The sequence below is a fragment of the Bariatricus sp. SGI.161 genome, from assembly GCF_050313695.1.
GTDB lineage: Bacteria > Bacillota > Clostridia > Lachnospirales > Lachnospiraceae > JAFBIX01.
Map to the genome: position 1 here is coordinate 1 of NZ_JBNPLX010000022.1, position 57,671 is coordinate 57,671.

A 57,671-nucleotide genomic window follows, 5' to 3' on the forward strand; every position below is an offset into this window, starting at 1 on the left:
ATTGTTTTGTTGTCTCATTCGCGACAGCCATATCAATATATCATATGTTTTCTCGCTTGTCAACAACTTTTTTAATTTATTTTTCGTCGTTCTTTCATTGCGAATCATCGCTCAACCGACAGCTTATTTAGATTACCATACTTGTCGACAAATGTCAACAAGTATTTTAATCTTTTTTACTAACGCTTCTTTTCCAGCAATCTCTCAGATGTCTCTCGCGTCAGCTTTGTTAGGATAACACATAGAATCAGGAATTGTCAATATTATTTTTATTTTTTATTTTATTTATACAATTCGTACAATTTGTTCGAGATATTCTCTACTTTTCTCACCACAATTACTCTTTACTAATTATGTCAAAAGATTCATTGCCTGATTCACGGATTTAATTCCAATTACTTCTATTCCAGCCACATTTCCGATATTCTTTACAGAAACCTCTGGAACAATACATGTTTTAAATCCAAGTTTTTTTGCTTCTGCCACTCTCTGTTCTGGCATAGTTACTGCCCGGACTTCTCCACTTAAACCCACTTCACCAAATACAATTGCATCTTCAGGTACAGGTTTATTTTTATAACTAGACGCAATTGCCATCACGATCCCTAAGTCTACCGCCGGTTCATTCATCCTCATGCCCCCAGCAATATTTACATATGCATCATAATTTGATAAGGGAAGTCCCACTCTCTTTTCCAGTACTGCCATCAATAGGTTCACTCTATTATAATCAAGTCCCGCCGCTGTCCTTCTCGGCATTCCAAAATTACTCCTGCATACAAGCGCCTGAATTTCCAAAAGCATTGGTCTTGTTCCTTCCATTGCACAGGCAACGACTGATCCAGATGCATTTTCGGGCTTTCCACTTAGCATGAATTCTGATGGATTCTCCACTTCTGCCAGACCGCTTTTTTGCATCTCAAACACACCTATTTCGTTCGTTGATCCAAAACGATTCTTAACTCCTCGCAAGATGCGATACGAAACATGCCTGTCTCCCTCAAAATAAAGCACTGTGTCCACCATATGCTCCAGCACACGTGGTCCAGCCACTGTTCCTTCTTTTGTTACATGTCCGACAATAAATATAGAAATATTCAATCCTTTTGCCAACTGCATGAATATATTCGTAGATTCTCTTACCTGCGACACACTTCCTGGTGCGGATCCTACTTCTTCATTATACATCGTCTGGATAGAATCTATTACGACCATATCTGGCTTCTGCTGTTCAATAACATTTTTTATGATATCCAGGCTCGTTTCGCACAAAAGATATAAAGTCTCTGAAAATGTCCCCATTCGATTTGCTCTCAATTTGATCTGCTTCAGGGACTCTTCTCCTGATATATATAATATTTTTTTATCCATTGCGGACAGTCTTTGACACACCTGAAGAAGCAGAGTTGATTTCCCGATTCCCGGATCGCCTCCTACTAATACCAAAGATCCCGGTACAATTCCTCCTCCCAGAACACGATCCAGTTCATCAATTCCTGTTTTCATCCTTTCATCTTCATCTGTAGTGATACTTGTCAAAGTAACTACTTTCGTCTCTTTACGTTCTTTTACTGCCACCTGCTTTATTGAAGTCACTTTTTCTTCTACGAATGTATTCCACTCCTTACATGCAGGGCATTGCCCCAGCCATTTACTCTCTTCATGTCCACAATTCTGACAGAAATAAATACTTTTCTTTGCTTTTGCCATATCTCTCTCCTGATGTTTTAATGATATTTTTTATATTTTGTCAGCTAACAACATCTCTCTTTATTCAGAAAAAGGGCTGCAATCAGCAGCCCTTTTATGGTACTATCATTATTTTTTTACTACTTTTACTTCAACAGATTTATCAGGCTCTAATTCAGCACTTACACTCAACTTACCACTTAAATTAGTTCTCATATCTCCCACATTTACATCATCCATGTATACAACGTATTCGCTATCCGCCTCTAATTCCAAAGTAAATTGTGCGTCTTTGGTTCCTGACACTTTAAACGACACAATATCTTCACTTGCCTTAAAGTTCTCAACAGATGTTCCCGGTACAGATTCGTATACAAACATACCGTTTTTCTCTAACTTTGTAATCTCAGCAAATGTCTTTACCTTATATAAGTCCCCCTGAAATTCGAATCCATCCAGTTTTGTTTTGCTGCCTAATGTATAATCTCCAAAACTAAGTGTTCCATCTGCTTCGGCTTTCAAAAGTTCTTTCACTGCTGCCATTTGTTTCTCCTCCTAAGGTTCTTCTTTTGTAACCCTTATTATATATCAAAAATATTTTAATTTGTAGTCTTAGGAACAAATTTTATTTCTTTTTTAGACATTCCAACTATCACTTCGGAACCCCGTTTAATTTCCCCACTAAGAATAGCTTCTGCCAATTTATCTTCTAGTTGATTTTGAACAGCTCTCCGTAACGGACGCGCCCCATATTTTTGATCAGTTCCCGTTTCTACAATATGCTTTTTCACAGAATCTCTGATAATAAGCTGAATTCCCAGTTGTTCTTTGGCTCGAGATATCAATTCTCTACACATTAATCCCACGATCTTTTTCATCTGATCTTTATTCAGCGGATGGAATACAAGAATCTCATCAATACGGTTCAAAAATTCTGGTCGGAAGATTAATTTTATTTCATTCATTACATTATTCTTCATCCTCTTGTAATCTCCAGCCTCATCTTCTTTCACATTAAAGCCCAGTTTTTTCGGATCAATAATTGCCTGTGCTCCCGCATTTGATGTCATAATGATCACTGTATTGCGAAAATCTACTTTTCTTCCCTGAGAATCTGTAATATGACCATCATCGAGAACCTGCAAAAGAATATTAAATACATCCGGATGCGCTTTTTCAATCTCATCAAACAGAATCACTGAATATGGATGCCGTCTAACCTGTTCGCTAAGCTGGCCGCCATCATCATGTCCCACGTATCCCGGCGGAGAACCAATCATTTTTGCAACGCTGTGCTTTTCCATGTATTCCGACATGTCAACTCGTATCATGGATTCTTCATTTCCAAAAAGTGCTTCTGACAACGCTTTAGACAATTCTGTCTTGCCTACACCCGTTGGTCCCAGGAACAGGAATGAACCGATTGGACGTGTCGGATCTTTAAGTCCCACTCTTCCCCTTTTGATTGATTTTGCTACCGCAGTAACGGCTTCATCCTGGCCGATCACTCGTTTATGAAGTGTCTGTTCCAGCTTATTCAGTCTTACGCTTTCAGATTCCGCAAGTCTTTGTACAGGTATCTTTGTCCATTGTGACACAACATCTGCAATATCATTTTCTGTCACTATAACCTTTTTCCCGGCGTTCCTTTTTTCAAAACGTTTTTTCATCTGCTCCAGCCTCTGCATTATCTCTTCCTGCTCTTTATGAAGCAAAGAAGCCTCCTGCATATTTCCATTGCGAATTGCTTCTTCCAACTCATTTGACAATTCACACACAGACTCTTCCAAACGATATATATTTTCAGGAACTTTAAATCCTCGCAGGCTGACTTTTGAGCAAGCTTCATCCAAGACATCTATCGCTTTATCCGGAAGAAACCTGTCATTAATATATCGACTCGACAATCTAACAACTGCACATAATGCTTCTTCTTCTATCATCACATGATGATGCTCTTCATATTTTGCACATAGACCTTTTAAAATATCCAGGCAGTGTTCTTCTGTTGGCTCTTCTACAGTTATTGGTTGAAACCGCCTCTCTAAAGCCGCATCTTTTTCAATATATTTACGATATTCGGCTATCGTGGTCGCACCAATCAATTGCAACTCCCCGCGTGCCAGTGAAGGTTTTAATATATTGGATGCATCCATCGCACCTTCTGCCCCTCCTGCACCGATAATCGTATGCACTTCATCAAGGAACAGAATCACATTACCAGCTTCTTTCACTTCCTGGATCAGCCGCTTCATTCTTTCTTCAAATTCTCCACGATACTTTGAGCCTGCTACCATCGCCGCCAGATCCATCATAAGAATTCTCTTATCCTTCATTCCTTCCGGCACAACACCAGATGCAATCCGCGACGCAAGGCCTTCAATTACTGCCGTCTTTCCCACTCCCGGTTCTCCTACCAGGCAAGGATTGTTTTTCGTTCTTCTACTCAACACTTGCATCAGACGACTGATTTCTTCTTCTCTTCCAATTACAGGGTCGAGTTTTCCCTCTTCGGCCCGTACCGTCAAATCGGTCCCAAATCGCTCTAGAACCCCCTCTTTTTTCGATGCGCCCTCTTGCATCATATCTTCCTGATATTCCTTCGGATCCAATCCAAGTACCATCAAGATGTCCTGGTACATCTTTTGTATATTAATATTTAAAGTAAGTAATATACGTGTAGCAACACAATCCGCATCATGCATTAGCGCCAGCAACATATGCTCTGTCCCAATCTTATCCGAACGGGAATGTATTGCTTCTGTCTTACTTTCCTCTAAAATATATTCCAATCTAGGACTAAATTCCGGCTGATATTTTACCGATACGTCTCCCGTCTGAGATACCAGTTCAGCTACAATTTTTAAAATCTTCTCTTCATCCACGCCATTCGTGGCCAAAATCTGTCCCGCAACTCCACTATAAACTTTTCGCAATCCAAGAAGCAGATGTTCCGTTCCAACATAGGGATGGTTTAAATCTTTTGCAGTCTTCTTTGCAATCTGCAAAACACTATTCGCCTGTTCTGTATAATTCATTCTGTCTTTCCCTTTCCATATTCGTCAAATATCTCATCTACCAATGCATGCACTTCTTCCCTCGAAATGTTCTTGCATCTTCCTTTTGCCAATAAAATCCGCATTCGTTCCTTCATTTCGAGAAGCGCTCTTGCTTTATCAACATCAATCGCAATTACTGCGCCTTTTCTCCTGTCAAGCTGAATAAATCCTTCTTGCTTCAGAATTGCATATGCTTTATTCACCGTGTGCATATTAATGCCTACAGTCTCAGCCAGCTGTCTGACCGAAGGAAGACTGTCTCCCTCTTGTATCATATCTGTCGCAATTCCCAAAATAATCTGATTTTGCAGCTGAACGTATATCGCTTCATCACTATTAAAGTCAATCTCTATCAGCATAGTATCACCTTTTTCTAAACCTTGTGTCTTTTGTTATATATATAATATAACATAAGTAAAGGGAGCTTACAACCTAAATTGTAAGCCCCCTTTGCAACTTTGAAGGAATTAAGTTTGGAAATTTTAATATTAATTAGCAAAGTGTCTTGATATCTACATATTCATAGCAATCGAAGCTGTCTGCAACGTTCTTGCAGGTCAGTTTTCCATCATATGTATTGATTGCAGAGTAGATAACTTCGTTATCTTTACAAGCCTGCTCTAAGCCTTTGTTTGCAATCTGCAGACCATAGCTTAATGTAGCATTTGTAAGAGCAATTGTTGATGTTCTTGGAACTGCTCCTGGCATATTTCCTACACAGTAGTGAACAACGCCATCTTCTACGAAGATTGGGTCATCATGATATGTAACCTTTGTTGTCTCGCCACATCCACCCTGGTCAACTGCAACGTCTACGAATACAGCACCTGGTTTCATCTCTTTCAGATATTTCTTCTTAAAGATCTTCGGTGCAGATTTTCCTGGAATCAATACGCAACCGATAACAAGATCAGCCTCTTTTACTGCTTTTTCAATATTAGCATCTGTAGAAACTAATGTCTGAACACGTGCTCCGAAAAGGTCATCCAGATAAGCTAATCTTGGAAGGCTAATATCCATGATTGTTACATTAGCGCCCATTCCAACTGCAATCTTGCAAGCGTTTGTTCCTACATTACCACCACCAAGGATTACGATGTTAGCCTTTGGAGTTCCTGGAACACCTGCAAGAAGAACACCTTCTCCACCAAATCTCTTTTCAAGATATTTAGCACCTTCCTGGATACTGAGACGTCCGGCAATCTGGCTCATTGGTGCAAGAAGTGGAAGGCCTCCATTTCTTGGGTCAAATAATGTCTCATAAGCAACACCTTTTACCTTGCCATTCAAAAGCGCATCTGTCTGCGGTTTGTCAGCTGCAAGATGAAGATACGTATAAAGGATAAGCCCTTCATGGAATAATGGATACTCTTCTGGCAATGGCTCTTTAACCTTAACCATCATCTCAGAAATATCCCATACCTCTTTTGCTGTATCTAATAACTTTGCTCCAGCTGCTGCATATTCTTCATCTGAAAATCCAGAACCAATTCCAGCACCTTTCTCAATATAAACTTCATGACCTGCATTTACATAACTTTTTGCATTATCTGGTGTCATACCTACGCGAAATTCATTGTTCTTAATTTCTTTTACGCATCCTACTTTCATTTCAATCTACCTCCTACTTTTACACTAAGTTAATAGCCTGTCGCTCGTTCCGACATTGACATTTTTTGAACAATATTTTTCACTCCCAATTTTTTGTGAAGAATATTATTCATTTGTCTCTAAAATTATACTAACACATGCATCTATATTATTCAACAAAAGTTATTTTTTTCACAAAACTTTTAATTGTGTTGATAAAATAGCTATTGTATCTACAATTTACTTGCATTATTTTGCGTTTCATGATTAAATTTAACTATACATTATGATATAATATGGAAAATATTCCTTATATCTGCGATTTCCGGAGGAAAATATATGAAAGAATTAAGAGAAATCATCCACAACGCCAATTTAACCAAAACACAGAAAATGATTGCAAAATATGTATTGGATAATTCATCTGATGCATGTTTCATGACTTCCACCGAGATTGCTTTGAAATTAGGAGTAAGTGAATCCTCCGTTATTCGATTCAGCAGGTCTCTCGGATTCACCGGATTCATGGATTTCCAAAAAGCCTTGAGAAAAGATTATCAAGACAAAGTATTTAGCATTTCCAGCAGTATTACTGTACCAGCACAGCGTGTTGCCAAAAGAGCGAAATTAGAAAATAATTCTGATTATCTTAATCGGCATTTAAAAAATGCTGCAAAAAATCTGGAATCTGTATTTGTCAATAATTCCAGTAATGTATTTGAAGAAGCTGCAGATATCATCATCTCCAGTAAGCACAAATACATTGCTGCATCCCGTGGCAATTCTTGTCTGGGTGACTTTTTCTTACTGTATTTAAAACATATGATACCGAATGTAGAGATGACCAATGCGTCTCCAATCAGCCCCATCGATCATATGTGTAATATCAGCAAAGACGATTGCCTGATTGTCTTCTCTTTTCCCAGATATTCATCGGTAGATAAGATTACCGCTGAGATGGCGAAAGAAGTAGGTGCCAGCATTATCGTAATCACTGATAAGCCCAGTTCTTTGCTGGCTCAGTATGCAACAGTTCTTCTTACCGTTCCAGTAGACAGTAACGCTTTCTTTAATTCAATGGTCGGTCCACAATTTGTAGCTGAAGCGTTACTTGAAACTATCAGCCATAAGGTAAAAGGATTTGAAAAACGCCTGAAAAAAATTGACAAATATCTTGAAAAATTGGGAAATTATTGATTTCTCAAAATGACTATTCTCATGCATATACAAAGGAGCAACATGGAAGCATCATATATTCATCAGACATCTGACAGAAAGTTCTCAGATTTATATTTGTGTTATTGTGGATACGACGAATGTGCGTCAGGGCATAGTTTTGGTCCGGCGGTACGTCCGAACTATCTATTACATTATATTCTAAAAGGAAAAGGTCAATACCATATTGGAGAAAAAAGATATCATCTGTCTGCCGGCCAGGGATTCTTGATTTTTCCACAGATACAGACATTTTATCAAGCCGATACCTCCGATCCATGGACTTATATCTGGGTCGGTTTTGACGGAAATAGTGCCAGCCAGTATCTGCAAGACATCGGTCTTACCCGTCAGCATCCAACTTTCCAATGCAGCTATGCAGATGAATTAAAACAGACAGTCCTCCACATGCTGAACAACAATACTTCCGCTGTCATGAATCAGTTTTTATCAGAGAGCTTAATCTATTCTTTTTTTTCCATCCTGTCAAGAGACATTTCCACTGTCATTCCTACACAATTAGAGGAAGGAAATCTATATGTAAGGCGTGCAGTAGAATTTATTCAAGATAACTATTCTCTTCCAATTCATGTAACAGATATTGCTAATTATGTCTGTATTAACCGTAGTTATCTCTATACACTTTTTCGTAAATATCTTGGTGTATCACCACAGGAATATCTTGCCAATTACCGAATCACACATGCAGCAGAACTTCTGAGACTGACAGATCTATCTATTGAGAGTGTGGCCTTTTCTTGTGGTTACACAGATGCCCTCGTTTTTTCTAAAACGTTCAAGACACATATGGGACAAACACCTTCCAGATATCGCAAAGAAAGCCGGCAGACCGCATGACCGGCTTTTTAACATTTTGACTGTTTTGTCTAACATATCTTTCTACTTTTTCCATCACTTTTTTTCTATAATCATCTTATAGCATCGTATTATTAGGAGGTACTAACATGAATATCATCTTTCAAGAGCATTCAAAAACTTTTCATCTGTATAATGACACCATCAGTTATATCATGAGCATATTGCCTACCGGCCATATGGCACAATTATATTTTGGAAAACACATCCATCACAAAGAGGATTTTTCTTATCTTGTAGAATCTGCTCCAAGACCGATGGCATCTTATCTGATAGAAAATGACAAAACAATTTCATTAGAACATATCAAGCAAGAATATGGTGTATACGGAACCACCGACTATCGAGAATCTGCTGTTGAGATTCTTCAGGCTAACGGAAGCCGCATCTCAGACTTCCAATATTCTGGTCATATGATTACTTCCGGCAAACCAAAGCTTACTGGACTTCCGGCAACTTATACAGAAGATGATTCCGAGGCAATGACACTCACACTTCAGTTAAAAGATATTGTCACAGGAATGGAACTGGAATTATTATATACAATATTCTGCAAAGGTGGTATCATCGCACGCAGCGCGAGATTTACAAATCATGGTTCTGAAAGCATACATCTGACCAAAGCTATGAGTCTTTGCATGGATTTGCCAGATTATAATTATGATTTTCTTCACTTTTCAGGTGCATGGGCCAGAGAACGTCATCTGAAAACAAGGAAACTAGAACAGGGCATTCAATCTGTCGGAAGCCTTCGAGGTCATTCTTCCCATGAACATAATCCATTTATCATACTGAAGCGTCCAACTGCCGATGAATTCCAAGGCGAAGCAATTGGATTCAGTCTAATATACAGCGGCAATTTTCTCGCTCAAGTGGAAGTAGATACTCACGCTTCATCCAGAGTTTTGCTTGGAATCCATCCCGACACTTTTGACTGGAAATTAGAATCTGGTGAAAGTTTCCAGACCCCAGAAGCCGTAATGGTCTACTCAGACAAGGGACTGAATCATATGAGTCAGACTTTCCAGAAATTATATCAAAAGCGACTGGCACGTGGAGTCTGGCGAGATAAAGCCCGTCCGATTCTAATTAACAATTGGGAAGCAACATATTTTGATTTTAACGAAGATAAGATTCTCGAGATTGCCCACAAAGCCAAAGAAAGCGGTGTGGAACTCTTCGTCTTGGATGACGGCTGGTTTGGCGGCCGCAGAAACGAACATGCCGGACTTGGTGACTGGATTCCAAATCCAGATCTCCTCCCACATGGAATTGCGGGACTTTCTCAAAAAATCGAAGAATTGGGCATGAAATTCGGCCTTTGGTTTGAGCCTGAAATGATTAACAAGGATTCTGACCTTTACCGGGCACATCCAGACTGGATGCTCCAGACGCCACAGAGAAATGCATCTCACGGTCGTTATCAGTTTGTTTTGGACTTCTCCCGTAAAGAAGTCGTAGATCATATCTATCAGATGATGGCTAAGATTTTGGACGAATCCCATATTTCTTACATAAAGTGGGATATGAACCGCAGCATTACGGAATGTTATTCAGCAATACTTCCCGCCGATAGACAGGGCGAAGTATTCCACCGCTATATTCTGGGTGTTTATGACTTATATGAGAGACTTACTTCACAATTCCCGGAGGTGCTTTTTGAATCCTGTGCAAGTGGAGGTGCTCGTTTTGATCCTGGAATGTTATATTATGCGCCACAGTGTTGGACTAGCGATGATACTGATGCAATTGAACGTCTGAAGATTCAATATGGGACTTCCTACTGTTATCCGATCAGCAGCATGGGAAGTCATGTATCTGTAACACCGAACCATCAACTTGCACGCACAACACCTCTTCACACACGTGCAAACGTTGCCTACTTTGGAACTTTTGGATATGAATTAGACTTAAACAAACTGACGAAAGAAGAACAAAGCGAGGTTAAAGAACAGATTATATTCATGAAAAAATACCGCCAACTCATTCAGTTTGGTACATTTTACCGCTTAAGCAGTCCATTTGAAAGTAATATAACTATGTGGATGGTTGTAAGTGGCGATAAGACAGAGGCCATCGTCGGCTGGTACAAAGTACTGAATACTGTAAATGATTCTTACACACGCATCCAGCTTAAGGGATTGGACCCAGATCTATGTTATGAAAATACAATAACCGGAAAAATGTATTATGGTGATGAGTTGATGAATCTTGGTTTGATTACTACCGATGTGTCTGCGGGGGAAGCATATGGAGATCTGGAACCAGGCGGAGATTTTGATTCCAGATTATATATCTTCAAAGCAAAATAATTTACAATTATCGTTAGATTCTTTGTAAAAAGGGGCTGTCGGTTAATGACAGCCCCTTGCACTATCGTCCATTATAATAATAAATAATAATTACTACCTATGCCTCATCGATTGCTTTGCCAATGTCATGTCTCATGTATTTATTATCGAACTGTACCCATTCTGTCGCTGCATATGCATTGGCCCTTGCCTCTTTCAGATCTTTTCCTTTCGCAGTTACTCCAAGCACACGTCCGCCATTCGTTACGATCTGATCTCCATCGAATTTGGTTCCCGCATGGAAACAGTAATAACCTTCATGCTTCTTGAATTCATCCAAACCGCTGATTGGAAGGCCTTTATCGTATTTTACCGGATACCCTTCACTTGCAAGTACTACGCAGACTGCAGCATTGTCTTCAAACTGCAGATCAATCTGATCAAGAGTTCCGTCTATACAAGCTTCTACAACATCAATGATATCATTCTTCATTCTCGGAAGAACAACCTGCGCTTCCGGATCTCCAAATCTTGCATTATATTCCAATACCTTTGGTCCATCTTCTGTCAGCATCAGTCCAAAGAAGATTACTCCCTTGAAAGGTCTTCCTTCTGCTTTCATCGCATCTACCGTTGCCTGATAGATATATTTATTACAGAAATCTTCTACTTCTTTTGTATAGAATGGACTTGGAGAGAATGTTCCCATACCACCAGTATTTAATCCTGTGTCACCATCTCCGGCACGTTTATGATCCTGTGCGGAAGTCATAGTCTTAATAGTATTGCCGTCAACAAAAGACAGGACAGATACTTCCCGTCCGGTCATAAATTCCTCAATAACCATCTCATTACCGGCTGTGCCGAATTTTTTATCCAGCATAATGGTCTTAACGCCATCTTTTGCCCCTTCCAGATCGTTACAGATCAGCACGCCTTTACCAAGGGCCAATCCATCTGCTTTCAGTACAATCGGGAATTTTGCAGTTTCAAGGTAAGCAAGTGCCTTATCCGGATCAGTAAAATTCTCATATGCTGCAGTTGGAATATTGTACTTTTTCATCAGATCCTTGGAAAATGCCTTTGAGCCTTCCAGAATCGCTGCATTCTTTCTTGGTCCAAATGCACGGATGCCTACCGCTTCCAGTTCATCCACCAGTCCGCCTACCAATGGATCATCCATGCCGACAATTACCAGATCGACTTCTTTTTCCTTTGCAAATGCAACGATCTTGTCAAATTCCATCGCACCGATCGGTGCACACTCTGCATATTCTGCAATTCCGGCATTTCCAGGTGTACAGTAGATCTTATCTGCCTTTGTACTCTTTGCCACACAGTATGCGATTGCATGCTCTCTTCCGCCGCTTCCTACGATTAATACTTTCATCCTTAATCCCTCCTAATCACTGTTCTGCCATCTATCACACTGACTTTGTCATTTGCAATCAGGTCAATTGCTTTTGGAAGTATCTTCCATTCTGCCTGTTCCATTACTCGTCTCTGGAGTACTTCCGGAGTATCTCCCTGTTCTACTTCCACAGCCTTTTGCAGAATAATCGGCCCAGTATCCGTTCCTTCATCTACAAAATGTACCGTCGCACCAACCACTTTTACGCCACGGGCAAGAGCCGCTTCATGTACTTTCAGTCCATAGAACCCAGTTCCGCAGAAAGACGGAATCAAAGACGGATGGATATTAATGATCCGGTTTCTGTATTTTTCAATCATTGCAGGAGGAATCACAACCAGAAATCCCGCCAATACGATCAGATCCGGCTGCATCTCATCAACAGCTTTGATAAATTTCTCATTAAATTCTGCCCGCGAAGAAAACTGCTTCGGTGAGATACACTGACCTGCAATCCCATGCTTCTTTGCTCTCTCCAATGCATAGGCATTTTGATTATTACTGATAACTCCGACAATCTTTGTATTTGTAATGGCACCAGATTCTACTGCATCAATAATTGCCTGCAGATTCGTTCCGCCGCCAGATACCAGCACAACTACATTTAGCATAATGTAACTCCCTTTTCTCCGGCTTCAATATGACCAACAACGTATGGTGTCTCTCCGGCTGCTTTGATTGCTTCCATCGCTTTCTCCACGTCTGCAGGATCTAATGCGATGACCATTCCAAGTCCCATATTGAATGTGTTATACATCATTTCCTCTGCAATATCTCCTTCTTTCGCCAGAAGTTTGAAGATTGCAGGAACCTCATAACTATTCTTTTCTACAACTGCTCTCACGCTGTCCGGTAACATTCTCGGAATATTTTCATAAAAGCCGCCGCCAGTAATATGGCTGCATCCTTTTACTTTTACACCGCTGTTCTTAATGCTCTTTAACGCTTTTACATAGATCTTTGTAGGAGCGATCAAAGCTTCTCCTAATGTCTTGCCCAGTTCATCATAATATGTATCCAGGGACTCTTTCGTCATCTCAAACACTTTACGGACAAGAGAGAAGCCATTACTATGAACACCGCTGGAAGCCATACCAACCAGCACATCTCCAGGTTTAATATTCTCACCGCTGATGATATCCTTTTTATCCGCAACACCTACAGCAAATCCTGCAAGATCATATTCATCTTCCGGCATAAGTCCCGGATGTTCTGCCGTTTCTCCACCGACCAGAGCACATTCTGACTGTTTACATCCTTCTGCAACTCCACTTACAATTGTTGCAATTTTTTCAGGATAATTCTTTCCACATGCAATATAATCTAAGAAGAATAATGGTTCACCTCCTGAGCAGGCAATATCATTTACACACATTGCAACAGCATCGATTCCAATGGTATCATGCTTGTCCATTACAAATGCGAGTTTTACCTTTGTTCCGCAACCATCTGTTCCTGACAACAGGACAGGTTCTTCCATATTCTTAATACCACTCAAATCAAAAGCACCGGCAAATCCGCCAAGACCACCTAAAACCTCTGGTCTCATTGTCTCTTTTACATGTTTTTTCATAAGTTCTACTGATCTGTAGCCAGCTTCAATATCAACGCCTGCGTTCTTGTAATCCATAACGTATCTCCTTATTATATGCTTTATTTTTCTACTTTTTATTCGTATCTTTTATTTTTGAGCAAGATATGCCTCATATCCAATCTCATCCAGCTTTGCAGCCTTGCCCTGCACTGCCTCTTTCATCTGTCTTGTATAGGCTTTTAACTTGTCCAGAAGTGCTTCATCAGAAGCCGCAAGAATCTTTGCAGCAAGAATCGCTGCATTCTTGGCTCCATCGATTGCTACAGTTGCAACCGGAACTCCCGGCGGCATCTGCATGATAGAAAATACTGCATCCATTCCATCCAGATTCTTTCCGGAAAGCGGAACTCCGATTACCGGTAATGCAAATAAAGCCGCACACATACCTGGAAGTGCCGCAGCCATTCCGGCTCCTGCTATTATAACTTTCACTCCACGTCCTTCAGCTCCTCGCGTCCACTCAATCAGTTCATCCGGCTCACGATGAGCAGAGATAATAGTCATCTCATAATCGATTCCCAGCTCTTCCAACATTGCGGCTGCCTTACTCATAACCTTCAAGTCAGAATCGCTGCCCATAATAATACCTACTTTCGGCATATTTTTCATCCTTTCTTTCCATAGTTTGCTATATAAGCACCTCAAGAATCCTATTCTGTCGGTGTTCATTGCTATGCGTTCACTATACCGTATTTATCCAGATTTTTCAATGGTTCATTCAGAATCTCTGTTCCTTCCAACACAAATCTTCCATTTTCCAGCAGAAGAATCTCTTCTCCATTTTTTGTCACTACTGTAATACTTTTCAATTCTTCATATGGAATCGTAATGTCTGTATGGCAATGGAAATATGCCTTGGAAACATCTTCTTTTCTTAAAGCAGATATCGAATTATCTTTTGCTACAATCTCTTTCCCATTTGGATTATATACCTTAATATCCTCACTCCAGCTATAACAAGTATCTCCAACTGCAAAATGAGGTCCCATCTTTTCTGCAATCAGAATCGGCATTTTTTCCTCGATACCATATTTTTTGGCTGCTACATAGGCTGTTGTATTGGTTCCAATTGCAAATTCCCCCAGCGGGAGTGTCGGATGTTTATAAAGGATATTATCACGAATATATTCTTTATTCTCTAGTTCTCTTTCAAAATTTCTACAATTATAGTCTGCGATCATTCCATTGGCAAATGTAATCTCTAGATCCTGATACTGTAATTCATTAAGATATACCTTGCTCACATGCAACACACCATTGGTTCCTTCCAAAACAGGAGATGTGAAGACTTCTCCCACCGGAATATTCACATCTGCCACACAATTCTCAAATATAGTCTCTTTATCCGGGTCATGAAGCGAATGAAGTTGAATCTTAAGATCTGTCTTGTTTCCATCAGCCCCCAGAATATGAACATATTCTCCCTGATCCAGTGCATCGATCAACGTCTGCTGCACTTTCTCATAAGTCTTGGCATCCAATGTATTGATACGGATAATCTCATCAAATATCTCGTCATATTGTTCTCCTATGTCAGGCACTGGATAGGCAATAATCGTAAAACTCCTCTCGTCACCGCGAATATACTGATTCGTAATCTGACTCTGTCGGCTGTCAAACTGAAGTGCAAGTTCTTCTTGTCTGTCCGTAAGTCGGATGACCTCCTCTTTCTGTCCTGGTGAAAAAGGCTCCTCGCCAAACATATCTATACAGGCTGGACCTGCAAATTGTGCCGCCTGCTCTTTATGATGCTCATACGTAGTCTGAATGACTTCTAATTTGCGTTCCATAAACTTTTTATCCAAAAATAATGCCTGATCATTGCGATGATCATATTCATACTGCTTATTAGCAATCGCGCCATAATATCCTATTTTCAGATGCTGACGTTTCGTCAGGACACTCACACCAGAACGATATATGACAGGCTTTAATCCCATTTTTTCAAAATTTTCAATTGCTTTTTTCACTACCTTCTCGAATCCAAGAACATAACGAATATTGACAATTGATTTTTTAGAAAGGTCCTTGCCTGTATTAATGAACCCAATCCGGTAACCTTCTGTGTATACATCTGCCATCTTTTGAATCACCGTTTCATCCAATTCCATAAGATGTCTTGCAGTCTGCAGTTCATTGTGGCTGATATATTCTCCAAATTGATACAAGTAATTCACATTGTTCAAATCACTGTTCATAATAATATCCACCGCAAACGATTCTGCAGGATCAAGTTGTTCGCAGATTCGATCTGCTGCAAATACATCACAATAATCACTGGCATACCAGTAAATTGTCTCTTTGACATTTTTTAGATTCGGCTCTTCTTCAAACTGATTATAAATTTCAATCAATAATTCAAATAAAATATCCAGATACTCTTTCTTTTGTTCAAAGACATATACTATAGCAGCTCTGAGTTCTGTATACAAAAAACTCAGAATCTGTCCATAACCTTCTCCAAGCATTTCCACCGCATAGGATGGATTCGCATAGCTCGTGTTATATTGTTGAGGAAGAATATCCTGATATAACCTTTCATTCCACTCTTCCAATTCTTTAAGTTTGAACTGAGCATATGCTCCTGATTCTATCTGCGTCTTCAATTCATCCAGCATAATGACAAATTCTGCCATCTTTTGAAAAAATTCTCGAAAAGGTGGCTGTACAACCTTTTCGTCTCGCATCTCTTTGATCCGCCCAATTGCCAGTTCATATCTTTCTTCTATCATCTATATAAGCCCCCTGATAAATATTCCAATCAGTCCAAGAAGTATCGCAGCATTTACACCGATCCCTACCTTGCACGTTATGTAATTTTTGTCTCTTTCTTTTAGGCCGCGAAATCCTAATACAAGCCCCATAAAGGATAATGCAATCGTTCCCAATCCTACAAATCCGATCAAAATACCAACCTCACCTTTGCCAATAAAAGAAATGCTTATCATCAGCAACAGCAGCATTGCCACTACTGCCGCATAGCAACACGAATAGACACCCTTTCTTGCATGTCGAAGTGGTGTCTGTCCGTACTTGGTCTTTATCATCTTTTTTCTCTGTTTTTCTCTGGCTTTCGCAACAGCTTTTGCCCTATCTTCTTCTGTTACTACCTTTTTTCTTATAAACATGTCTTCTCCTTATTGCCGCACAGATTACAAATATAACATATCCCAGAAGACCTCCGATTGTATTCAATAAGAGGTCATCTACATCAAAACTTCCAACTTTCGTAACCAGCTGAAATGTTTCAACACAAAGACTAAGTCCAAAACTGTAGAATACAGTAGCCAGAAAGCTTCTGTATTTGCTTGCCATGGGCATAAAGAATCCAAAAGGCATAAAGATAATTACATTGCCAAACAAATTAGTAAACATAGCGAACAGACCAACCTGATTCCGGTATTCCCAGAATCGATTGATTTCTTTAAAGAGCACAAGATTATAATGATATTCCTGCATCTCTCCTGTCCGTCCGTACCAATCAGAAAATATCAGAAAGTATATAATAAACATAATATATAATACAAATAATATCTTTCCGAGAATACGGATTCTTTTTCTACTCTTTAATTCCAAAAATATAGCACCCTTTCAGTCTGGACCCAATTAAAAGGTAAGTCCTTTTTTCTCCTTCAGTAAGCGTGCTCCACTTACAATCGATATAATTCCTGCCGTCACCCCAATAATTGCTACAATCACACCAACAACTATATTCGCTACACCTGCAAAATTCATTGCTTTATATACCTTTTCGTTCATCTGATTCCCTCCTGGTCTTATTTCACACCATATTGTTCATAATATGCGTCAATTGCAGCTTTTAATGTATCATCAATGATAACTTTTCCCTGACATTCTCTATTATAAAGATAATCCACAACTTCTTCCATTGTTACGATTGCACCAGTCTCAAATCCATACAGATCTTTTATCTCATCCAGAGCACATTTTTCTCCGCCCTTACCAACTTCCATACGATTCAGAGACACCATCAATCCTTTAATCTCCACATTCGCTGCGCCTCGAACCTTTGGCACCGTCTCTTCCATAGACTTTCCAGATGTTGTCACATCCTCAATCATGATGACACGATCACCATCTTTTAATTTACTTCCAAGGAAACTTCCTTTATCAGCTCCATGATCCTTTTCTTCCTTACGATCTGAGCAGTAACGTACTTCTTTACCATATAACTCGCTGAATGCCATTGCTGTTACAACTGCCAGCGGAATTCCTTTATATGCAGGTCCAAAAAGCACATCAAAATCCATTCCATAGGCATCATGGATTGCCTTGGCATAATACTCACCGAGTTTTTTTAGCTGTGTACCAGTCACATAAGCACCCGCATTCATAAAAAACGGGGATTTTCTTCCACTCTTTAATGTAAATTCTCCAAATTTGAGCACATCGCTTTCTACCATAAATTCGATAAATTCCTGCTTATAGCTTTCCATTATTCTTAAGACCTCCATATCAACAAATTTCTTTTCAATTTTACCATACCCGACACACATTTTCAATCCAATAACTGGAGACAAAAAATATCCATATAAGTCCTTCCTTATATGGATATTATATATTTATTTGACAATTCCAACCATCTCTTCAACCGATTCAAAACCATTTTTTTTCATATAATCTTCTATTCCAGCCACAATCTCCATTGTAACTGCTGGATTATGAAAATTCGCAGTTCCGACAGACACCGCGCTTGCTCCGGCAAGGATCATTTCAATCGCATCTTCTGCGCATGAAATTCCACCCATGCCTATAATCGGAACTTTTACTGCATTTGCCACCTGATATACCATACGCACTGCTATTGGATGCACGATCGGCCCAGATACTCCACCAGTTTTATTTGCAATGGCAAATGTCTTTCTGTGGATATCAATCTTCATTCCTGTCAGAGTATTAATCAATGAAACGGCATCCGCTCCTCCTGCCTCTACCGCTTTTGCCATCTCTGCAATATCCGTTACATTCGGACTTAATTTCATGATAACAGGCTGCTTTGCATATTTTTTCACTGCTTTTGTAATATCCTCTGCTGCTTTCGGATTCTGACCAAATGCTATTCCACCTTCCTTGACATTCGGGCAAGAGATATTGATTTCCAGCATATCTACCTCTTCATCCGCAAGTCTCTCTACCACTTCACAATAATCTTCTGTAGATTTTCCACAGACATTTACAATAATCTTTGTATCATATTGTCTTAAAAATGGGATATCTCGTTCGCAGAACAAATCCATTCCCGGATTCTGAAGTCCAATTGCATTCATCATACCGCCATAAACTTCCGCCACTCTTGGCGTTGGATTACCAGGCCATGGAACATTGGCAACCCCCTTGGTCGTTACCGCTCCCAATTGATTCAAGTCTACAAACTCAGAAAACTCAGCACCTGAGCCAAAAGTTCCAGAAGCAACTGTCACAGGATTCTTCCACTCTACACCTGCAATATTTACTTTCATATCCATTAGATTTCCACCTCCGTAGACAGAAATACCGGACCATCTTTACAGATTCTCTTATTATGCACATTGCTGTGATGATCCTTTTCCTTAGACTGGCATACACATGCAAGACATGCTCCGATTCCACATGCCATTCTCTCTTCCATTGAAATATAGCATACAATTTTATTTTCTTCCGCATACTGCTTAATCGCGCGCAACATCGGTGTTGGTCCGCAAGCATAGATAATCTCTGCCTCCAATGCATTTTCACGAATTGCATCCATAACATTCCCCTTTGTTCCAACACTTCCATCTTCGGTAGATATATATAGACTTCCGTTCTGTTCAAATTCTTCTTTCAAAAACGTATGCGCATCACGATAACCAACCACAATCTGCTTGCACTCACAGGATAACTGCTTGGACAGTTCCAAGATTGGTGGGACGCCAATCCCTCCACCCATCAGAAATGCTTTCTTTCCCTCCGCTTTTTCCAGTGGAAAACCATTTCCAAGAGGACCAATCACCGGAATCTCGTCTCCTTCTTTCAACTCAGAAAACTGCTTTGTTCCTGTATTCTCCCCTGTCACACGATAGACCACACGAAGTTGTCCATCAGCCTTATTTATCTCACAAATACTGATCGGTCGCGGAAGAAGCTTACTCCCATCCCTCGTATACATCGATATAAACTGACCAGGCTTCGCAGTCTGGGCCGCATCCGTTTGAATCCACATACTGAAGATTCCATCCGCCAGCATCTCCTGAGATACAACCACAGCATTTTCTTTCTTCATATCCATGTTTTCTCCTTTCGGGTACACCCCATTTTTCATTTGGGTACACCCCATTTGTTAGTTAGGGACGTAGACCTTTTAAAAAATACTACGTCCCTTACATAGCATTTTTGATATCTGCAATCATATCTTCTACAGCCGCTCTGGATGCATCTCCGAATGCTTCTGCACCGTATTTGGCGTATTTTTCTTGCTTATATGCAGCGATGATTCCTCTGGATGAATTTACGATTGCTCCCAAGCCATCCTCGTTGAAGAAATGTACGAGATCTTTGCCTTTTCCGCCTTGTGCGCCATAGCCCGGAACCAGAATATATGCTTTCGGCATAATTTTGCGAAGGATTTTTCCCATCTCTGGGTAAGTAGCTCCTACTACGGCTCCTACGTAACTATATTCTTCTCCCATTGCTTCTGCTCCCCAGGCTGCCACTTTCTCGCCTACCAACTCATAGAGTGGACGACCGTCAATTAACTGATCTTGAAATTCTCCACTAGATGGATTGGATGTCTTGACCAGAACAAAGATACCTTTCTTTTCTTCTTTACATATGTCTAAGAATGGATTCACACCGTCAGATCCCAGATATGGATTTACGGTTGCGAAGTCTTCATCGAAAGGAACATAGGAGTTGCTTCCCACCTGTACTCTTCCAAGATGTCCTACTGCATAAGCAGCAGATGTTGAACCGATATCTCCTCGTTTAATATCTCCAATTACGACCAACCCTTTTTCTTTACAATAATCTACAGTCTTCTTGAATGCCTGAAGTCCTGGAATTCCAAATTGCTCATACATTGCAATCTGTGGTTTCACTGCCGGAATCAAATCATAAGTTTTGTCAACGATTTCTTTGTTAAACTGCCAGATTGCTTCCGCAGCACCTTCTAATGTCTCACCATACTCTGTAAATGCTTTTTTCTGCACATGCTCCGGTACATAATTTAACATCGGGTCTAACCCAACTACTATAGGTGCTCCTGTTCTTTTGATATTTGCTACTAATTTGTTAATCACTTGTTCATTCCTCCTAGTTTCTTCATTATACAATCATCATCTTATTTCAATCCGACTATCTTTCATATACTACTTTGCCATCTACAAGTGTATATGCAACCTCACCAGTCACTTCATATCCGTCAAATGGTGTATTTTTACCCTTTGATGCAAATGTATTCTTATCAATCTTATATGTCTTATCCGGGTCAAAGATCACAACATCTGCAATCTTTCCTTCAGATACAGAGCCTTTTTCATCCAATCCTAAGATCTTTGCAGGATTATAGCTCATCTTTTCGGCCATATCCATCACACTCAAGAGTCCTGTTTTTACCAATGAAGTATAAGTAAGTGCCGCAGATGTCTCTAGCCCAACGATTCCAAATGCAGCTTTTGCAATAGACTTATTCTTTTCCTCTGCTGCATGTGGTGCATGATCTGTGGAAATAACATCCATAATGCCATCCTTCAGTCCCTGTCTTAGGGCTTCTACATCCGCCTTACTTCGAAGTGGCGGATTCATCTTATAATTGCCATCATCTTCTTTGATATCTTCTGAACTTAAGATAAAATGATGCGGACACACCTCACCAGTTACCGGAAGGCCCTCTTCTTTGGCTAATTTGACCATTTTTACACTGTCTGCTGTCGAGCAGTGACATAGATGAAGTCTTACTCCCGTTTCTTTTGCCAACAAAATATCTCTCGCTACAATCACATCTTCTACAGAATTAGTAATTCCCCTTAGTCCAAGACGCTCGGCATTCTCATCTGCATTCATAACGCCGCCTTCTACCATGGTAATGTCTTCACAGTGAGCAAATACTGCAATTCCATTTTCTTTTGCAATTTTCATTCCCTTTCTATAAAGAGAAGCATTCATCACAGATTTGCCATCTTCACTGATTGCATGGCATCCAGCCTTTGCCATTCCTTCTATATCTGCCAGTTCCTGCCCTTTCTGTTCCCGCGTAACCGCACCAATCTGAATCACATGGGACAGAGATTCATTCTTTGCTCTTTCATGCACTGCAGCAACCTTGTCCCCGTTATCAATAACCGGTTTTGTATTAGGCATAGCACACACCGTGGTAACACCGCCCCTCACGGCTGCCTTACCACCTGTCTCAAGGGTCTCTTTATATTCCAACCCCGGATCTCTAAAATGCACATGGAGATCAATAAATCCTGGCATTACATAACATCCTTTGGCATCAATGACCCGATCTGCCTCTTTCTCAATCTTTTCTGCCACTTTCTGGATTCGGTCATTCTCAATCAGCACATCATAACATCCATCTTTTCTGGTAAGTGGGTCAATTACATGGCCATTCTGAATTAAAATCGTCATATATATTGTCCTTTCTGTCGTCTACACTACTGGGTAGTAGCATATTAATAGTATATCCATATAGCATTCCATACTGTAATTTATTTTATCACATGGAATGCCAAAAGGGAATGCCAATTTGGTCATTCCCTTTTAACGTGTATCTTTCTCTTTGTATAATTATTACAATTCACTCTTTAAGATTTCCATTGCTTTTTCAAGCTGATTATCTGCATCCGGGTTATTTTCGTCCTTTTCATACTCTACTTCCACATCCGGGGTAATACCCTCACCGTTAATATTTCTTCCATTCGGTGTAAAATACTCTGCAATCGTCAGTTTCACGCAAGTTCCATCTTTCAAATCAAAGATCTGCTGCACAACGCCCTTTCCATAAGACTGTGTTCCAACAATTTTTCCAAGCCCATAATCCTGGATAGCTCCAGCATAGATTTCAGATGCACTGGCACTATTTCCATTCATCAATACAGTCATCGGAAGATTAAATTGATGCTCATCATCAGACGTCATTTCCTGCCGATTTCCATCTTTATCTTCCGTATAGACAATCAATCCTTCCGGAAGCATCAGATCCAGCATATCGCAGACGGTACTCAGATTACCTCCTGGATTATTTCTCAAATCCACAATCAGTCCCTGCATTCCCTGATTCTGAAGATCTTCTAATGCCTGTTGATATTGATCATAAGTAACACTGTCAAATTCTGAAACTGCAATATATCCAAGATTGTCTTCCAACATACGGTATTCTACTGTCTGCGCCTGAATAGTATCACGAGTTACCGTCACCGTTACTTCCTCATTTTCTTCTCCCCGAAGCACAGTTATATCTACGGTAGTTCCTTTCTCGCCTTTGATGTGAGATACTACTTCCGTCAGATCCTCTCCTGTCACTTCTTCTTTATCTACCTTATAAAGAATATCCTCATCCTGAAGTCCTGCCTTCATCGCCGGAGAATCATCATATATCTGAACAAGTGTAATAATCCCAGTATCCATATTCTGGCTCAGTACTGCACCGATACCGTCATATTCTCCCTCCGTTGTTTCGTAGAAAGATTTGGTCTCTTCTTCATCATAATACACAGAGTATGGATCATCCAATCCTGAAATATATCCTTTATATATTCCTTCCTGAAGTTCTTCTTCATCTACGTCATGTAAATAATTTTTATCAATTAACTTCTTTAATTCTGCAATTTTTTCTTCCGTCTCACTGGTAACAGCTTCCCTACTGCTGTCACCCAGTTTTAATCCACAGGATACAAGTCCTGCAATCAACAACATAGCAAGGGCGCCAAAAAGCGCCCCTTTAACAAAACTTTTTTTATCTTTCATTGATATCAACCTTTATTCTTACAGATAATTACGTGGATTCACCGGTGTACCATTCTGCATAACCTGGAAATGCAGATGTGGTCCGGATGAATTTCCTGTACTTCCTACTGCACCGATATTCTGTCCCTTACTTACCGTCTGTCCCGCTCTGACATACATCGAATTACAATGCATATAATAAGTCTGAAGTCCATTTCCGTGATTGATTACGATCATATTTCCGGCATTCCCACTATAACTTGCTGAAGTTACAGTTCCACTCGCTGCTGCATAGATTGGTGTCCCTGTCGGAGCCGCAAAATCCATTCCTTTATGATTCGTACTTGCTCCCGCAATCGGCTGTTCTCGATATCCAAATTCACTGGATATGTAAGTATATCCCGGACAAGGATGTGTAAATGTTCCATTTCCGGTAATCACAGATGCTCCCGCATTATTGCTGTACCCGCTGTTCTTCTCCTGTTGCTTACGCTCTGCCGCTGCCGCAGCTGCCTGCAGTTCTGACAGCTTATCCTTTGTATCACCAAGATCACTGCTAATCTGTTCAATCTCGGCATCCTTGGTTTCCATAAGCTCTGTCACACTGTCTTGCTTTGTGATCAGATCATTCTGCATTGTCTCCAGTTCATCATATTCTGCCTGAAGCGCTGCTTCCTGTTCTTCCACATCCTTTACAACCGACTGAAACTCTACCAGCATGGTTCGGTCGTATTCTGAGATTGTTGTAATATATTCCGCATTGTTCAGAAATTCACCAATACTTTTTGACTCACACAAAATCTCAACGAACTGTGTATTTCCATTCTCATACATGTACTTGATTCTTTTCTTCATGCTTTCGTATTGATCATTTTCATCAACCTTTGCCTGAATCAGTTCTTCTTCTTTCGCACTGATTTCTGTTTCTTTCTCTTCAATCTTTGTCTTTGTCCCTTCCATCTCACTGACAATAGACTCTAACTGTTTTTCCAAAGACTGCTTTTCTTTCTCTGCATCTTTTTTCTTCTTTTCCAGCTCTTCCGCTTTTTTCTGCGTTTCGCTGATTTCAGTCGCATTCGCCTGAATCGCCATTCCAAGGCACAATACCAACACTAATAAAAAACTAAGCGCCTTCTTTCTTCGTATCATATGTAACCTCCTATGATATTATACCTTCAAGTGCTTACGGATTGTAAAGAAACTTCCCACAAAACCGATTCCTACTCCCAAAGCAATACCAACTGGAAGCAATGTCTTATATACCTCCACTACCGGAAGGAAATCTACAATATTATTCAGGAGGCTGAACTTAGTCATGATATAACTTACAGCCTTATCATACATAAAATACAATGCAACCAAAGGAATAATTGCTCCAATTGCTCCAATTAACAAACCTTCTATTACAAATGGTGCCCTGACAAATCCATCCTTTGCACCAATATACTTCATAATCGCAATCTCTTCACGCCTTACTGTAATACCCATCGTAACTGTATTGCTGATCAGGAAGATGGAAACCGCAAGTAAAATTGCGATAATTGCTGCAGAAATATATCCCACCAACTTATTGACACTAGTCAACGTCTTAGCTACTACATCTGATTTATTAACTTTACGAACCCCATCAAGACTTTCTGCATACTCTACAACATCTTTTTGCTTTGACACATCAGACATATACACTTCATAGTTATCAGAACTTGCCAGCGGGTTATCATTTTTAAATCCATCCGCAAGATCACTGGATTCTCCAAAATATTCTTCTTTAAAGCTGTCCCATGCATCATCTGCGCTTACATAATTGACTTCCAGTACACCTTCCGCATTTTCAAGCTGCTTTCCTATCTCTTTTTTAGTAGAATCAGATGCATCTTCATCAAAGAAGACGGTAATCGCTACACCTTCTTCTGCTTTTTCCACCATATAATTAAAATTCACAACAATGGCGAAAAAAAGTCCGAACAGAAAAATACAAGCTGCCATCGTTGCAATAGACGCAACGGAAAACATCTTATTTCTTCCTATGTTCTTTACCCCTTGTTTCATCGAATATCCAAATGTACTAATTCTCATTATTATACCCACCTTTTTTCTCGTCGCTTACAATGACTCCCTTTTTCATTGTAACAACTCGCTTCTTCATCTCGTTTACAATCTCCTGGTTATGTGTAACTACCAGTACGGTCGTTCCTCTGTCATTCGCCTCCTCCAACAACTTCATAATCTCCCATGAATTTGTCGGGTCAAGGTTACCGGTAGGCTCATCTGCCAACAAAATCGCCGGTTCATTTACAATTGCTCTAGCAATCGCAACACGCTGCTGCTCACCACCGGACAATTCTTTTGGAAATGACTTATATTTCTGCGCTAAACCAACCAGTGACAATGCTGCCGGTACTTTCTTCTTGATAATTCTGGTCGGTGTCTCTGTTACACGCTGCGCAAATGCAATATTATCGTATATATTTCTATCCTTCAGCAATCGGAAATCCTGGAACACAACTCCAATATTTCTTCTATACATCGGAATCTTTCTGTGTTTCATTCGATTCAGATTCTGACCATTTACAATAATAGTTCCAGATGTAGGTTCAAGCTCTTTCATGATCAGCTTAATCAAAGTTGATTTACCAGAACCGCTGTCACCTACGATAAATACAAATTCGCCTTGTTCAATCGTAAGATTTATACCATTCAAGGCCGCAACCCCTTTTGAGTACTCTTTCGTTACTTCTTTTAATTCAATCATATTTTCCTCCTGATTATTAATACTCCAGCGACTCCATATAATTCATATACTTCACAACCATAAGTGCAATCTTAAAGGTAATTGCATCTTCAAACACACGCAGATCCAAGCCGGTACTTTTCTGCAATTTATCCAGCCGATACACCAGTGTATTACGATGAATATATAATTGTCTGGATGTCTCTGATACGTTCAGATTATTCTCGAAGAATTTGTTAATCGTAGTTAACGTCTCCTCATCGAAATCATCTGGAGATTTCCCCTCAAAAATCTCACGTATGAACATCTTGCACAATGGAATCGGTAATTGATAGATCAAACGTCCAATTCCCAAAGCACTATATGCAATCACATTCCTTTCACTAAAGAAGATCTTTCCTACATCCAGAGCAAGTTTTGCTTCTTTGTATGATTTGGATACTTCTTTAATATCATTGACGATGGTTCCATATGCAATCAGGACTCCCTCTTCTCCTTCCTCTGTCAAAAGGTTATACAGATTCTGAGCAATCTTCTCCAATTCCACATGACCATCATTAGGCTCCAGTTCTTTCACGACAATAATATTTTTCTCATCAACTGCCGTAACAAAATCTTTCGCCCGGTTTCCTAACAGATTCCGCACATTATCAAGTGCAGTACTGTCCTTTTCGTGCTTTGTCTCAATAATAAAGATAACACGTCTTACTTCCGTGTCAATATGTAATTTTTTGGCACGGTTGTAAATATCCACTAATAACAGATTATCCAGCAGCAAATTCTTGATAAAATTATCTTTATCAAATCTTTCTTTATAAGCAATCAAAAGATTCTGAATTTGAAATGCAGCAATCTTTCCCACCATGTATACATCATCACTGCCGCCATTAACAAGAAGTATATACTCCAGCTGATGTTCATCAAAAATCTTAAAGAACTGATACCCCTGAACAACCTGACTGTCAGCCGGAGATTCTACGAATGAAACTATTTCATCCTCATAATTTTCCTGTTCTGTAAATGTACTTGCAAGAGATTTACCATCGGTGTCCATTACGCAGAAGTCAATACGTGTAATCCCTTTCAATCCTTCAATTGTATTTTGAAGTATTTGATTAGATATCATATTCCATCTCCTCCACTCATTTCAATATGCATTTTTCACAATAAAATAGGCTCAATAATTCTAAAAACACACATTACTAGACTATATATTAATATATATAGACAAAAAAATAAAGAGGAAATCACATTTTTTTGTTGATTTCCTCAAGTTTATTTTCATTTATCCATTTTTTTGTCATGTACATAGTGACGAAAAGTTATTTTTCTCGTTTTCTTTTTTCCATCTCGTTCTTAAATAGATGCCTGATAAAGAATTGTCCCAGCCATCCTTGACCAAAACCGGTTTGTTTCACAGGTGTGTTTTTCTTTCCAAGTCCTACCCATAAGCGCGCATCCAAAAGGGATCTGTTCTTTATAATAAATGTTTCCTGAAGAGGTGAGGAAAGTGTTGCAAGAATACAATCCACTTCTCCTCCATTGATTGCATTGACCAGCATATCATCCGCACGATTTTGTGCAGATACTTTTGCCATACCAATAATCTGTGTACCCCCATAATGGCGTTGAAGATAATTATACATCTCCTGTCCTTCTTCTTCTGATTCCACCAAAAGATAGACTCTTTTATGATTCTTGTGGAGATATCTCATAAACATTTTTAAGAAAACTTGACCTTCTGTTTCCTGTAAAAACTTGCGGTCTGTAATATCTGCCGCCTCAAGGATCGTCTTATCTCCAGCCAAAACCAGATCAAACTTACTGACAGCTTCTTTAACTGACGGCATGTCATCGACCTGCATCAATCCTTCCACTGTTGCGGTCTCAATTACACTGACCGGCTCTGTTTCCAGGTAAGACATTGCTTTTTTCATTGCTTCTTTTGCTGAACATTGATCTATATCTACATCTAAAACTCTAATCTTACTGTCCATATTTTCACCTGCATAAATTACTTCCAGTTTTTCGATTATAGCAAATGGATATTCTCTTTTCAACCTTTATGTCCAAATGTTCACACTTGTTAATATTTTTGTCATTTTTTCCCTGTCTCTTTTTTCTTTTTTGTCATCAATCCGCCAATTTTCCCTGTTTCTTTTGAAGAAAGTGATTTCCACCCTTCTTCCATGACTTTATCCAACAATCCCAATTCTTCTGCTATCTCATATTTTAATTTTTCATCTTGCGTCAGCTCATCAAGTCGAATACTTTTCTTCTTTTCTTCCATATCCATGCATACCCCTTTCATTTTTCATAAGTATTGACCTGTTTTCTTTAGAATATACTGGAAGGAAGTCCAAACTTTTACCAAAAAGAAAACGTCTCTCCTCAGAAAGACGTTTTCCATCCCTTAATAATTGGCCGGTTCATCCGGAATGATAATTGCCGCAATAAAATATGCCAGAATTCCTGTTCCTGTACATGCAAAAAGTACCAATGCCAGTCGGATTAATGTGGGATCTATATTAAAATATTCTGCAATTCCTCCACATACTCCACAGATCATTCTGTTTTTTCTTGAACGGTATAACTTTTTAGGTTCCATACTCATATCCTCCTTTATTCTTCATGATGCATTTCTTCAAATTCAACAGTAACGTTTCCAACACCACATTCAATCTGCATCTCCTTATTTGCTCCGTTATCAATCCGTTTTTCTACTGACAGACCAGAATAACTGTTTTCACCGCAAATAATTTCTCCAATGCCACATTCAATATCATAATTAAATTCATGTTCTTCCCCCTCTGCAGTGTACTGAATCTCACCAACACCGCATTCAATCTCCATATCTAGATCCGCACTTCCTCTGGCAGTCAGAGAACCAGTATCACAATTAAGATCAACCTTCGCAGCTGAAAAATGATCAATCTCTGCCTCACCGGCACCAACATCTACCGAAAAACTTTCTGTGCATACATCTTCCACATATAATGTTCCCGCGCCAATATCCAGAGAGACTTCACCCAGTTTTGCTTCTTTTGGGAGATAGATTCGAATTGTGCCAATTCCAATATGATTGATATGTGTCAGATTCTTTTTTGTACTTAGTTTTAGTTCATTATTCTCCATATAACATCGAAAGCCCAATTTTTCACTGATTCCGTCTGTCTCTACGATTATATCTTCACTGTCCGATGTCAGGACCTCTACTTCACCTGCAAATATCTCTGCATTTATTTTTCTTACTTCATGGAAAGATTGATGAATGTCTTCCGCAATATATTCTCCTGCATCTTCTGATTCATCATCCCAATGAATCACTCCAAACCCAATTCCATTCGGGAATCTACTATGCAATGCCTCTGTCGTAACTCCAAGCCCCCATGCCGCCACGCAACATGCCAGACCTATCCCGGCAGTCACTCCGCACACGATCCAGAATATCTTCCAGCCACGTCTCATCGTTACGCCACCACCCTTCTATGAAATGGTTTTCTGCAAAGCCATACAATTCCTCTACAGATTCCTGGGAACACAATAATACAAAGTCTGACACTTGCCACTGTTGCTATCACTCCAAGAACAGACAGAATCAATCCTGTTCCAACAAGAGCGAGACCAATCGCTAATTCCGGAATAAGATTAATGATTCCCACACAGAAGACAGATACTCCTGCAATCACAACTGCAATAGAGGCAATAACAAGTGCTACAAATACTGCAAATAACACAACTACACATCCAATAATCAATGCTGCTATTCCCAACGCAACGGGGATAATAACTGGACCCGCCATAAGAATGATTGCAATAATTAATATAATTTTTAATATTTTGCTGGTTCTCGGCGGACGTTGTTCTTCATAACTTTGATAGCCGCCACGATACTCCTCTTGAGATTCTTTATGACTCTCACGTTCTGTCGGCATATTCTTCTGCTCATATCTTGCATCCGTATATCCATTTTCAGTATACTCGCCGGCATCCTGGAAATCTCCTCTCAAATCGGCTTTGATATTGGCTGCGACAGTTGCCGGTTCTCCCAGTTCCTCAATAACCTGTTGTTCATTCTCTTCTCCGGCATCATCAAAATAGTCATTATAATACTGCATCGCTTCTTTTCGTTCCTCCACAGGTACATCCTGTAATAATGAAGCTAATTCTGTCATAAACTCTATGCGATTCATGCAGTTACACCTCCCTCAAACAATTCATTGATTTTTCCAGAATAATTTTTCCATTCTGTCCGATACAAATTCAACTGTACCATTCCTTTTTCTGTCACTTTATAGTATCGCCTGTTCCGGCCATCAAACTGCCTGTCATATACTTCCAGATATTCATCCTTCTGCAGTCTTCTCAGCACCGGATATAAAGTTGACTCCGATACTTCGATCGTCTTTCTTACATCCTGAGTAATCTTATACCCATAAGTTCCTTCCTTCTCTCTCGAAACAACCGCCAAAACGATTGCATCCAGGAGAGCAGCTCCGGTGTTAAATACCATATTCTCACTCCTTTGCTGGGATTTATAATATTATTTACAAATACAATATTATTTTTATACCTATATTATATGTTGTATAATATAGTTTGTCAACACATATTGTGTAGAAAGTATTAAAAAAGCAGGATAAAATTCTCATGCGAAATTTTATCCTGCTTTTTTATGGATTCTTAGCGAAAGACATCTGAACCATCTGCCCAGCTCCACTCCTCACCGTACTCTCTCTACACTTTCTCCTACACAACGATTTCCTTCTTCATCGTAAAGGAATAGATGATCTTCTCTTTCACTTTTTTTTGCGTCATCTGCTCCAATGCTTTTGCATAATAATCGAGCTGCGCATGGTATTTCTCAGCCAGTTCGTCTGGACTGCAGATCTTATCTGTCTTGTAATCCAATACAACAAGACCATCATCTTCTTCAAAATACGCATCAATAATCCCCTGAACAAGGATTAACTCCCCCTCCTCCTCTTCCGGATAAATCTCTCGGGCATCTACTCCGAGGACAAAAGGCTGTTCTTTCCACAGATGCCCCAGCTCAGCGGCTTTTTTCATCCGCTGCCCCACACTGCATTCCAGAAATCCTTTTATGTCCACAGTCCGGATACATGCCGCCATATCTTGTCCCAGCTTTCCGTCTGCTACATAAGCATCCATTGCAGATTGTAACGTTAATGTATCGTAAGATTTCGACAGATCCAGAAGCTCCATCACCCGATGGTATACCGTACCACGCGAAGCACCCGTTAACTCCTCTTTTTCCTGCAAAAATCTAGGCACAAGAGGCACGACTTCCGGTTCCCCATAAAGAAGTTCTCCTGATTCATCCAACTCTTCTCCGAGACTTTCCTTTAGATAGCTTCTCTTTTTTAATTCTGACACTGTAAATTTCAGCTTTTGCTGTCGGCTGTCCATATATGGATACTGATAACTGAACTGCTCCCGCAATGTCTTATGAACATCCTCTTCATAGATCTTCTGAGTATCCCAGTTTTCCAATATGGTTCTGGTAAGTCTTCCAGCCGTTTCTTCTTCCACCTCGTTACGTACAATATCCTCAATTGTTAAGATTCGCATCTCCATTGGAACATCTGATCCCAGACGCTGCATAGCAGGAAGAATCCAATCCCAATAAGTTACTGCTTTACTTAATCTTTCGAATGACAACGTATCTTCTTTCTGCTCAGTCACCATCTTGTACCCTGCCATTTTCTTTTCCAGATTCGAGATAGTTCCCGTAAGAATCAATTTTTCCTTTGCTCGGGTAAGTGCCACATACAAGACCCTTAATTCTTCTCCCAGACTGTCTAAGGCTTCTTCTTTCTGTATTACTTTTTTTATGATACTCGGGCTTTTGGTTCTTGCCGCAAGATCAACAGCATCCAGTCCCACCCCCATCTTGGCATGGAGTGACACGCTGCTTCGTGCATCCTGCATATTAAATTTCTTTCCTAAGCCAGCTACAAACACGACAGGGAATTCCAGTCCTTTGCTTTTGTGGATGGTCATTACACGGACGGTATCTGACTGCTCATCCTCAATACTTGCCTCTCCATAATCCACATCGTATTTTTGAAGCTGCTCAATATAACGGACAAAATGAAACAATCCTTTATAGCTAGTGGCTTCAAAAGCTCTTGCTTTCTCAACCAGCATCTCCAGATTCGCCCTTCTTTGTTCTCCTCCGGGCATTGATGATACATAATCACCATAACCAGTCTCTTCGAGAATCTTCCACAAAAGTTCATGCATAGGTGTATACGGCAGAATAGACCTGAATTCATCCATCTTCTTCAGACATTTTTCAAGTTTTCCTCGAATCACAGAATCTTTTCCCTCAGCACAATAAGATGTAACTGCCTGATGAAAGGAACTATCTCTATATACGCTCTTGATAGATGCCAATTCCATTTCAGTCAGTTCACCGAAAGGAGATCTTAACACTGCTGCCAGAGGAATATCCTGTCTTCGATTATCCAAAACTCTCAGATAATCCAACAGAACACCTATTTCCTGCGTTGCAAAATACCCTTCTCGCGTACCTGCATATGTCGGGATTCCTTGTCGATTCAAAACTTCTGTAAATACATCTGCAAATCCTTTCACACTGCGGGTCAAAATTACAATATCCGAATATCGTACCGGACGAAACTCACCGGTTTTTTTGTCGATCACCTGATGGCTGGCCAACAGTTCTCGAATTCTGCCCGCAATTGCCCGCGCCTCTAATTCTCTCTCTGTTATCCTGGTAACCTCTTTTAACTCAACGTCTGCTCCTTGCCATGATTCCAGATCACTGTCAATCACCAGGACTTCTGTCTTCAGATTCTTACCTTCTTTATAGTCCGCTCCCGCATATAAAGCTGCCTGATCATCATAGGTAATTCCTCCCAGATTATGTACCATAATCTGTCTGAATATAAAATTCACACTGTCCAACACCTCGCGCCTGCTTCGAAAGTTTTTATGAAGATCAACACGCTGAGTCTGACTATCTTCCATACTATAAGTATGAAATTTCTCCATAAAAAGTTCTGGTCTGGACAAACGAAAGCGATAGATGCTCTGCTTCACATCACCTACCATAAATATATTGTAATGTCCCTGAGACGCCTTAGAGATGCTGGTCAGTATCGTCTCCTGAATAAAGTTACTGTCTTGATACTCATCAATCATAATCTCAAAAAATTGTTGCTGATATTCTCTGGCAGCTGCTGATGGCAAAAATCCATATTCTGTCTTCTCCGTCAGAATCTGTAGAGCATACTGCTCCATATCCGAGAAATCAATCATATTTTTCGCCCGTTTTTTCTCCTCAAATCGCTCTGCGAATATCTGTACCAATTCCGCAAGTTCCTCCATCGCCGGGCGGCAAAGCTGAATATCCTCCAGGACATCCCTTACATCCTGATAGAAATACTGTCCTTCCAGGTCTTTTACAATCTTTTTTACTTCTTCTCGGATAGATTTTACTTGTTCTATTTTATCTTCTGATACCATCTTGTCTTTGTTGACCGCCAATCGCACCCACTTTACTTCCGAAAATACCTGTGTCATTTTCTCAAATGTGTCAGCAGAGCGCAATTTCTCAATAACCTGACTGTCATTCAAAAGAGTCGTCTCATATACCGCTGGTCCATCTGCAGTCTGGCAAATTGCGATTCCCTGCTCCAATAATTTCATAGCTTCTTCCAGATAGCTTCTTGTATTCTTCATTGCGAAACAAATATAATCACATTCTTCCAGTTCCTGAAGATCTTCTATCTGATAAGCTTTTACACATTTTTCTATCCACTCTTTGGCATCTGGATAACTTCTGGAAAATTCATAAATCTTCAAGATCAGCTCTTCTATCTTCTTATCACTTTTGCCTCCTCCATATGACAAAGAAAAATCCAAAAATCTCTGATTTCCTTGCTGATATTTTTCTTCCAGAATCTCTTTTACAACATCCTGACGAAGTAATTTCAGCTCTCCTTCTTCTCCAATGCGAAATCCAGGATCCAGATTAATCACATGAAAATGATCTCGGATCACAGACAGACAAAAGCTGTGTATCGTAGTAATATGAGCATTGTGAATCAAAGTTGCCTGTTGCTTTAGATGTTCATTCTCTGGAAATTCATCCAGTTTTTTTTCTATCGCATTTCTAATTCTTTCTTTCATCTCAGCTGCTGCCGCTTCCGTAAATGTGACGATCAACAGTTGATCAACATCTATCGGATTCACATCTGCTGTCAGCATCGTAATAATACGTTCTACCAAAACCGCTGTTTTACCAGAGCCAGCCGCTGCTGAGACAAGGATATTCCGATTTCTCAGATCAATCACTTTTTGCTGTTCTTCCGTCCATGTCACGCCCATGATCTATTCCTCTCCTTCCCACGCTTTTGTCTCTTCTTTCATCGCAGCAATTGCTTCTTCCTGAGTCATTTTCCCTATCTCACGATATGCATATCCTTGTATCTTTGTATCAAAACCACAGACATGCTTATATTTACAGTAATCACAGCCCGTCTCCTGACCTCTGCGATAAGGCGACACATCCGTGTTGCCTTCCAGTATCTGTCTCTTTGTCTTTTCTATCTTCCGGACAGCATGATGCATCATAATCTGAAATTCTTCCTCAGATACCGCTTTGGAACTTTTCGCAAGGCTCCCATTCTTGTTATATTTTACCGGAACAGCAAGTGATTCTCCATTTTTCTTACGATCCAGATGCTCTAACGTATCGCCACTTAGGTTTATCATGCCATCTGGTTTTAATTCTTTCAAAAGTGCATCTTCGATTTCTTCTTTCTTCTGCTTTTCTACCAATGGATCCTGAATCCGATAATAGAACACACCCGATGGGATTACTTCTTTTCCCGGATGCTTTTGGGTTTCCATCTTTACAGCGGCATCCATATAGACCATCAATTGTAGCTGAAGGCCATGATACAACGATACGATATCAAAAGCCTGACTTCCGGTCTTATAGTCCACTACTTTCACATAAACTTTCTCCTGATCCTCGCAGGTATCTATCCGGTCAATTTTTCCATTGGCAAATCGGAACTCATAAGCGGACGGCCGAAAATCTCCGGCCTCCAATTGCTTTGTCAATGCCCATATCGTTCGTTCCAGCATTTGTTTTATGCGGACAATCATATATTCATCTCTGGAAGAACTATAGAGAACAGAATTCCCGTAATCAGTAATTGCTTCTTCCACACTTTCTTCTATATAATACTTCTGTTCATCTTCTGATAAACATACCCAGTCCTTATGTCCTCTCTCCACTTTTTGTGAATACTTCTCCAACGCACTATGACATATATTTCCGAGATCTACTGCCTGAAACTCATACTGCTGTCGTTCCCGTAAGTTCAAACCATATGTAAGAAAATGTGCAAATGCACAGGCCGAGAACCGCTCCATTCTTGTAATACTTGTCTCAAAATTCTCCCCATACAGTCCTTTTGCAACTTCTTCCGTCAATCCATCCATCGGACGCTGATAATATCCAGCATTCAATAAGCTTTCTACCTTCTCGCGCCACTTTGGATTTCTCCTATACCAAGAATACAATTCTTTCCATGTATCATCCATGCCATTTCCTGTTCCCTGCATTCCCCGGATGATACAATCCAGCCCCATTTTTTCTGTAAACTCTCGCTGTTTTAACTCTTTTTCTTCTTCATCCTGAAGCTTCATGAGAGGAAATATTCTACGCAATTCCTGTATCAGATAAGAAGGGCGGATACTTTTCCCATCGGAAGATACTTTACTATAATAGACTTCCAATTTATCAGAGGGTTTCGTCAGGTTCATATATAGATAAAACTTCTGAATATAAGCTTTTTCTTTTCCTCCAGGCGATAATGCCAACTTCTCTCGTTGAAAACTCTCTCGATCACGTTCAGATAATAACCCTGTCTGCAACAATGCACCCGGGAGCTGCGTATCATTTGCCCCCAGGAAAAATAATGCTTTGATATCTTTTAACCTGGTACGCTCCACATCACCAGCTACAACCTGATCTATACTCGGAGGAATCACCCCTACTCTTGCTTCCTCCAGACCGGCATCCAGCAATTCACAGTATTCCTTCAAACTTACTGGCTCATCCCCCAGCAATTCCACAAACTTATCAAAGAGCTCCACTACTATCCGATATACCTGTGCATATTCTTTTGCCAAAGCCAGCTCTCCCATCGCCTGAAATTCTTCTTCTTGCTTTTTTAGGCGCAGCTGCAGTTCTTCACGGACCACGAACTCATACACCGCCAAGGTAATATCCTTTACCGTTTTCTTTCGTTGCTTTAACACAAACATTAATGCATCTGTCTTCTCCACCAAAAGGACGCGAAAATGATTCATACGTTCCAGTTCTTCTTCCGTCATACCTTTCAGACGACGTACCCATTTTTCCTGCCACTTCTTATACCCTTTGATTCCCAGGCCAATCACATAGTTCTCTAATTCATCAATCTCATCACAGGTAAATCCTGCCAGATTCGTGCGCAAAAACCGAAAAACACTTTCGTAGGAGAAATTCTGTTCCGCCATATTCAAAAGGCTTCGAATATACTCCACAAAAGAATTCAAAAGGATACTTCTCTTATGATCCATAAATACCGGTATCTCATACAGTTCAAACGCCCGCTCCAGATAATCCCCGTACACATCCATATTGCTTACGATGACTCCAATATCTCGGTAACGATATCCCTTTCGTCTGACCAGCGCCCGGATATCTCCTGCCAGAGCAAGTGCTTCTTCTTTCGGATTTCTTGCAACATGAATTCCTATCGAATCCTGTTCTTTTCTAAATGTATCTTTCCCATAACGGAACAAGTTCCGTTCCAAAAACGCAAGAGCATCATTTTCACGGAAACGATAAACCGGCTTTTCATACTTACAGATTGGTTCTTCAATCGGAATTTTCTCCTCTTGAGCTAACTGAATCAGTGTAGTAACCGTATGTTTACTCAGTGCAAACAACTGATATGGGTGCTGATAGACATATGGATTTTCACGGTCATCCATCGTAACTGTCACTATCACTTTACGGCAATGCCTGAGCAGTTCCAATATCAAACGATTCTGTACCGGTGTAAATCCCGTGAATCCATCTAACACGATCATACTATTCTTTAATATATCTGATCTGCAGATTACCTTACTCAGAGCATCTAAAAGTTCCTCTTTGGTAATGTATTTTTTCTCCAGATATTCTGAGAATCCACGATATAGAATCTGGATATCTTTTAACTTATAATAAAGTCTCGACTGCTCACCTGCCGTCTCCATTACCCGTTCCAGCTCTTCTTCGCCAATGTCATATTGTGTAAACTCTGAGATAACAGATTTTACTTCACTGATGTATCCCAGTTTTTTCATATTACCTCTTAGAACGCATAATTCATTCTCGTAATCTCCCGCAATCTTTCGCAGAATTAGATTCTTTCCCTCATCATCCAATACCGGAAGGGGCTCTCCACCTGTCTCCTCAAACACTCGATATGCAAGACGTCCAAAACTCAGGACATCAATATTCATAATTCCATGACATGGATGCATCGTCACCAGATCCTTCTGTGTCTGCATAGTAAACTGCTCCGGCACCAGAACAATGTAATTTCGTTCCGGATATCTCCGGGCTTCTTCAATAACGTACTGATATAAATCATGTGATTTTCCAGAGCCAGAAGGCCCAAATACAAATTGCAAAGACATCCTTGTCCCTCCCTGAATTGCTATTGTGCTTATTATATCACACTTGTATCAGTGATGCACGGCAATAGAAAAGGCCTGCCGGACAGATGCCAGACAGACCCTACTATCTTCATATATTCTATATTATAAACTTCTTAATTTTTCCGCGAATTCATTACTTAATGTAATCTTTGCTACATAGAATACATCTCCAGTCATATAGACATTCCAGTCATCTTCGATCTCAACCTGAAGATCTCCGCCTGGCATATGAACAATCACTTTATTGTTCGTCATGCCCAGCTTATATGCAACTCCCGCTGCCGCGCAGGCACCTGTTCCTGATGCCAGTGTATAACCGGCGCCTCTTTCATAGATTTCAATAGAGACATGTTCTTTATCAACAACTTTCATAATCTGCGTATTCACACGATTTGGAAAATATCTTGCAATCTCAGCGTAATCTCCGATCTTGCAAACCAACGGCTTAGATATCTCACGCATTGGAATGACACAATGTGGATTTCCGATGGAGACACAAGTGACTGGATATAATGTTCTTCCAAATACCATATCTTCATTGATTACTTCTCGACGCTCCCCTGTAACTGGGATATCATCACTCCAAAAAGATAATTTTCCCATTGACACACGCAGACGGCTGCCGTCTTCATTCAGGAAAGTCACCTCCACTGGTCCATTGCCTGTGTAGAGTTTGAAGTTTTTCTTCTGCACATAACTTGCATCTTTCAGATATTTTGCAAAAATACGAACACCATTACCACTGGTCTCAGATTCACTTCCGTCTGGATTCCATACCTTTACATACATGCCATCTTCTTTTAAGATTGGTCCCTCCAGGACACCGTCAGAGCCCAGTCCCGCATTACGGTCACAAATCATCTTTACATTTTCCGGTGTCAATTCCAATTCATTTTTATTTGGATCAAATACAACATAATCATTTCCCAACCCATGATAACGTTCCAATACAACTTTCATAACATACCTCCATCTTTTTTTACGGGAGTTTTCCCCAAGTCGTTCTAAGCACATCATATCAGGCATTTTTTCCCTTTTCAACGTAATTAGTGCTTATTATATTGCAAATAATGCTCTCTTCATATATGATAATGAAAGAGGTGATTTTCATGGGACAATATATAAAAAAAGGATACCTGAACAGTGAATTCAGACTATTCCACCTGACTGATCAAGAAACTCGTGAAGTAAAATACCATTATCATGATTTTGATAAGATTACCATCTTTATCAAAGGACATGTTACTTATACGATTGAAGGAAAATCTTATGAATTGTCTCCTTATGACATTGTTCTGGTCCGACATAATGACATACATCGTCTGGTTGTAGATAATTCCCAGATCTATGAACGAATCATTGTCTATATCTCACCAAATTTTATGAACGCATACAAAACAGATTCTTATGATTTAAGTTATTGCTTTCAAAAAGCAGAAGAAGAGCATTCCAATGTATTAAGAATTCCTTCCTTAAAAAACAGTTCTTTATTCCAGTCAATCACACGATTAGAAAAATCTTTTTCCGATGACGGATACGCTTCCGATCTTTATCGCCAAGTCCTCTTTCTGGAGTTTATGATACATCTGAACCGTGCTGCAAGAAAAAATCGTCTGGAATTCATTGATACAGATAACTGTAATACCAAAATTCTGGACATCCTGCAATATATTAACGAAAATCTAAACCATGATCTGAACATCGATATCCTTTCAGATCATTTTTACATCAGTAAATACTATATGATGAGACTATTCAAGCAGGAAACCGGTTACACTCTTGGACACTATATTTCCCAAAAACGGCTCCTGCTTGCAAAAGAATTAATACTAACCGGTGTGTCAGGCACACAGGCTTGCTTTGATTGTGGCTTTAAAGATTATTCTACATTTTCCAGAGCTTACAAGAAGTTCTTCCATGAATCGCCACGCGAGACCGGGACTTTACTTTGAAGTTCTAACTTTATCATAGATTTCTACCGGTACAAAGGCTCTTACAAATATTCCATCATCCCGGTAATCTTCTTGCTGTAACTCACCGTATTTACGGATCAACTGAATCTTCCCTGCCTCCTGGTAGGAATACAGATTCTCAATTGCAACTTTCTGTTCACGCAGAACTGCCTCGATTGTTTGAAGCAGTTCTGAAATTCCATCTTTCATCTTTGCAGATATCTTTACGGTATAATCTGCATGAAAATCTCGAATGATCTGTTGATTTCCAGCTTTATCCATCTTATTAAATATGGTGATAACTGGTTTGTCAGTAACCTCCAGATTCTTAAGCGTCTCATATACAATAAACATCTGTTCATCCATCTGCGGATTCGCCATATCAACCACATGCAGAATCAGATCTGCATATTTAGCCTCTTCCAGTGTACTGCGAAATGCTTCAATCAGATGATGAGGAAGCTTTCGGATAAAACCGACGGTATCTGTCAAAAGAATCTCCTGCCCACTTGGCAATTTCAATCCACGGGTCGTTGGATCCAAAGTAGCGAACAGCTTATCCTCAGCCAGAATACCTGCTCCTGTCAATGAATTCAGTAGTGTAGACTTTCCTGCATTCGTATATCCTACAATAGCAGCGACCGGAATTCGATTCCGGTTCCTCTGTTCTCGTGTAACCTCCCTATGACGTTTTACATCTTTCAATTCTCTGTTCAACTGGGCGATCCTACTCTTTATCAGTCTTCGATCCATCTCCAGTTTCTTCTCTCCTGGTCCTCTGGTGCCAATTCCTCCTCCAAGACGAGACATCGCTGTTCCGAAACCAGTCAATCTAGATTGACGATACTTTAATTGTGCCAGTTCTACCTGAATCTTACCTTCACTGGTAGATGCTCTGGAAGCAAAAATATCCAGAATCACCAGCGTACGATCCATTACTTTCGTATCCAACTCATCCTGAAGATTTTTCATCTGTGCCGGCGAAAGTTCATCATCACAAATAATACCTGTTGCGTCCAACTCCCACAACAGGTCTTTTAACTCTTCAATCTTTCCTTTTCCGATATACGTTCCCGGATGCATCTGCTCTCTGTTCTGAATTACTGTTCCAACAGTTTCTGCCCCTGCAGTTGCTGCCAGCTCCTTTAATTCATCCAGTGATTTCTGCGTGTCATCCTGATCCGACAGACTGACTCCTACTAAGATTACCCGCTCGGTTACTTTATCTAATTCAATCATCTTCTCTTTCCTTACCGTGTCTCCAGAAATTCCAGTTCTTTCTGCGCATTCTGATCGTCAGGATAATCATTCAGATATTCCTTCAGCTTCACTTTTGCACTTTCCCAGTCCTTTGCCTGTTCATATGCAACAATAACATTATACTGCATCTCCTGCTTCAGTTCCTCGCTGATATCTTCCTGACCAAGACCAAGACGAAAATAATTAATTGCTGAATCCGGATCTTCTAATTTCAGTTCACAGATTCCAATAAAATTATAAATCGTTCCTGTCTTCTGCGCATTGTTTTCCAGTGCACTTTCAAAAGCATCGCGTGCTCCTTCAAAATCCTCTTGTTCCCATTTGGCAATCCCGATTCCTCTGTAGGCATCCCCCACATTCACCTCTTTTTCAATTGCCTCTTCAAATTGTTCTATCGCCTCTTCATACTGCCCATTTTCCAGATATTCTATTCCTTCTTCCGAAGGATTTTTCCCGCATCCGCTGAGACACACTCCCAAAAGTAAAACGGACAGTACTACCCTTATACGCTTCATACTTCCTCCTATACGTTATATCTTGCTACCCACGCAGCATTTAAAATAGCAGCAAACATTACTCCAACTTCTGCCAATATTGCTTCCCACATACCAAAATAGCCAATAATGGCAAGAATCAAAATCAATCCCTTAACAACCAATGCAAAAGTAATATTCTGGTTTACTACTCTTAATGTCTCTCTGGATATCTTAATTGCATCTATAATTCTTGGAAGTTCATCTTCCATCAATACGATATCAGCTGCCTCAATCGCTGCCGCCGAACCTAACGCTCCCATGGCAATTCCCACATCCGCTCTCGCAAGAACTGGCGCGTCATTGATTCCATCACCTACACATACCAGCCTCTCGGTTCCATCCTGAATACGCAGGAAATCTTCTACCTGCTCCAGCTTATCTTCCGGCATCAAGTCTGCATATGCATAATCCATCTCCAATTCTTTTGCCACTTGTACACTTCCGCTCTTCGTATCGCCAGTCAACATGACCAATACCGCCTTACATTTTTCCTTCAAATATTGAAGTGTATCCACGGCATCTTCTTTTATAGTATCCGCAATAACAATGTATCCCGCATATTTCTTTCCGACAGCTACATAGATAACAGTTCCCGGCTGACTGACATCATCACAAAGTATCTGCTGCTTCTCCATCAGCCTGTTATTTCCAACATAGACGCGCTCTCCTTCGAATGTCGCATTGACACCATATCCTGGTATCTCTCGCATTCTATATACTTTATTCTCTGCTATCTCTTTCCCATAGGCTTCCCTCAGTGACTGTGCAATCGGATGATTAGAGTGGCACTCAACATGTGCGGCGATCCTAAGGAGTTCCTCGTTCGGCATTCCAATTGCCTTGACTTCCTTCACATGAAAGACACCTTCCGTCAGGGTCCCTGTCTTATCAAAAATAAATGTATCAGCCTTTGCCAGATCTTCCAGGAAATTACCGCCTTTCATTACAATTCCATGGCGTGCAGCCGTTACGATTCCTCCAAGAAATGCAATTGGTACTGACAATACCAATCCACAGGGACAGGCAATCACCAGGAAAATCAATCCGCGGTAAATCCAGGTATCCCAATTTCCATAAGAAAATGTCAGTGACGGATATATCATGACCGCAAAAGCTCCCAACAACATAAGCGGTGTGTAGATTCTGGAGAATCTGGTGATGAAAGTCTCACTCTCTGCCTTTTTATTCTGCGCATCCTCCACCATCTCCATGATTCTGGATACGGTAGAATCCACATATAATTCCAAAACTTTTGCTTCAATCACACCATTCAGATTAATACATCCGCTATAAATCTTATCCCCCGGCCATGCAGATTGAGGAATTGCTTCTCCCGTAATTGCCTTCGTATCAATACTCGTAGTGCCTGATGTTATCACAGCATCTACCGGAATACGCTCTCCCGGCTTAATCACAATAATATGTCCCGGCTTCAATGCGGACGGATCTACCTTGAATTCTCTTCCATGAACCTTTCTTGTTGCATATTCTGGACGGATATTGATCAACTCTTCAATATTTTTTTTCGCTCTGTCTCTTGAAAAAGCCTCAAAAATCATTCCCAATTCAAACAAAAGAATTACAAGTACACCTTCTACATACCTTCCAATTCCCAAAGCTCCAATTGTGGCCAAGATTATTAACGTATATTCTGACAGGAACTTTTTCTGCAGCAGATTTTGTTCCAGTTTCTTAAAAGCATCAAACCCTATAATCAGATACGCAATAAGAAACCATATAAATTTTACTCTGTCAGTTAACGTCAGATGTATGGTAGCTTCAATCGCACTCACATACACCAACACCCCTACACTATAAATGATACATCTTTTTTTCAACTTCTCCGTCATATGATATTCCCTTTAATCACTATATGAAAACTACTCCATAATATGTTCCATTCCTTGACTGATAATTGTCTGGATATGATCATCTGCCAGCGAATAATATACGGTCTTTCCTTCTCTGCGGTTCTTCACTAACTTCATCTGTTTCAATATTCGAAGCTGATGGGATATAGCTGACTGCGTCATGCCTAACACCTCGGCAAGATCACAGACACACATCTCAGCCTCCAATAACACACACAAAATCTTAATTCTTGTCGAATCAGCAAATACCTTATAAAAATCTGCCAGTTCTTTTAACAGATCTTCTTCCGGCATCTTGTTCTTCACCATGTAAACTGTATCCGTATGAACACATGTAACTTCGCAACACTCAGCTTCCGTTCTCTTCATACATTCCTTCCTTTCAAAAAATCAGAAACCTTATCAATTAATTATGCCAAATGGCCTCTTCAAATTCAACCATTTGGCATAAAATGAAATTAAAATTAATAATTTTGTAACTATTGTATATCTATTTGATTCGTTCTTTTTGAGTATACAGCACACGAATCGAATTCATCACGCACAACATGGCAACTCCCGTATCCGCAAACACAGCCATCCACATGTTCGCATATCCCATAATTCCTAATATCATAATCAGGAACTTAATAATCAAAGCAAAAACGACATTCTGCATTGCAATTTTACCAGTTTGTCTGGCAATTTTTACTGCTTCAGGAATTGCATTCATTGATGAAGTCATGAAAACGACATCTGCTGCTTCAATTGCTGCATCTGCGCCATTTCCCATAGCTGCTCCTACATCTGCCCCCGCAAGAACCGGAGCATCATTAATCCCGTCACCTACAAACATAACAGAACCATATTGTTCACGAATCTTCTGTAAATGTTCCAGCTTCTCTTGAGGCAGGAGCTGAGCATGCACTTCATCAATTCCTGTCTTCTTGGCCACAGCTATCGCATTATCTTTCGCATCTCCTGTCAACATTGCTGTCACCAAATTCTGAGACTTCATCCGACTCACAGCATCAGTCGCTTCCTCTTTAATCACATCGGCAACGACCAGATAGCCTGCCAATTTGCCGTCTACGGCGAGCAACACTTCCGTTCCATATATTCCTGCTTCATAATCATTGGTATCTATACCATATAATTCCAACAATCCGCGATTACCGCAAAGCACTGTTCCTTCCGGGAATACTGCACGGATTCCCTTCCCTGATATCTCCTCTGCTTCCAATGGTCTGACAAGCCCCAGTCCTTTTTCTTTCGCTGCTGCCACTATACTGGTTCCAATTGGATGTGTAGAATTCAGCTCACAATCGGCTGCCATCGTCAATATCTGCTTTTCCGTTAATCTTCCCAATGACTCTACTCGCTGAACCACAAAATTTCCCTTGGTAATGGTTCCCGTCTTATCCATGACTACAGCTTTTATATCTTTCAGCGCTTCAATCGCAATTCCGCCTTTAAATAAGATTCCCTGTCTGGATCCAGCCCCAATACCCGAGAAAAAGGCCAGCGGCACACTCAGTACCAATGCACACGGGCAACTGATGACCAGGAATGTAATTGCCGTATAGATCCAGTAATTCCAGTTACCAGTAATCAAGGAAGGAATCACAGCCGTCAATATTGCTGCAAAAACAACAACTGGCGTATAGATTCGGGCGAACCTTGTAATAAAGCGATCAATCTTTGGCTTGCTTGCCGCAGCATTTTCTACCGAATCCAGAATACGTGTCACCATAGATTCACCTAACGGCTTTTGAACTTCCAGCTTCAACACGCCCAGATCATTGACACATCCAGAATATATCTCTTTCCCAGGAAATACACTGACAGGTACCGGTTCTCCAGTAACTGGTGAAGTATCGATCTGACTACGTCCTTCAATAACTTTTCCATCCAAAGGAATACGATCCCCCGGACGAATCAGAATAATATCTCCAACTTTTGCATCCTGTGCCGGAATACTCTTCACTTCGTCTCCCTTGACCAGATTCACAACTTCAGGCCTAAGATCTACCGCCTCCATTATCTGAGACCGACTACGGCTTACTGCAATCTCTTCGAACACTTCTCCCACACGATAGAACAACATAACTCCTACAGCTTCCGCAAAATCTCCGATTGCAAATGCCGCCAGTGTTGCCACACTCATCAGGAAATTCTCATCAAACACGTGTCCTTTTGCCAGATTCCTAACTGCTGTCCAGACAATTTCCAGTCCAAGAATCACATATGCAGCCACAAATACAATACTCACAATCCATGAACCTGGAAACATATGACTTGCAATTTGACCTGCAATGAACAAAACTGCACCCACGGTAATAGCCAGAATATCCTTCTTATTCTCTTCCAAAGGATTCTCTTTCTTCTTATTCACACTTCGTTCTTCTCTTGGTGTTACGGTTACTGCTTCTTCTATTGAAGCACAGATTCTCCTGAATTCTGGCAACAACTTTTCCTGATTGTCTGCTGCCACAATCAATTGTTTTGTTGCAAATGTAATCGTTGCCATCTCAACACCTGGAAGCTCACGAATCTGTCGTTCCATCTTAGCTGCACAATTGGCACATCCAAGATTCTCTAAAATATAAACTCTTTTTTCTACCCCTTCCGGCATTGACGGTATCCTTTGCTCTTCTATCTCATGATGGTGGTGCTCATGTCCACAACTACATTCTTCTTCATGATGCTGCTCATGTCCGCAACCGCATTCACATACCGTTTCCTTTCTTCTCTCCTGATTCTTCATATCTATATCCTCCTGGCTGGTTAAATCTTTTCATATGAACAATTATTCATATGTTCATATTTAAATATAATCACATTCTGATACTTTTGTCAATATATTTATGCAGAAACGAGATTAACTTTGCGAATTTCATTGCTAGAACAAAGAGTTCTGCGAGCGAAACTCTTGCGCCTCCGGCGGTCGCCTGCGACATCTTCAGCTTTCGCCGGAGTGCGCATCCTCCCGGAGGATTTTTACTCTATGGAAGCGAAGTTTCCTATAGAGTAAAAAAACAGAAGCAGGTATATTCCAATGTCATTAAGATAAGGATAATCATCTCAGAGTGAAAAGAGTGGAATACGTAGAAATGCATATTCTGCTTTTTTATGTTCAAAAATCAAAAAACACTTGACAAACACAGTAAAATTTGCGGCGAAGCCCCTTGATTAAAGGAGGTAACGCAAATGAATCTAACTGCAGATGATCTGAAAAAATGTTTAAATGAGTGTATTTCAGAAATTGTATCTCACCATAACGAATTTTCTTTAGTTCCAAAAGCTTTTTCCAGAACACGAAAATGGCCATTAGACAAACTAATTCATTTTATTCTTTCTTTCGGAAGCCAGTCGTTAGGAACGGAAATACTTGAATATTTTCAATTTCAAGACGGCTTTCCTTCCGTATCTTCTTTTGTTCAACAGCGAAAGAAGTTGTCCTTTCAAGCCATGGAGAAGCTCTTTAAATTATTTTATAATCGAACAGAATCTGATCCGGTTTTGTTTAAGGGTTATCGAATTGCTGCAATAGATGGCAGCGAACTCTCTTTGCCATATAACCCAAATGAAGAAAACGTAATCGGAGAGAATCATCATTCCACCTTGTATCTAAACAGCCTGTATGACGTATGTGGTAAAGTTTTTATGGACAGCGTCATTCAACATGGAAAAGAAAGGAACGAAACAGATGCAGCGTGCATTATGGTTGACAGAATTTCTGAAAAATATCCGGTCATTATCATGGCTGACCGGGGATACGAGAATTATAATCTGTTTGCCCATATAGAGGAAAGACTTTTTGATTATGTAATTAGAATCAGAGATCTGGGAGCAATCAGAACTATGGCAGCTGGATTTGACTTCCCATCAGATGGTCCGTTTGATCTGACGCGAGATGTAGTAATAACGAGACATTCAACTGGCCCATGCATAGTGAATCGTATTAAATACAAATATTTCAGTAAAACCGCTCGATTTGATTATATAAAAGATAGTAAATCGAATGATTATGAACTAACCATCCGATTTGTACGGTTTCAATTGGAAAACGGTAGTTATGAACTGATTGCTACGAGTCTTTCAGAAGATGAATTTTCAGCTGAGGAATTAAAAAAACTTTACCAATTGCGCTGGAATATAGAAGTAGGGTTTAGAGAAGCAAAATATATTTTAGGTATGGAAGCTTTCCATTCAAAGCAAGAGAATTCTATTTGTCAGGAAATTTATTCAAGAATTATTATGTATAATTTTATTATGCTGATCACTCTGGGAACAAAAATTCCCGAAAAGGAGCGAAAACATCAGCACCAGATTAATTTTTCAAGGGCAGTCCGAATCTGTATTGCGTTTTTCAAGCAAACAGAAAACGGACCACCAATTGATGTCGAAACCACCATAGTAAAGTTCTTATTACCCATAAGGCCCAACCGCTCCCGACCAAGAGATACTGTTAGTGCATGTGTGGTTTCGTTCAATTATAGATTAGCATGATTCTTCTAAAAATCAATCTATTTTTACTCCTTTATAACGAAGGAGTTTTTCCCATGCCTAACTTTCTGTAAAAAAGAGAAGTTCCGAAGAATGATACCTTTTTATATCAGTTCTTCGGAACTATGGGATTGTTCCAATGCTATCTTAATGACATTGAGGTATATTCCCGCTTCTGTTTTTATTTCCCCATTATTTTACTTTTTTCTTCTTTGCAAGCTTTGCCATCAATTCATTCTCTCCATCAAAGATTCTGGATATACGGAATCTCTTTTGAATAGAGTATGTATCTTCTGAAAACACTTCCGCAAATAATGCTTTTGGATCAGCAACTTCTTTCATTCCTTTTCTCTCGATAGCATCAGTTACGACTGAAACCGTCCCGTTAAATACAATAGAACTTCCTTTTACCGTAGCATTGTCTACTTCGAGCACTTTATAGAAAATGAATTCATTACCGGCTCTTGAACTATAAGTTGGATAATAGATGTACACATCATCATCAACCAGGAAAATACGATAGGTTGAATTAATATAAACATCGTAGATCAAAGACAGCATGATAATAAAAACTGCAAATATACAGATTGTAAATATCGGAATGCTGTGCACAAATGAATTAGATATAACCCCCGCTACAATAATTGCGACAACGCTCACCCCAAGAACTGTCATCAGGTAACCTCTGCGAACATCCAAAATTGTCTTCGTTTGTTTTAATTCCATATGAAGCCCTCCATTTCGTTTTTGTTCTCACTACCTCTTTTATTATACTCTTTTATCTAATATAAAATCAAGATATTCTAGGAATTTCTACCATCTTGACTGATTTTCTCTGCTATTTTCTACCGCACAGGAAATTGCCTCATTAAATGTCGGATGCGCACGCATTGCATACATTAACTGTGCAGATGTTAATCCATTCGCAATTGCCGTTGCCAGCTCTCCAATCATATCTGTCGCACGCTGACACATAAGCTGCGCTCCCAGAAGCACATCACTATCGGCTGCAAATAATACCTTAATGAATCCCTGCTCTTCTTTTGAAATAATGGACTGTCCATTGACATTCATGACGTATTTTCCACAGCGAAGCGGTATTCCCTTCTTTCTTGCCTCCTCTTCCGTAATTCCCACAGAAGCAATCTCTGGATCTGTATACAGACAACTTGGAACTATGGAAATAGACGTGAACAGACAGCTCGGAACCATCTCCACAATCACAGAAGGCTCCACATTATTCATGCGTTCTACTACATATGTCGCTTGTGCAGAGGCAACATGTGCCAGTTGAATTCCACCAATCACATCTCCAATCGCATAAATTCCCGGGAGGTTCGTCATATAGAAATCATCTACAACGATTCTGCCATTTTCTAATTTTATCGGAACATCTGAATCAAATAATCCTGTTGTGTTAGCAACTCTTCCCACAGAAACCAGCACCGCATCCACACAAGTCTTTTGATTCTCTCCCTGACATACATAATGGCATTCCAGTCCCCTGTCATCCTTCGTAATCTTTTCCAATATACTTTTCTTACAGATATGTATTCCACGATTCGTAAGAATCTCTTCTAATGCATCTGAAAATTCCTGATCCATATTCGGAAGAAGGCGGTCAGACACCTCAACAATCGTCACCTTACCGCCAAGTGCATTGAATACTGTTGCCAATTCAATTCCTATAACTCCACCGCCAAGAATCAACAATCTGCCATAGCTGCTTTCTTCTGATGTCAATAATTCTTCACTTGTCATAACTCCAGGCAGATCCATTCCTGGAATGTCTATCATCCGTGCTTTCGCACCCGTTGCAATCAAAATATTTTTTCCAATATAATATTCTGTTCTCTGGTCAGATGTTGTTACCCGCACTCTGCGATCACTTTGAATAACAGCAGTTCCCTTTACGGATTCAATACCAAGTGCATCAAATTCTTTCTGCAATTCTTCTCGCATTCTGGCTGATGATAATTCCTTATATTCATATATCTTCTGCAGATCAAATCCAACTTTCTCTGCAGTAAGTCCGAATTTCTCACACTCTGTCATCTCACGATACAGTGTCGCCGCATGAATCAAAGCCTTTGTAGGAATACATCCACGGTTAATACAAGTACCGCCAATCTCTCCCTTATCTATGATAACAACCGACATCCCCAGTTTTGCCGCTTTCTTTGCAGCTACATATCCTCCCGGACCTGCTCCAATAATTACAAGATCATATTGTTTTCCCATCGTATCCCTCCTGGTATCTCTACCCTTCTATTCAATCTGCCAGTCAATCGGTTCGATTCCATGTTCTTCAAGAAATGAGTTCGTCTGGCTAAAAGGTTTGCTGCCAAAAAAACCTCTGTATGCAGATAACGGACTTGGATGAGGCGCTTTCAGGATTAAATGATTTGGATTCGTCAGCATCTTCTCTTTTTTCTGAGCGGGTGCTCCCCATAGAATAAACACAATCGGTCGATCCTGATTATTTAACGCCATAATTGCCGCATCTGTAAATTCCTCCCAACCAATCCCGCGATGGGAATTGGCCTGATGTGCACGCACGGTAAGGACTGTATTTAACATCAAAACACCTTGTTCGGCCCATTTCGTCAAACATCCATGATTTGGAATCGTACATCCAAGATCATCATGCAATTCCTGATAGATATTAACCAGAGATGGAGGTATATCTACACCTTTCTTTACAGAAAAGCAAAGTCCATGCGCCTGCCCATCATTGTGATATGGATCTTGTCCCAGAATCACAACTTTTACCTTATGTAATGGTGTCAGATGAAACGCATTAAAGATATCATCTGCCGGCGGAAAGATTTTTCTCGTCTTATACTCCTGATTTACCGTTTCAAATAATTTTCTATAATAAGGCTTTTTAAACTCTCCCTGAAGAGCCTCCAGCCAATCATTATTAATCGCAGCCATAACATTCACCTCTCTGCTACAGACGTACGGACACACCTCGTCCTTTCAGATATTCTTTTACTTCTTTAATCTCCAGTTCTTTATAATGAAACAATGATGCAGCCAATGCAGCATCTGCTTTTCCGTCCGTCAATGCATCATAAAAATGTTCCAGCGTCCCGGCACCCCCGGATGCAATCACAGGAATGGATACCTCTTCTGCAATAGCTCTTGTAAGTTCCAGATCGTATCCCGCTTTCGTTCCATCACAATCCATACTCGTCAGAAGTATCTCTCCGGCTCCTAACTTTTCAACTCTTGCAGCCCATTCCAGCGCATCGATTCCCACATCAATGCGTCCGCCATTCTTATATATGTTCCAACCGCTTCCATCAGCTCTTTTTTTGGCATCAATAGCTACAACTACACACTGACTGCCAAACTTATCTGCCGCATCTGAAATCAATCTTGGCGTATTAATAGCAGAAGAATTAATAGAAATCTTATCCGCTCCTTCCCGAAGCAACGCCTTAAAATCGTCTACAGTCCGAATACCGCCGCCCACGGTAAACGGAATGAATACGGTCTCTGCTACCTTCCGAACCATATCTACCACAGTTTCTCTGGCATCTGAAGATGCTGTGATATCCAAAAACACCAGTTCATCAGCACCAGCTTTATCATATGCCTTACCAATCTCCACTGGATCACCGGCATCTCTTAAATCAACGAAGTTGACACCTTTTACTACTCGTCCATTATTTACATCCAGACATGGAATAATTCTCTTTGTATGCATCCTTTAACCTCCGCCTATATTTCCACAAAATTCTTAAGTATCTGAATTCCCACATCACTGCTCTTTTCCGGATGGAATTGACAAGCAAACACATTGTCTTTCTCAACAGAAGCATGAATATGTGTACTATACTCTGTTGTTGCTGTTACAATCCCCTCATCTGCTGCTCTCAGATAATAAGAGTGTACAAAATAAACGTATGGTTCTTCTGGCAGATTAGCAAATAACCTTCCTTGATTCTGGAACTTCAGTGAATTCCATCCCATATGCGGAATCTTAAGTCCTTCTTTGTCCGGAATTCGTAAGATCTCACCTTTTAAAATTCCCAGGCCTTCCACTCCCGGCGTCTCATCACTTCTTTCAAATAATAACTGCAGTCCCAGGCAGATTCCCAAAAATGGAGTCTTCTGGTCTACAACTTCGCCAATGACTTCCTCCAGACCATACTGACGAATCTTACCCATGGCATCTCCAAATGCACCAACTCCAGGAAGTATAACCTTATCTGCCTGCAATATTGTCTCTCTGTCCCTGGTGATGGTTACGTCCTGCCCCAGTAACTGCATGGCTTTTTCCACACTTTTAATATTTCCCGCATCGTAATCTATAATTGCTATCAATGTTCAAACCCGCCTTTCCTCATCCTGTCTTGCTCCGATTGCTTCTGCGCTCATTGCTATGGGCTTATTGTACATCAAGTTCGAACCAGAATTCAACACCATTGTCATAATTCTTGACACCATATTTCTGATGGAAAGATTCCATAATTGCTTTTACGATTGACAGACCAATTCCATTACCGCCATATTCTCTGGTATGTGCTTTGTCTACTTTATAAAACTTATCCCAGATGTGCATAATATCCTTTTCTGGAATTGGATTGCCTGTATTGAATACTGTCACTCTCGCTTTCTGCTGTTTAAGCGTAATCTTCACTTCTACTATCTTTTCATCTTTTACATGATGAAATGCATTACTGATATAATTACGAAGCACCTGTTCAATCTTAAATTCATCTCCCCATACACAGACAGGCTCCGACTGGCGAAAGATAACGGTAATATCTTCCTGTTGTGCAAGAATCTCCATACTATGCAAAACACCTCTGATGAGCTCCGTCAGATTGAAACGTGTAAATTCGATCTCTTCATCCCCAAACTCTAACTGATTCAATGTCAGAAGATTCTTCACCATCTGATTCATTTTTGCCGCCTCATCCATAATAACATCACAATAGAACTCACGGCTTTCAGGGTCATCACTGACGCCTTCCTTCAGACCTTCGGCATATCCCTGGATCAAAGCAATCGGAGTCTTCAGTTCATGAGACACATTGCCCAGGAATTCATTACGCATCTGTTCTAACTTATCTTTCTGCTCAATATCCTTCTGTAGTTCATTATTTGCCTTTTTCAACTCCGATATCGTGCTTTCCAGTTTCTCAGACATGCGATTGAAATTTGCACCCAACTCGCCAATCTCATTACTTCCACCACTGGTATATTTTGCATCAAAATCAAGGTTGGCCATTTTATCAGACAACACAGCCAACTCAAGGATTGGATTGGTAAGTCTTTTTGAAAAATACCAGATAAATACAATTGATATTACGATCAGAAAGCTGGCAATATATATCAGAAAACGATTAGAGATTGTTGCACTTTCCCGGATACTCTCCAGCGGACTCCGAAGCAGGAACTGGCTTCCATCATCGAAAGTTCCCCACATCTCAATATAATAATTCTGATTCCATGGATCCCAGGATTGATTGATCTGATATTCGTCCGTACTCTCCAATATCTTGCTTTCTTTCTGTGCCTGATTCAGGAAATATCCAACCAGCTGGTTTTTCAACAGATTCTTATCATGCACATTGGTGTAAACAGCTCCTCGTTCATCTTCCACCAAAAAAGAAATATTGTTTTTTTCTGCAAGATGCACCAGATTACTCGAGACCTCTTCATTATCCAAAGTTCCATTTTCTCTTGCTTCATTTAGCTTCTCATACATATTAATAAACTGTGTCTCTTTATTACGAATATAATACGGCTCCAGAAACTTTACATTAATTACCAGAAGCGCCAACACAAGAAAAGTCAAAAGCCCCAAAAACACCGTAATCATCTGTCGCTTAATAGAATGTTTCATGCCTCATCAACCTCGAATTTATATCCCATTCCCCAGATTGTCTTAATATAATTTCCCTTTTCTCCTAACTTACTTCTCAATTTCTTCACATGAGTATCAATAGTCCTTGCATCTCCAAAATAATCATAATTCCACACATTATTCAATATCTTCTCTCGAGACAACGCAATCCCCTGATTCTCCACAAAATATGTCAGTAATTCAAATTCCTTGAAGCTCAGATCTATTTCCCCGCCATCTATCTTTACCTGATGTGCTGCTTTATCAATGACAATTCCGCCGGCATCTATCGTCTCACCGGCCGCAATAGCATTGGACCTTCTTAAGACAGCCTCAACACGTGCGACCAGAATCTTCGGACTAAATGGTTTGGAAATATATTCATCCACTCCCAGATTAAATCCCTGAAGTTCATCACTTTCCTCCGCTCTCGCAGTCAACATGATAATCGGTACCTGAGAAGACTGCCGAATCTCCCTACAAGTCTGCCAGCCATCCATTCTCGGCATCATAACATCCAGAATCACCAGTGCAATATCTTTCTCCTCATAAAAAATTTCCATCGCTTCCATACCATCGCCAGCTTCCAGAACAACATATCCTTCCCGCTCCAGGAAATCCTTCACCAGCTTACGCATTCTACTTTCATCGTCCACTACTAATATCTTAATCTTCTCCATGAAATCACCCCAAACAAATTATTATTCATATTTTATATCATAGCATGGATTTATGACGCTTTTGTGAATTTTTTAAATGGGGACGTAGTAAAATGCAATTTTACTACGTCCCCATTTAAAAAACACCCTGTACCCATTTGACATTTTTTAATAGATTTCTTCTATATATATATTATTCATTTCTATTTTTCATTTTTCTTTAACACTTCTATAATATAAATTAATAATTATTTTCTATTCATAAAGGAGGTATTCTGACATGCCTGAATTTGCATTGCCCGAAAATTTTGAAACTTATCCCGAAGCACGCAAAAAAGCTTTTCTAACAATGAAGGAATTGAAGGAACAGGGGCATCGTATTGTTGGAGTTTTTTGTACTTATACTCCATGGGAACTGATTCTGGCTGCTGATGCAGTTGCAGTTGTGTTATGTGGTATAGGAGATGACAATATTCCTGCTGCTGAGGTTCGTCTTCCCAAAAACTTGTGCCCGCTGATCAAGGCCAGTTATGGAGCAGCTGTTACCGATCGTTGTCCTTTCTTCTATTTCTCAGATATGGTTCTTGCTGAGACAACTTGCGACGGTAAGAAAAAAATGTATGAATTGATGGGTGAATTAAAACACTGCCATATTATGCAGCTTCCACCGGGAAAGACTGGCCGCGGCGCTCTTGAATTCTGGAAACAGGAAGTCATTAGTGTAAAAGAAGATTTGGAACAATTCTACAATATAACCATTACCGACGATAAGATACGAGATGCTATCAAGCTTCGCAACCGGGAACGAAAAGCTGTTCTTGATTTCTTTGAGGTTGCCAGACTGAAGCCATCTCCGATTACGGGCTATGAAATTGCCACAGTGATTGCTTCCAATGAATTCTCTCCAAATCTGGAAGATAAGATTGCTTTTCTTGAAAAACGTACTGCAGAATTAAAAGACCTTTATGAGCGCGAATATAAAGGAAAACCATCCAGACCTCGTATTCTCATTACAGGTTGCCCTACCACCGGCGTTATGGACAAGATTATCAAGCGAATTGAAGAACTTGGCGCAGACGTTGTTGGATTTGAGAACTGTTGTGGTCCTCGCGAGAAGAAAGACCCGATCGATGAAACAAAGGATCCAATTACTGCAATTGCCGAAAAATACCTTCGCGTTAACTGCTCTGTAATGAGTCCAAACCCAGGACGTTTAGAAGCACTGGATGTACAGATTGATGAGTATCAGGTGGACGGTGTCGTAGAAGTCTTATTACAGGCCTGTCATACATTTGCCATTGAATCAGATGCTGTAAAAACATTCGTTACCAAAGAAAAGCATATTCCTTATATTGCAATCAATACTGATTATTCGCCAGCCGATCAGGCTCAGATTAATACACGACTCGGTGCATTTATTGAATTATTACAGTAATTTACTTAAGCTTATCTGGCTTTTTAATTTAAATTATGTAATGATAAATACATATCAAAAAATCAGGGGGAAATTTTTTGTAAATTTCTCCCTGATTTTTATTATGTACATCTATCCATTCTATTTAGCAGGCTGATTTATAAAAAGGAATCCCATAAATCTGATAAATGTGTAAACCACAAATACTACTGCAATCACAGTCTCAATGAGTACTACATATTTTAATACTGGCATTGGTTGTCCCATATTGGCAAGACAAGCCATTGTCTGCTTCGTTGCAATTGCACTGATAACAAATGGGAAAGTAAATGCTGCATAACTCGGATAAAATTTTAATTTCAAATATCCAATTGCTTTTACAATTGAAAAGATGTAAAGCACGGTTGCAACTGCAAGCATTGCAAGAAGAAATCCTCTTGATTTTGGAGTCACGGATTGTACGTATCCTGCAATACAAAGACTTGTAGGTGCTGCGTAGATACAGAGCAATGGCTGAGCTGGTTCAGGGATCTGCGGACACTTTACATATCGAACCGTAACAAGTACCAGCAAGATAATCAATGTCACAAAACCAAACCAGAATGCTGCCGCACCGATTCCTGTCTGTTCAAACGCCGGTGCCGTAACAGCTGCAACTGCGATTCCAACATATACAATATAATAACTAGCAAAAACTTTTGGCAGTTGAAGTTTTAGGATAAACTTCACTGTAAAATATACAATCAGCACAATATGCAGACCGATCGCAAAGAACCAGATATACATTGCTGCCGGCCCTATGAATGGTTTCACATATGTACTAAGAAGCATTAATGCCATCGGAAATGTTCCAGATACACTTGCCATGATTGGATTCTGCATATCTTCTTTGATCATCTTTGGAAACATGATCAGTTTTAAAAGTACCAAAATCAATAAAAATGCAGCTACAATTCCACATACTAAGCGAATACCCTCTCCATAACTCTGAAGCAGATTTCCAAGTGCTGCAAATCCAAGCATTACACCGCAAAGAGGCACTGGAACTTTTTTAATTATATTCATGTCACTCTATTCCTTTCTGGCTTAACGTTATATTTAAATCTCAGCAATCGTACGTCTTGGTGCCGGCTCATCAATCTCGTCCAGATTCTTAATACCCAACTCACGACAGACAATCTGAGCAACTTTCCATGTACAAAGACCTGTAAAGAAAATGCACTGTTCCTTGTGTTCTCCACGTCCTTTATCGAACTCTTTTGTAAGGACCCTACAGCAGATCGCATTCTTCTGATTTGCTACCTTGAACCAGTCATGAAGTTCCTTGGTAAGTTCCATACATTTTACACTCTTCGGATTAGTAGGGCCATCCTGCTCAGTACGTCCAAAGAACATTCCAAGCGCCAGAATACCTCCATTAAATGCACCACAGACACATCCTGACTTTCCTGCACCAACTGCCATACCAGATGCCATAGCGATTACTTC

At 40.1% G+C, this 57,671-nt stretch carries 52 protein-coding genes (1 of these 52 running past the window's edge); 6 read left to right on the forward strand and 46 right to left on the reverse strand.

Annotated elements, in window-relative coordinates; all coding sequences use genetic code 11:
- Window positions 1-351: 351 nt before the first annotated feature.
- From radA to ald, 5 genes are all read right to left on the reverse strand, one after another.
- Window positions 352-1,710, reverse strand: coding sequence for a DNA repair protein RadA (radA, locus tag ACQRBH_RS12570; RefSeq protein WP_427761949.1), 1,359 nt, complete (start codon window positions 1,708-1,710; stop codon window positions 352-354).
- 108 nt (window positions 1,711-1,818) lie between these two features.
- Complete coding sequence (locus ACQRBH_RS12575; RefSeq protein WP_235234233.1) at window positions 1,819-2,232, reverse strand: endosialidase; 414 nt, start codon at window positions 2,230-2,232, stop codon at window positions 1,819-1,821.
- A 56-nt stretch (window positions 2,233-2,288) separates the two neighbouring features.
- Window positions 2,289-4,727 (reverse strand): ATP-dependent Clp protease ATP-binding subunit, encoded by a 2,439-nt coding sequence (locus ACQRBH_RS12580; protein WP_427761950.1) that lies wholly within the window; start codon window positions 4,725-4,727, stop codon window positions 2,289-2,291.
- Window positions 4,724-5,107, reverse strand: a complete 384-nt coding sequence (locus tag ACQRBH_RS12585; protein WP_235234230.1) for a GntR family transcriptional regulator — start codon at window positions 5,105-5,107, stop codon at window positions 4,724-4,726. Before ACQRBH_RS12585 ends, ACQRBH_RS12580 begins: the two co-directional genes overlap by 4 nt.
- 133 nt (window positions 5,108-5,240) lie before the next feature.
- Window positions 5,241-6,359, reverse strand: coding sequence for an alanine dehydrogenase (gene ald / locus ACQRBH_RS12590; RefSeq protein WP_235234228.1), 1,119 nt, complete (start codon window positions 6,357-6,359; stop codon window positions 5,241-5,243).
- Between the two features lie 318 nt (window positions 6,360-6,677).
- Here ald and ACQRBH_RS12595 point away from each other — a divergent pair, with 318 nt between their 5' ends.
- From ACQRBH_RS12595 to ACQRBH_RS12605, 3 genes are all read left to right on the forward strand, one after another.
- Window positions 6,678-7,535 carry a MurR/RpiR family transcriptional regulator gene (locus ACQRBH_RS12595; protein ID WP_427744809.1) on the forward strand — a complete coding sequence of 286 codons (858 nt, stop codon included), beginning with the start codon at window positions 6,678-6,680 and terminating at the stop codon, window positions 7,533-7,535.
- Between the two features lie 42 nt (window positions 7,536-7,577).
- Window positions 7,578-8,411, forward strand: a complete 834-nt coding sequence (locus ACQRBH_RS12600) for an AraC family ligand binding domain-containing protein (protein WP_427744810.1) — start codon at window positions 7,578-7,580, stop codon at window positions 8,409-8,411.
- A 107-nt stretch (window positions 8,412-8,518) separates the two neighbouring features.
- Complete coding sequence (locus tag ACQRBH_RS12605) at window positions 8,519-10,741, forward strand: alpha-galactosidase (protein ID WP_427744812.1); 2,223 nt, start codon at window positions 8,519-8,521, stop codon at window positions 10,739-10,741.
- Between the two features lie 97 nt (window positions 10,742-10,838).
- Here ACQRBH_RS12605 and purD read toward each other — a convergent pair whose 3' ends face one another.
- From purD to dapF, 27 genes are all read right to left on the reverse strand, one after another.
- Window positions 10,839-12,110 (reverse strand): phosphoribosylamine--glycine ligase, encoded by a 1,272-nt coding sequence (gene purD, locus ACQRBH_RS12610; protein ID WP_427761951.1) that lies wholly within the window; start codon window positions 12,108-12,110, stop codon window positions 10,839-10,841.
- Between the two features lie 2 nt (window positions 12,111-12,112).
- Window positions 12,113-12,742 (reverse strand): phosphoribosylglycinamide formyltransferase, encoded by a 630-nt coding sequence (gene purN, locus ACQRBH_RS12615; RefSeq protein ID WP_427743841.1) that lies wholly within the window; start codon window positions 12,740-12,742, stop codon window positions 12,113-12,115.
- Window positions 12,736-13,761, reverse strand: coding sequence for a phosphoribosylformylglycinamidine cyclo-ligase (purM, locus tag ACQRBH_RS12620; RefSeq protein ID WP_427761952.1), 1,026 nt, complete (start codon window positions 13,759-13,761; stop codon window positions 12,736-12,738). The genes purN and purM overlap by 7 nt, the downstream gene beginning before the upstream one ends.
- A gap of 51 nt (window positions 13,762-13,812) precedes the next feature.
- A complete protein-coding gene (purE, locus tag ACQRBH_RS12625; RefSeq protein WP_427761953.1) occupies window positions 13,813-14,325 on the reverse strand; it encodes a 5-(carboxyamino)imidazole ribonucleotide mutase in 513 nt (170 codons plus the stop codon).
- 71 nt (window positions 14,326-14,396) lie between these two features.
- Complete coding sequence (locus tag ACQRBH_RS12630) at window positions 14,397-16,457, reverse strand: aminopeptidase (protein ID WP_427743843.1); 2,061 nt, start codon at window positions 16,455-16,457, stop codon at window positions 14,397-14,399.
- Window positions 16,458-16,853, reverse strand: coding sequence for a DUF6142 family protein (locus ACQRBH_RS12635; RefSeq protein ID WP_427761955.1), 396 nt, complete (start codon window positions 16,851-16,853; stop codon window positions 16,458-16,460).
- On the reverse strand, window positions 16,816-17,301 hold the full coding sequence (locus ACQRBH_RS12640) for a VanZ family protein (RefSeq protein WP_427743845.1): 486 nt from the start codon (window positions 17,299-17,301) through the stop codon (window positions 16,816-16,818). Before ACQRBH_RS12640 ends, ACQRBH_RS12635 begins: the two co-directional genes overlap by 38 nt.
- A gap of 30 nt (window positions 17,302-17,331) precedes the next feature.
- Entirely contained in the window at window positions 17,332-17,484 is a 153-nt protein-coding gene (locus tag ACQRBH_RS12645) for a hypothetical protein (protein ID WP_235233993.1), read from the reverse strand.
- A 17-nt stretch (window positions 17,485-17,501) separates the two neighbouring features.
- Window positions 17,502-18,182, reverse strand: a complete 681-nt coding sequence (gene pyrE / locus ACQRBH_RS12650; protein WP_235233992.1) for an orotate phosphoribosyltransferase — start codon at window positions 18,180-18,182, stop codon at window positions 17,502-17,504.
- Window positions 18,183-18,308: 126 nt separating this feature from the next.
- On the reverse strand, window positions 18,309-19,211 hold the full coding sequence (locus ACQRBH_RS12655; RefSeq protein ID WP_427761957.1) for a dihydroorotate dehydrogenase: 903 nt from the start codon (window positions 19,209-19,211) through the stop codon (window positions 18,309-18,311).
- Window positions 19,211-19,993 (reverse strand): dihydroorotate dehydrogenase electron transfer subunit, encoded by a 783-nt coding sequence (locus ACQRBH_RS12660; RefSeq protein ID WP_427761958.1) that lies wholly within the window; start codon window positions 19,991-19,993, stop codon window positions 19,211-19,213. Before ACQRBH_RS12660 ends, ACQRBH_RS12655 begins: the two co-directional genes overlap by 1 nt.
- A 91-nt stretch (window positions 19,994-20,084) precedes the next feature.
- Entirely contained in the window at window positions 20,085-21,002 is a 918-nt protein-coding gene (gene pyrF / locus ACQRBH_RS12665) for an orotidine-5'-phosphate decarboxylase (protein WP_235233989.1), read from the reverse strand.
- 55 nt (window positions 21,003-21,057) lie between these two features.
- Entirely contained in the window at window positions 21,058-22,335 is a 1,278-nt protein-coding gene (locus ACQRBH_RS12670; protein ID WP_427761960.1) for a dihydroorotase, read from the reverse strand.
- 162 nt (window positions 22,336-22,497) lie between these two features.
- On the reverse strand, window positions 22,498-23,673 hold the full coding sequence (locus tag ACQRBH_RS12675) for a S41 family peptidase (RefSeq protein ID WP_427743850.1): 1,176 nt from the start codon (window positions 23,671-23,673) through the stop codon (window positions 22,498-22,500).
- Between the two features lie 18 nt (window positions 23,674-23,691).
- Window positions 23,692-24,801, reverse strand: a complete 1,110-nt coding sequence (locus ACQRBH_RS12680; protein WP_427743852.1) for a murein hydrolase activator EnvC family protein — start codon at window positions 24,799-24,801, stop codon at window positions 23,692-23,694.
- Window positions 24,802-24,819: 18 nt separating this feature from the next.
- On the reverse strand, window positions 24,820-25,728 hold the full coding sequence (gene ftsX, locus ACQRBH_RS12685) for a permease-like cell division protein FtsX (protein WP_427761962.1): 909 nt from the start codon (window positions 25,726-25,728) through the stop codon (window positions 24,820-24,822).
- Window positions 25,718-26,404 (reverse strand): cell division ATP-binding protein FtsE, encoded by a 687-nt coding sequence (ftsE, locus tag ACQRBH_RS12690; RefSeq protein ID WP_235233982.1) that lies wholly within the window; start codon window positions 26,402-26,404, stop codon window positions 25,718-25,720. The genes ftsX and ftsE overlap by 11 nt, the downstream gene beginning before the upstream one ends.
- 16 nt (window positions 26,405-26,420) lie before the next feature.
- Entirely contained in the window at window positions 26,421-27,509 is a 1,089-nt protein-coding gene (locus ACQRBH_RS12695; protein WP_235233981.1) for a PucR family transcriptional regulator, read from the reverse strand.
- A gap of 196 nt (window positions 27,510-27,705) precedes the next feature.
- Window positions 27,706-28,380, reverse strand: a complete 675-nt coding sequence (locus ACQRBH_RS12700; RefSeq protein ID WP_235233880.1) for a WecB/TagA/CpsF family glycosyltransferase — start codon at window positions 28,378-28,380, stop codon at window positions 27,706-27,708.
- A 101-nt stretch (window positions 28,381-28,481) separates the two neighbouring features.
- Window positions 28,482-28,673, reverse strand: coding sequence for a small, acid-soluble spore protein, alpha/beta type (locus ACQRBH_RS12705; RefSeq protein ID WP_235233922.1), 192 nt, complete (start codon window positions 28,671-28,673; stop codon window positions 28,482-28,484).
- A gap of 123 nt (window positions 28,674-28,796) precedes the next feature.
- Complete coding sequence (locus ACQRBH_RS12710) at window positions 28,797-28,991, reverse strand: PspC domain-containing protein (RefSeq protein ID WP_235233881.1); 195 nt, start codon at window positions 28,989-28,991, stop codon at window positions 28,797-28,799.
- Window positions 28,992-29,005: 14 nt separating this feature from the next.
- The gene (locus tag ACQRBH_RS12715) at window positions 29,006-29,851 is read right to left on the reverse strand and encodes a DUF4097 family beta strand repeat-containing protein (RefSeq protein WP_427743855.1); all 846 of its coding nucleotides are present in this window, start codon (window positions 29,849-29,851) and stop codon (window positions 29,006-29,008) included.
- Window positions 29,852-29,853: 2 nt separating this feature from the next.
- Window positions 29,854-30,576, reverse strand: a complete 723-nt coding sequence (locus tag ACQRBH_RS12720) for a DUF1700 domain-containing protein (protein WP_427743856.1) — start codon at window positions 30,574-30,576, stop codon at window positions 29,854-29,856.
- Window positions 30,573-30,896, reverse strand: a complete 324-nt coding sequence (locus ACQRBH_RS12725; protein ID WP_427743857.1) for a PadR family transcriptional regulator — start codon at window positions 30,894-30,896, stop codon at window positions 30,573-30,575. Before ACQRBH_RS12725 ends, ACQRBH_RS12720 begins: the two co-directional genes overlap by 4 nt.
- 236 nt (window positions 30,897-31,132) lie before the next feature.
- The gene (gene addA / locus ACQRBH_RS12730) at window positions 31,133-34,762 is read right to left on the reverse strand and encodes a helicase-exonuclease AddAB subunit AddA (RefSeq protein WP_427761963.1); all 3,630 of its coding nucleotides are present in this window, start codon (window positions 34,760-34,762) and stop codon (window positions 31,133-31,135) included.
- Window positions 34,763-34,765: 3 nt separating this feature from the next.
- Window positions 34,766-38,119: a helicase-exonuclease AddAB subunit AddB gene (gene addB / locus ACQRBH_RS12735; RefSeq protein ID WP_427761964.1), complete on the reverse strand. Its 3,354-nt coding sequence runs from the start codon at window positions 38,117-38,119 to the stop codon at window positions 34,766-34,768.
- A gap of 123 nt (window positions 38,120-38,242) precedes the next feature.
- Window positions 38,243-39,100: a diaminopimelate epimerase gene (dapF, locus tag ACQRBH_RS12740; RefSeq protein ID WP_235233888.1), complete on the reverse strand. Its 858-nt coding sequence runs from the start codon at window positions 39,098-39,100 to the stop codon at window positions 38,243-38,245.
- A 149-nt stretch (window positions 39,101-39,249) separates the two neighbouring features.
- On the opposite strand from dapF, the gene ACQRBH_RS12745 reads away from it, so the two are divergent.
- Entirely contained in the window at window positions 39,250-40,092 is an 843-nt protein-coding gene (locus ACQRBH_RS12745; protein ID WP_427743861.1) for an AraC family transcriptional regulator, read from the forward strand.
- Here the strand turns inward: ACQRBH_RS12745 and hflX are convergent.
- From hflX to ACQRBH_RS12770, 5 genes are all read right to left on the reverse strand, one after another.
- The gene (gene hflX / locus ACQRBH_RS12750; protein ID WP_235233890.1) at window positions 40,084-41,331 is read right to left on the reverse strand and encodes a GTPase HflX; all 1,248 of its coding nucleotides are present in this window, start codon (window positions 41,329-41,331) and stop codon (window positions 40,084-40,086) included. The two genes, ACQRBH_RS12745 and hflX, sit on opposite strands and share 9 nt — an antisense overlap.
- Before the next feature lie 11 nt (window positions 41,332-41,342).
- Window positions 41,343-41,867, reverse strand: coding sequence for a tetratricopeptide repeat protein (locus ACQRBH_RS12755; protein ID WP_427743863.1), 525 nt, complete (start codon window positions 41,865-41,867; stop codon window positions 41,343-41,345).
- Between the two features lie 8 nt (window positions 41,868-41,875).
- Complete coding sequence (locus ACQRBH_RS12760; RefSeq protein ID WP_427743865.1) at window positions 41,876-43,738, reverse strand: heavy metal translocating P-type ATPase; 1,863 nt, start codon at window positions 43,736-43,738, stop codon at window positions 41,876-41,878.
- A 30-nt stretch (window positions 43,739-43,768) separates the two neighbouring features.
- A complete protein-coding gene (locus ACQRBH_RS12765; RefSeq protein ID WP_235233896.1) occupies window positions 43,769-44,128 on the reverse strand; it encodes an ArsR/SmtB family transcription factor in 360 nt (119 codons plus the stop codon).
- A 121-nt stretch (window positions 44,129-44,249) separates the two neighbouring features.
- Window positions 44,250-46,505, reverse strand: a complete 2,256-nt coding sequence (locus ACQRBH_RS12770; protein ID WP_427761965.1) for a heavy metal translocating P-type ATPase — start codon at window positions 46,503-46,505, stop codon at window positions 44,250-44,252.
- Between the two features lie 443 nt (window positions 46,506-46,948).
- On the opposite strand from ACQRBH_RS12770, the gene ACQRBH_RS12775 reads away from it, so the two are divergent.
- Entirely contained in the window at window positions 46,949-48,250 is a 1,302-nt protein-coding gene (locus ACQRBH_RS12775) for an IS4 family transposase (RefSeq protein ID WP_427761966.1), read from the forward strand.
- Between the two features lie 189 nt (window positions 48,251-48,439).
- On the opposite strand, the gene ACQRBH_RS12780 is transcribed toward ACQRBH_RS12775, so the two are convergent.
- The 7 genes from ACQRBH_RS12780 to ACQRBH_RS12810 all read right to left on the reverse strand — a co-directional run bounded on the left by ACQRBH_RS12780 (window position 48,440) and on the right by ACQRBH_RS12810 (window position 54,790).
- Window positions 48,440-48,973, reverse strand: coding sequence for a hypothetical protein (locus tag ACQRBH_RS12780; protein ID WP_427743868.1), 534 nt, complete (start codon window positions 48,971-48,973; stop codon window positions 48,440-48,442).
- Window positions 48,974-49,060: 87 nt separating this feature from the next.
- A complete protein-coding gene (lpdA, locus tag ACQRBH_RS12785; protein WP_427761967.1) occupies window positions 49,061-50,488 on the reverse strand; it encodes a dihydrolipoyl dehydrogenase in 1,428 nt (475 codons plus the stop codon).
- A 27-nt stretch (window positions 50,489-50,515) separates the two neighbouring features.
- Window positions 50,516-51,184 (reverse strand): uracil-DNA glycosylase, encoded by a 669-nt coding sequence (locus ACQRBH_RS12790; RefSeq protein ID WP_235233903.1) that lies wholly within the window; start codon window positions 51,182-51,184, stop codon window positions 50,516-50,518.
- A 16-nt stretch (window positions 51,185-51,200) separates the two neighbouring features.
- Window positions 51,201-51,962: an imidazole glycerol phosphate synthase subunit HisF gene (gene hisF, locus ACQRBH_RS12795; protein ID WP_427743872.1), complete on the reverse strand. Its 762-nt coding sequence runs from the start codon at window positions 51,960-51,962 to the stop codon at window positions 51,201-51,203.
- A 14-nt stretch (window positions 51,963-51,976) separates the two neighbouring features.
- The gene (gene hisH, locus ACQRBH_RS12800) at window positions 51,977-52,582 is read right to left on the reverse strand and encodes an imidazole glycerol phosphate synthase subunit HisH (protein ID WP_235233908.1); all 606 of its coding nucleotides are present in this window, start codon (window positions 52,580-52,582) and stop codon (window positions 51,977-51,979) included.
- A gap of 64 nt (window positions 52,583-52,646) precedes the next feature.
- Window positions 52,647-54,110 carry a sensor histidine kinase gene (locus ACQRBH_RS12805; RefSeq protein WP_427743873.1) on the reverse strand — a complete coding sequence of 488 codons (1,464 nt, stop codon included), beginning with the start codon at window positions 54,108-54,110 and terminating at the stop codon, window positions 52,647-52,649.
- Window positions 54,107-54,790, reverse strand: coding sequence for a response regulator transcription factor (locus tag ACQRBH_RS12810; protein WP_235233912.1), 684 nt, complete (start codon window positions 54,788-54,790; stop codon window positions 54,107-54,109). The genes ACQRBH_RS12805 and ACQRBH_RS12810 overlap by 4 nt, the downstream gene beginning before the upstream one ends.
- Before the next feature lie 259 nt (window positions 54,791-55,049).
- On the opposite strand from ACQRBH_RS12810, the gene ACQRBH_RS12815 reads away from it, so the two are divergent.
- Window positions 55,050-56,204: a double-cubane-cluster-containing anaerobic reductase gene (locus tag ACQRBH_RS12815; RefSeq protein WP_427743874.1), complete on the forward strand. Its 1,155-nt coding sequence runs from the start codon at window positions 55,050-55,052 to the stop codon at window positions 56,202-56,204.
- 120 nt (window positions 56,205-56,324) lie between these two features.
- On the opposite strand, the gene ACQRBH_RS12820 is transcribed toward ACQRBH_RS12815, so the two are convergent.
- Entirely contained in the window at window positions 56,325-57,248 is a 924-nt protein-coding gene (locus tag ACQRBH_RS12820; RefSeq protein ID WP_427744315.1) for a TDT family transporter, read from the reverse strand.
- Window positions 57,249-57,281: 33 nt separating this feature from the next.
- Window positions 57,282-57,671 carry the 3' portion of a C-GCAxxG-C-C family protein gene (locus tag ACQRBH_RS12825; protein WP_235233918.1) on the reverse strand. The gene runs 135 nt beyond the window's last position, so only the last 390 of its 525 coding nucleotides appear in the window; its start codon lies off the right edge, out of view; the stop codon is at window positions 57,282-57,284.

Excerpts from the sequence above, each read along its gene's own strand:
- radA (WP_427761949.1), bottom strand. The coding sequence starts at position 1,710 with ATGGCAAAAGCAAAGAAAAGTATTTATTTCTGTCAGAATTGTGGACAT.
- ACQRBH_RS12575 (WP_235234233.1), bottom strand. The coding sequence starts at position 2,232 with ATGGCAGCAGTGAAAGAACTTTTGAAAGCCGAAGCAGATGGAACACTT.
- ACQRBH_RS12580 (WP_427761950.1), bottom strand. The coding sequence starts at position 4,727 with ATGAATTATACAGAACAGGCGAATAGTGTTTTGCAGATTGCAAAGAAG.
- ACQRBH_RS12585 (WP_235234230.1), bottom strand. The coding sequence starts at position 5,107 with ATGCTGATAGAGATTGACTTTAATAGTGATGAAGCGATATACGTTCAG.
- ald (WP_235234228.1), bottom strand. The coding sequence starts at position 6,359 with ATGAAAGTAGGATGCGTAAAAGAAATTAAGAACAATGAATTTCGCGTA.
- ACQRBH_RS12595 (WP_427744809.1), top strand. The coding sequence starts at position 6,678 with ATGAAAGAATTAAGAGAAATCATCCACAACGCCAATTTAACCAAAACA.
- ACQRBH_RS12600 (WP_427744810.1), top strand. The coding sequence starts at position 7,578 with ATGGAAGCATCATATATTCATCAGACATCTGACAGAAAGTTCTCAGAT.
- ACQRBH_RS12605 (WP_427744812.1), top strand. The coding sequence starts at position 8,519 with ATGAATATCATCTTTCAAGAGCATTCAAAAACTTTTCATCTGTATAAT.
- purD (WP_427761951.1), bottom strand. The coding sequence starts at position 12,110 with ATGAAAGTATTAATCGTAGGAAGCGGCGGAAGAGAGCATGCAATCGCA.
- purN (WP_427743841.1), bottom strand. The coding sequence starts at position 12,742 with ATGCTAAATGTAGTTGTGCTGGTATCTGGCGGCGGAACGAATCTGCAG.
- purM (WP_427761952.1), bottom strand. The coding sequence starts at position 13,761 with ATGGATTACAAGAACGCAGGCGTTGATATTGAAGCTGGCTACAGATCA.
- purE (WP_427761953.1), bottom strand. The coding sequence starts at position 14,325 with ATGCCGAAAGTAGGTATTATTATGGGCAGCGATTCTGACTTGAAGGTT.
- ACQRBH_RS12630 (WP_427743843.1), bottom strand. The coding sequence starts at position 16,457 with ATGATAGAAGAAAGATATGAACTGGCAATTGGGCGGATCAAAGAGATG.
- ACQRBH_RS12635 (WP_427761955.1), bottom strand. The coding sequence starts at position 16,853 with ATGTTTATAAGAAAAAAGGTAGTAACAGAAGAAGATAGGGCAAAAGCT.
- ACQRBH_RS12645 (WP_235233993.1), bottom strand. The coding sequence starts at position 17,484 with ATGAACGAAAAGGTATATAAAGCAATGAATTTTGCAGGTGTAGCGAAT.
- pyrE (WP_235233992.1), bottom strand. The coding sequence starts at position 18,182 with ATGGAAAGCTATAAGCAGGAATTTATCGAATTTATGGTAGAAAGCGAT.
- ACQRBH_RS12655 (WP_427761957.1), bottom strand. The coding sequence starts at position 19,211 with ATGGATATGAAAGTAAATATTGCAGGTGTAGAGTGGAAGAATCCTGTG.
- ACQRBH_RS12660 (WP_427761958.1), bottom strand. The coding sequence starts at position 19,993 with ATGGATATGAAGAAAGAAAATGCTGTGGTTGTATCTCAGGAGATGCTG.
- ACQRBH_RS12670 (WP_427761960.1), bottom strand. The coding sequence starts at position 22,335 with ATGACGATTTTAATTCAGAATGGCCATGTAATTGACCCACTTACCAGA.
- ACQRBH_RS12675 (WP_427743850.1), bottom strand. The coding sequence starts at position 23,673 with ATGAAAGATAAAAAAAGTTTTGTTAAAGGGGCGCTTTTTGGCGCCCTT.
- ACQRBH_RS12680 (WP_427743852.1), bottom strand. The coding sequence starts at position 24,801 with ATGATACGAAGAAAGAAGGCGCTTAGTTTTTTATTAGTGTTGGTATTG.
- ftsX (WP_427761962.1), bottom strand. The coding sequence starts at position 25,728 with ATGAGAATTAGTACATTTGGATATTCGATGAAACAAGGGGTAAAGAAC.
- ftsE (WP_235233982.1), bottom strand. The coding sequence starts at position 26,404 with ATGATTGAATTAAAAGAAGTAACGAAAGAGTACTCAAAAGGGGTTGCG.
- ACQRBH_RS12695 (WP_235233981.1), bottom strand. The coding sequence starts at position 27,509 with ATGATATCTAATCAAATACTTCAAAATACAATTGAAGGATTGAAAGGG.
- ACQRBH_RS12700 (WP_235233880.1), bottom strand. The coding sequence starts at position 28,380 with ATGGACAGTAAGATTAGAGTTTTAGATGTAGATATAGATCAATGTTCA.
- ACQRBH_RS12705 (WP_235233922.1), bottom strand. The coding sequence starts at position 28,673 with ATGGAAGAAAAGAAGAAAAGTATTCGACTTGATGAGCTGACGCAAGAT.
- ACQRBH_RS12710 (WP_235233881.1), bottom strand. The coding sequence starts at position 28,991 with ATGGAACCTAAAAAGTTATACCGTTCAAGAAAAAACAGAATGATCTGT.
- ACQRBH_RS12715 (WP_427743855.1), bottom strand. The coding sequence starts at position 29,851 with ATGAGACGTGGCTGGAAGATATTCTGGATCGTGTGCGGAGTGACTGCC.
- ACQRBH_RS12720 (WP_427743856.1), bottom strand. The coding sequence starts at position 30,576 with ATGAATCGCATAGAGTTTATGACAGAATTAGCTTCATTATTACAGGAT.
- ACQRBH_RS12725 (WP_427743857.1), bottom strand. The coding sequence starts at position 30,896 with ATGGTATTTAACACCGGAGCTGCTCTCCTGGATGCAATCGTTTTGGCG.
- addA (WP_427761963.1), bottom strand. The coding sequence starts at position 34,762 with ATGGGCGTGACATGGACGGAAGAACAGCAAAAAGTGATTGATCTGAGA.
- addB (WP_427761964.1), bottom strand. The coding sequence starts at position 38,119 with ATGTCTTTGCAATTTGTATTTGGGCCTTCTGGCTCTGGAAAATCACAT.
- dapF (WP_235233888.1), bottom strand. The coding sequence starts at position 39,100 with ATGAAAGTTGTATTGGAACGTTATCATGGGTTGGGAAATGATTATGTT.
- ACQRBH_RS12745 (WP_427743861.1), top strand. The coding sequence starts at position 39,250 with ATGGGACAATATATAAAAAAAGGATACCTGAACAGTGAATTCAGACTA.
- hflX (WP_235233890.1), bottom strand. The coding sequence starts at position 41,331 with ATGATTGAATTAGATAAAGTAACCGAGCGGGTAATCTTAGTAGGAGTC.
- ACQRBH_RS12755 (WP_427743863.1), bottom strand. The coding sequence starts at position 41,867 with ATGAAGCGTATAAGGGTAGTACTGTCCGTTTTACTTTTGGGAGTGTGT.
- ACQRBH_RS12760 (WP_427743865.1), bottom strand. The coding sequence starts at position 43,738 with ATGACGGAGAAGTTGAAAAAAAGATGTATCATTTATAGTGTAGGGGTG.
- ACQRBH_RS12765 (WP_235233896.1), bottom strand. The coding sequence starts at position 44,128 with ATGAAGAGAACGGAAGCTGAGTGTTGCGAAGTTACATGTGTTCATACG.
- ACQRBH_RS12770 (WP_427761965.1), bottom strand. The coding sequence starts at position 46,505 with ATGAAGAATCAGGAGAGAAGAAAGGAAACGGTATGTGAATGCGGTTGC.
- ACQRBH_RS12775 (WP_427761966.1), top strand. The coding sequence starts at position 46,949 with ATGAATCTAACTGCAGATGATCTGAAAAAATGTTTAAATGAGTGTATT.
- ACQRBH_RS12780 (WP_427743868.1), bottom strand. The coding sequence starts at position 48,973 with ATGGAATTAAAACAAACGAAGACAATTTTGGATGTTCGCAGAGGTTAC.
- lpdA (WP_427761967.1), bottom strand. The coding sequence starts at position 50,488 with ATGGGAAAACAATATGATCTTGTAATTATTGGAGCAGGTCCGGGAGGA.
- ACQRBH_RS12790 (WP_235233903.1), bottom strand. The coding sequence starts at position 51,184 with ATGGCTGCGATTAATAATGATTGGCTGGAGGCTCTTCAGGGAGAGTTT.
- hisF (WP_427743872.1), bottom strand. The coding sequence starts at position 51,962 with ATGCATACAAAGAGAATTATTCCATGTCTGGATGTAAATAATGGACGA.
- ACQRBH_RS12805 (WP_427743873.1), bottom strand. The coding sequence starts at position 54,110 with ATGAAACATTCTATTAAGCGACAGATGATTACGGTGTTTTTGGGGCTT.
- ACQRBH_RS12810 (WP_235233912.1), bottom strand. The coding sequence starts at position 54,790 with ATGGAGAAGATTAAGATATTAGTAGTGGACGATGAAAGTAGAATGCGT.
- ACQRBH_RS12815 (WP_427743874.1), top strand. The coding sequence starts at position 55,050 with ATGCCTGAATTTGCATTGCCCGAAAATTTTGAAACTTATCCCGAAGCA.
- ACQRBH_RS12820 (WP_427744315.1), bottom strand. The coding sequence starts at position 57,248 with ATGAATATAATTAAAAAAGTTCCAGTGCCTCTTTGCGGTGTAATGCTT.